The organism is Streptomyces sp. CNT360 (genome assembly GCF_000424785.1).
The window spans coordinates 115,344-173,014 of record NZ_AUKO01000004.1 but is presented as its reverse complement, the minus strand read 5'-3'; the positions used below and the strand labels follow the sequence as shown (position 1 = coordinate 173,014).

The 57,671-nt window shown below is 72.8% G+C and carries 46 protein-coding genes, 2 pseudogenes and 1 riboswitch (2 of these 49 cut by a window edge); of the genes and pseudogenes, 35 read left to right on the top strand and 13 right to left on the bottom strand.

The genetic code is table 11. From position 1 onward, the window contains the following. Positions 1–1,322, top strand: a pseudogene (locus H297_RS0110935) (primosomal protein N'); its annotated part reaches 802 nt to the left of the window's first position; the annotation flags it as partial. A 370-nt stretch (positions 1,323–1,692) separates the two neighbouring features. Here H297_RS0110935 and H297_RS35810 read toward each other — a convergent pair. Further along, positions 1,693–2,364, bottom strand: coding sequence for a hypothetical protein (locus H297_RS35810; protein ID WP_037793736.1), 672 nt, complete (start codon positions 2,362–2,364; stop codon positions 1,693–1,695). Between the two features lie 857 nt (positions 2,365–3,221). On the opposite strand from H297_RS35810, the gene fmt reads away from it, so the two are divergent. The 8 genes from fmt to H297_RS0110890 all read left to right on the top strand — a co-directional run bounded on the left by fmt (position 3,222) and on the right by H297_RS0110890 (position 12,704). Then, a complete protein-coding gene (gene fmt / locus H297_RS0110925) occupies positions 3,222–4,181 on the top strand; it encodes a methionyl-tRNA formyltransferase (protein WP_027737067.1) in 960 nt (319 codons plus the stop codon). Positions 4,182–4,883: 702 nt separating this feature from the next. Next, complete coding sequence (locus H297_RS0110920) at positions 4,884–6,374, top strand: transcription antitermination factor NusB (protein WP_027737066.1); 1,491 nt, start codon at positions 4,884–4,886, stop codon at positions 6,372–6,374. A 258-nt stretch (positions 6,375–6,632) separates the two neighbouring features. Further along, positions 6,633–7,337, top strand: a complete 705-nt coding sequence (gene rpe, locus H297_RS0110915; protein WP_027737065.1) for a ribulose-phosphate 3-epimerase — start codon at positions 6,633–6,635, stop codon at positions 7,335–7,337. A 133-nt stretch (positions 7,338–7,470) separates the two neighbouring features. After that, complete coding sequence (locus tag H297_RS0110910; RefSeq protein ID WP_027737064.1) at positions 7,471–8,469, top strand: sugar-binding domain-containing protein; 999 nt, start codon at positions 7,471–7,473, stop codon at positions 8,467–8,469. A 76-nt stretch (positions 8,470–8,545) separates the two neighbouring features. Next, a complete protein-coding gene (locus tag H297_RS0110905; protein WP_027737063.1) occupies positions 8,546–9,022 on the top strand; it encodes a cation:proton antiporter regulatory subunit in 477 nt (158 codons plus the stop codon). A 39-nt stretch (positions 9,023–9,061) separates the two neighbouring features. Continuing rightward, positions 9,062–10,330 (top strand): cation:proton antiporter, encoded by a 1,269-nt coding sequence (locus H297_RS0110900; RefSeq protein WP_027737062.1) that lies wholly within the window; start codon positions 9,062–9,064, stop codon positions 10,328–10,330. A 113-nt stretch (positions 10,331–10,443) separates the two neighbouring features. Beyond that, positions 10,444–11,889, top strand: a complete 1,446-nt coding sequence (locus H297_RS0110895; protein ID WP_106959602.1) for a GuaB1 family IMP dehydrogenase-related protein — start codon at positions 10,444–10,446, stop codon at positions 11,887–11,889. A gap of 104 nt (positions 11,890–11,993) precedes the next feature. Continuing rightward, positions 11,994–12,704: a class I SAM-dependent methyltransferase gene (locus tag H297_RS0110890; RefSeq protein ID WP_027737060.1), complete on the top strand. Its 711-nt coding sequence runs from the start codon at positions 11,994–11,996 to the stop codon at positions 12,702–12,704. A gap of 24 nt (positions 12,705–12,728) precedes the next feature. Here H297_RS0110890 and H297_RS35805 read toward each other — a convergent pair whose 3' ends face one another. Beyond that, on the bottom strand, positions 12,729–13,778 hold the full coding sequence (locus H297_RS35805; RefSeq protein WP_078513916.1) for a GDSL-type esterase/lipase family protein: 1,050 nt from the start codon (positions 13,776–13,778) through the stop codon (positions 12,729–12,731). An 82-nt stretch (positions 13,779–13,860) separates the two neighbouring features. Between H297_RS35805 and H297_RS0110880 the strand changes: the two genes are divergently transcribed. The 3 genes from H297_RS0110880 to H297_RS0110870 all read left to right on the top strand — a co-directional run bounded on the left by H297_RS0110880 (position 13,861) and on the right by H297_RS0110870 (position 16,998). After that, entirely contained in the window at positions 13,861–14,325 is a 465-nt protein-coding gene (locus tag H297_RS0110880; RefSeq protein ID WP_027737059.1) for an Lrp/AsnC family transcriptional regulator, read from the top strand. Between the two features lie 122 nt (positions 14,326–14,447). Then, positions 14,448–15,215, top strand: coding sequence for a carbon-nitrogen hydrolase family protein (locus H297_RS0110875; protein WP_051351744.1), 768 nt, complete (start codon positions 14,448–14,450; stop codon positions 15,213–15,215). A 145-nt stretch (positions 15,216–15,360) separates the two neighbouring features. After that, a complete protein-coding gene (locus H297_RS0110870) occupies positions 15,361–16,998 on the top strand; it encodes a flavin monoamine oxidase family protein (protein WP_486589496.1) in 1,638 nt (545 codons plus the stop codon). A 61-nt stretch (positions 16,999–17,059) separates the two neighbouring features. On the opposite strand, the gene H297_RS0110865 is transcribed toward H297_RS0110870, so the two are convergent. Together H297_RS0110865 and H297_RS0110860 are read right to left on the bottom strand one after the other, a co-directional pair. Next, positions 17,060–17,986: a TIGR03619 family F420-dependent LLM class oxidoreductase gene (locus tag H297_RS0110865; RefSeq protein WP_027737056.1), complete on the bottom strand. Its 927-nt coding sequence runs from the start codon at positions 17,984–17,986 to the stop codon at positions 17,060–17,062. 152 nt (positions 17,987–18,138) lie between these two features. Then, positions 18,139–18,855, bottom strand: coding sequence for a DUF5995 family protein (locus H297_RS0110860; protein WP_027737055.1), 717 nt, complete (start codon positions 18,853–18,855; stop codon positions 18,139–18,141). Positions 18,856–19,024: 169 nt separating this feature from the next. Here H297_RS0110860 and H297_RS0110855 point away from each other — a divergent pair, with 169 nt between their 5' ends. Beyond that, positions 19,025–19,585 carry a GNAT family N-acetyltransferase gene (locus tag H297_RS0110855; RefSeq protein ID WP_078513915.1) on the top strand — a complete coding sequence of 187 codons (561 nt, stop codon included), beginning with the start codon at positions 19,025–19,027 and terminating at the stop codon, positions 19,583–19,585. Here H297_RS0110855 and H297_RS0110850 read toward each other — a convergent pair. Then, complete coding sequence (locus H297_RS0110850) at positions 19,567–20,946, bottom strand: solute carrier family 23 protein (RefSeq protein WP_037793866.1); 1,380 nt, start codon at positions 20,944–20,946, stop codon at positions 19,567–19,569. The two genes, H297_RS0110855 and H297_RS0110850, sit on opposite strands and share 19 nt — an antisense overlap. A gap of 154 nt (positions 20,947–21,100) precedes the next feature. Next, complete coding sequence (locus H297_RS0110845) at positions 21,101–22,207, bottom strand: MFS transporter (RefSeq protein WP_486589495.1); 1,107 nt, start codon at positions 22,205–22,207, stop codon at positions 21,101–21,103. Between the two features lie 464 nt (positions 22,208–22,671). After that, a riboswitch (FMN riboswitch) is annotated at positions 22,672–22,802 on the top strand. A gap of 226 nt (positions 22,803–23,028) precedes the next feature. Between H297_RS0110845 and ribD the strand changes: the two genes are divergently transcribed. The 10 genes from ribD to H297_RS35790 all read left to right on the top strand — a co-directional run bounded on the left by ribD (position 23,029) and on the right by H297_RS35790 (position 32,091). Then, a complete protein-coding gene (gene ribD, locus H297_RS35800; RefSeq protein WP_078513960.1) occupies positions 23,029–24,240 on the top strand; it encodes a bifunctional diaminohydroxyphosphoribosylaminopyrimidine deaminase/5-amino-6-(5-phosphoribosylamino)uracil reductase RibD in 1,212 nt (403 codons plus the stop codon). Then, positions 24,241–24,897: a riboflavin synthase gene (locus H297_RS35795; RefSeq protein WP_051351743.1), complete on the top strand. Its 657-nt coding sequence runs from the start codon at positions 24,241–24,243 to the stop codon at positions 24,895–24,897. Beyond that, positions 24,894–25,583: a nicotinamide riboside transporter PnuC gene (pnuC, locus tag H297_RS0110830; protein WP_027737051.1), complete on the top strand. Its 690-nt coding sequence runs from the start codon at positions 24,894–24,896 to the stop codon at positions 25,581–25,583. Before H297_RS35795 ends, pnuC begins: the two co-directional genes overlap by 4 nt. Positions 25,584–25,629: 46 nt before the next feature. Next, positions 25,630–27,003, top strand: coding sequence for a bifunctional 3,4-dihydroxy-2-butanone-4-phosphate synthase/GTP cyclohydrolase II (locus tag H297_RS0110825; RefSeq protein WP_027737050.1), 1,374 nt, complete (start codon positions 25,630–25,632; stop codon positions 27,001–27,003). Between the two features lie 67 nt (positions 27,004–27,070). Next, entirely contained in the window at positions 27,071–27,556 is a 486-nt protein-coding gene (gene ribH, locus H297_RS0110820) for a 6,7-dimethyl-8-ribityllumazine synthase (RefSeq protein WP_027737049.1), read from the top strand. Between the two features lie 34 nt (positions 27,557–27,590). Beyond that, a complete protein-coding gene (locus H297_RS0110815) occupies positions 27,591–27,863 on the top strand; it encodes a phosphoribosyl-ATP diphosphatase (RefSeq protein WP_027737048.1) in 273 nt (90 codons plus the stop codon). A gap of 68 nt (positions 27,864–27,931) precedes the next feature. Continuing rightward, the gene (gene hisG, locus H297_RS0110810; RefSeq protein ID WP_027737047.1) at positions 27,932–28,780 is read left to right on the top strand and encodes an ATP phosphoribosyltransferase; all 849 of its coding nucleotides are present in this window, start codon (positions 27,932–27,934) and stop codon (positions 28,778–28,780) included. A gap of 46 nt (positions 28,781–28,826) precedes the next feature. Then, complete coding sequence (locus tag H297_RS0110805; protein WP_027737046.1) at positions 28,827–29,309, top strand: PH domain-containing protein; 483 nt, start codon at positions 28,827–28,829, stop codon at positions 29,307–29,309. 179 nt (positions 29,310–29,488) lie between these two features. Further along, entirely contained in the window at positions 29,489–30,916 is a 1,428-nt protein-coding gene (locus H297_RS0110800) for a hemolysin family protein (protein WP_027737045.1), read from the top strand. After that, positions 30,913–32,091 carry a hemolysin family protein gene (locus H297_RS35790; RefSeq protein ID WP_078513914.1) on the top strand — a complete coding sequence of 393 codons (1,179 nt, stop codon included), beginning with the start codon at positions 30,913–30,915 and terminating at the stop codon, positions 32,089–32,091. Before H297_RS0110800 ends, H297_RS35790 begins: the two co-directional genes overlap by 4 nt. A gap of 59 nt (positions 32,092–32,150) precedes the next feature. Here the strand turns inward: H297_RS35790 and H297_RS44150 are convergent, their stop codons facing one another. Next, the gene (locus H297_RS44150; RefSeq protein ID WP_037793855.1) at positions 32,151–34,607 is read right to left on the bottom strand and encodes an AAA family ATPase; all 2,457 of its coding nucleotides are present in this window, start codon (positions 34,605–34,607) and stop codon (positions 32,151–32,153) included. A 389-nt stretch (positions 34,608–34,996) separates the two neighbouring features. Further along, positions 34,997–35,659, bottom strand: coding sequence for a hypothetical protein (locus H297_RS0110780; RefSeq protein ID WP_027737044.1), 663 nt, complete (start codon positions 35,657–35,659; stop codon positions 34,997–34,999). Between the two features lie 335 nt (positions 35,660–35,994). Here H297_RS0110780 and H297_RS0110775 point away from each other — a divergent pair, with 335 nt between their 5' ends. The 3 genes from H297_RS0110775 to H297_RS35780 all read left to right on the top strand — a co-directional run bounded on the left by H297_RS0110775 (position 35,995) and on the right by H297_RS35780 (position 41,065). Further along, entirely contained in the window at positions 35,995–37,410 is a 1,416-nt protein-coding gene (locus H297_RS0110775; RefSeq protein ID WP_027737043.1) for a peptidase C39 family protein, read from the top strand. A 421-nt stretch (positions 37,411–37,831) separates the two neighbouring features. Further along, entirely contained in the window at positions 37,832–38,464 is a 633-nt protein-coding gene (locus tag H297_RS0110770) for a TetR/AcrR family transcriptional regulator (RefSeq protein ID WP_027737042.1), read from the top strand. A gap of 186 nt (positions 38,465–38,650) precedes the next feature. Next, positions 38,651–41,065, top strand: coding sequence for an MFS transporter (locus H297_RS35780; protein WP_037793731.1), 2,415 nt, complete (start codon positions 38,651–38,653; stop codon positions 41,063–41,065). A gap of 478 nt (positions 41,066–41,543) precedes the next feature. Here the strand turns inward: H297_RS35780 and H297_RS0110760 are convergent, their stop codons facing one another. Both H297_RS0110760 and H297_RS0110755 read right to left on the bottom strand, forming a co-directional pair. Next, positions 41,544–42,212 (bottom strand): DUF1707 SHOCT-like domain-containing protein, encoded by a 669-nt coding sequence (locus H297_RS0110760; protein WP_027737041.1) that lies wholly within the window; start codon positions 42,210–42,212, stop codon positions 41,544–41,546. A 219-nt stretch (positions 42,213–42,431) separates the two neighbouring features. Further along, the gene (locus H297_RS0110755; RefSeq protein ID WP_027737040.1) at positions 42,432–43,352 is read right to left on the bottom strand and encodes an MmyB family transcriptional regulator; all 921 of its coding nucleotides are present in this window, start codon (positions 43,350–43,352) and stop codon (positions 42,432–42,434) included. Positions 43,353–43,614: 262 nt separating this feature from the next. On the opposite strand from H297_RS0110755, the gene H297_RS0110750 reads away from it, so the two are divergent. The 3 genes and pseudogenes from H297_RS0110750 to H297_RS35775 all read left to right on the top strand — a co-directional run bounded on the left by H297_RS0110750 (position 43,615) and on the right by H297_RS35775 (position 46,083). Beyond that, a complete protein-coding gene (locus H297_RS0110750; protein WP_027737039.1) occupies positions 43,615–44,631 on the top strand; it encodes a zinc-dependent alcohol dehydrogenase family protein in 1,017 nt (338 codons plus the stop codon). Between the two features lie 159 nt (positions 44,632–44,790). Then, positions 44,791–45,558, top strand: a complete 768-nt coding sequence (locus H297_RS0110740; RefSeq protein ID WP_027737038.1) for a glucose 1-dehydrogenase — start codon at positions 44,791–44,793, stop codon at positions 45,556–45,558. Between the two features lie 105 nt (positions 45,559–45,663). Continuing rightward, a pseudogene (locus H297_RS35775) lies at positions 45,664–46,083 on the top strand ((R)-mandelonitrile lyase). A gap of 159 nt (positions 46,084–46,242) precedes the next feature. On the opposite strand, the gene guaD reads toward H297_RS35775, so the two are convergent. Then, positions 46,243–47,838 (bottom strand): guanine deaminase, encoded by a 1,596-nt coding sequence (guaD, locus tag H297_RS35770; protein ID WP_064744808.1) that lies wholly within the window; start codon positions 47,836–47,838, stop codon positions 46,243–46,245. Between the two features lie 1,080 nt (positions 47,839–48,918). Here guaD and H297_RS0110725 point away from each other — a divergent pair. After that, on the top strand, positions 48,919–49,425 hold the full coding sequence (locus tag H297_RS0110725; RefSeq protein WP_027737037.1) for a metallophosphoesterase family protein: 507 nt from the start codon (positions 48,919–48,921) through the stop codon (positions 49,423–49,425). Positions 49,426–49,491: 66 nt separating this feature from the next. On the opposite strand, the gene H297_RS0110720 is transcribed toward H297_RS0110725, so the two are convergent. Continuing rightward, positions 49,492–50,814 (bottom strand): MFS transporter, encoded by a 1,323-nt coding sequence (locus H297_RS0110720; RefSeq protein WP_027737036.1) that lies wholly within the window; start codon positions 50,812–50,814, stop codon positions 49,492–49,494. 182 nt (positions 50,815–50,996) lie between these two features. On the opposite strand from H297_RS0110720, the gene H297_RS0110715 reads away from it, so the two are divergent. The 4 genes from H297_RS0110715 (at position 50,997) to H297_RS0110700 (ending at position 55,213) form a co-directional block, all read left to right on the top strand. Beyond that, positions 50,997–52,757, top strand: coding sequence for an IlvD/Edd family dehydratase (locus H297_RS0110715; RefSeq protein WP_051351741.1), 1,761 nt, complete (start codon positions 50,997–50,999; stop codon positions 52,755–52,757). Between the two features lie 11 nt (positions 52,758–52,768). Then, positions 52,769–53,713, top strand: a complete 945-nt coding sequence (locus H297_RS0110710) for a dihydrodipicolinate synthase family protein (RefSeq protein ID WP_027737034.1) — start codon at positions 52,769–52,771, stop codon at positions 53,711–53,713. Positions 53,714–53,823: 110 nt separating this feature from the next. Next, complete coding sequence (locus tag H297_RS0110705) at positions 53,824–54,444, top strand: bifunctional 4-hydroxy-2-oxoglutarate aldolase/2-dehydro-3-deoxy-phosphogluconate aldolase (protein ID WP_027737033.1); 621 nt, start codon at positions 53,824–53,826, stop codon at positions 54,442–54,444. A 46-nt stretch (positions 54,445–54,490) separates the two neighbouring features. Continuing rightward, the gene (locus tag H297_RS0110700; protein ID WP_027737032.1) at positions 54,491–55,213 is read left to right on the top strand and encodes an FCD domain-containing protein; all 723 of its coding nucleotides are present in this window, start codon (positions 54,491–54,493) and stop codon (positions 55,211–55,213) included. Positions 55,214–55,285: 72 nt separating this feature from the next. On the opposite strand, the gene H297_RS0110695 is transcribed toward H297_RS0110700, so the two are convergent. After that, positions 55,286–56,299, bottom strand: a complete 1,014-nt coding sequence (locus H297_RS0110695) for a LacI family DNA-binding transcriptional regulator (protein ID WP_027737031.1) — start codon at positions 56,297–56,299, stop codon at positions 55,286–55,288. Positions 56,300–56,571: 272 nt separating this feature from the next. On the opposite strand from H297_RS0110695, the gene H297_RS0110690 reads away from it, so the two are divergent. Then, positions 56,572–57,671, top strand: the 5' portion of a protein-coding gene (locus H297_RS0110690; protein WP_027737030.1) for an MFS transporter. The gene runs 196 nt beyond the window's last position; 1,100 of the gene's 1,296 nt are visible here — the first part of the coding sequence; it begins with the start codon at positions 56,572–56,574; the stop codon falls past the right edge of the window.

Sequence of the window (57,671 nt, the reverse complement as noted above, 5' to 3'; positions counted from 1 at the left end):
GGTTGGCGGTCAGCCGTGGCGCGGTGCGCGCCGTCGTCGGCACCAGAGCGGCGATGTTCGCGCCCGTCCGCCGCCTCGGTCTCGCCGCAGTCTGGGAGGACGGCGACTCCGGCCACAGCGAGGAGCGGGCCCCTCAGCCGCACGCCCGTGAGGTGCTGTTGCAACGCGCGGTCACCGAGCAGGCGGCGTTTCTCCTCGGCGCCCACGGCTGCACCGTGGAAGCAGCACAGCTCGTGGAGTCCGGCTTCGCCCGCCCGCTGGCAGCGCACCGGGACACCGTGCGGGCCGTCATGCCGCGTGTGCGTACGGCGGCCGAGGGGGACGAGGGGCGCGACCCGGCGGCGCGCAGCGCCCGGCTGCCCACCCTTGCCTGGCGCACGGCGCGGGACGCGCTGGCGGACGGCCCGGTGCTGGTGCAGGTGCCGCGCCGCGGCTACGTGCCCCGACTGGTGTGCGAGCGGTGCCGCGAGCCGGCGCGGTGTGCGCACTGTGCGGGGCCGTTGCAGGCAGCAGGGGAGGGCACGGCGCTGCGCTGCGGCTGGTGTGCTCGGGAAACGCCGCAGTGGCGCTGTCCGATGTGCGCGGGAACCCGGCTGCGCGGCAGCGTCATCGGAGCACGCCGCACCGCGGAGGAGCTGGGCCGGGCCTTCCCCTCGGTGCCGGTACGGACGTCCGGTGGGGACCACGTGCTGGAGTCGGTGCCCGCGCGTCCCGCCCTGGTGGTCTCGACCCCGGGAGCCGAGCCGGTACCGGAGGGGGAAGCGGGGTACGCGGCCGCACTGCTGCTGGACGGCTGGGCGCTGCTGGGACGTCCTGACCTGCGGGCGGGTGAAGAGGCCTTGCGGCGCTGGCTGGGGGCCGCGGCGTTGGTGCGGCCGCAGGGCGAGGGTGGCAGTGTGGTGGTGGTCGCGGAGGAGAGCATGCGTCCGGTGCAGGCCCTCGTGCGCTGGGACCCGGTCGGGCACGCCCTGCGGGAGCTTGCCGACCGGGCGGAGCTCGGCTTTCCGCCCGTCTCCCGGATGGCCGCGGTCACCGGCACCCCGGAGGCCGTGGCTGCTCTGCTGCACGCCGCGGAGGATGCCGGACTGCCCGAGGGCGCACAGGTTTTGGGGCCGGTTCCGCTGCCGGTGCCGCCCCCGGGACGACCCCGCCGTCCCGGGGACCCGCCACCGGGCGAGCAGTGGGAGCGGGCCCTGGTGCGCGTCCCCCGCGGCAGCGGCGCCGCGTTGGCCGCAGTGTTGAAGACGGCCTTGGCCGGGCGACTCGCTCGCAGGGAGGGAGCGGTGCCGCATGTGCGCATCGATCCGCTGGACATCGGCTGAAGCAAGCTCGTTGATGGCTTGGTCGCAGGCGTGATGGAGGGAACGCGTCGCGGAGGCGGAGGAGCATATTGCGCAGTCGGCGCACGGGTCGAGCATGGCGAAAGGCACGCGGGGCGCAGTGTTGCGGAGGAGTGCGGTGCGAGTGCCGTGGCGCAGGCACGGGAAGCGGGGAATCCCAACTGCCCCAAGCTGCCCGACTCGGGGGGCGAGTCACAGGCCGTCATACCGGAATGGGACATGCCGCTGCCCGATACCGGGGCGGGTACCGGGCGCCGGCGTCGGGCAGAAACAGGGGAGGAAGCTGCGGGAAGCAGTGCGGGTCGCGGGGCTGGTGGCCGGGCGACGGAGTGCGACAAACCGCGGAGAGGGTTCAGCCGTTGCGGGGGGAGGGGAGAGAGCCCGCACGCGGATCGCGGGGGTCGTACGGCTCGTGGCGCTCGTACCGTTCGTACCGCTCGTGGCGCGGGTCACGGCGGGCCTCGGAACGAGGGTCACGACGCGGCTCGGGGGGCGGCACCGGCGCGGGGGAGGACGAGGGCGACGGCTGTGCCGGGATCGACCGCGCGACCGGTACGGCGGGTCGCGGCCCGGCGACCGCCCCGGGAGCGGCGGACAGCGGGCGGGGGCCGGTGGATACGGCCTCGGGCTGCCTGGCGGCGGTCGCCTCCGCGCTGTCCGGGACAGCGCGCGGCCCGCGCCGCGAAGAACCGTACCTTCGGTGCACGGCTTGCTTGGTGACCCCCAGGGCCGATCCCACGGCGTCCCAGGAGAAGCCCAAAGAACGGTCGAAGTCCACGGCCGCGGTCACCAGTGTCTCGACGCTGTCGCGTAGTTCCTGGGCGAGTCGGACGGTCGGCGCGGGTGCGCGACCGTAGACGACGAAGCCTGTGGAGGGGCCGGTGCGTCGCGGGCGGTAGACGTTGCCGAGCTGCGCCGTGAGGGTGCGCAGCGCGTCCACCTGCCGGCGGACCCGCTCGATGTCCCGCACCAGGAGATGCAGGCTGGCCCGCGCCTGGGCGTCGTGGGTTGCGTGGTCGGCCATGAAGAAGCCTCTCGGACCGGCTGAAAGGGGGCTGTTCAGCTCTTGTGCTCGATGGGGTGATTGACGTGGTGCAAAGGCTGGGGGGAAGGGGTAAGGACGAGATCGCGGCGCCTTCGAGAGGCGGCACTCGATCCGGTCAATCTGACTTGACCAACGCGGCGACGGGCCGTCGGGTCACGGTGCGGGGGCGTGGGCGGAGCGTCGACACGGCGCGCGGAAGCCCGTACGCCCCCTTCGTCACCAGTGCTCGGCCGACTGCCGAGCGGGGTCGGTCATTCCTGGTGTGCGGGGGGCTCGGGTCCCTGTTGAGCAGGGTGGGGTGCTGTGATTGGCTCTTCGGCCCAGGTGCCGGGGTCGGCCTTGAGGTCCGGACACTGGCGTCTGGTGGCGCAAGCCTCTGCCACGGGGCGATCCCTTCCACCTGAGCACCGGGGTCCCGTGGGGCGGGCCTGCCCTCCCTCGGCGTTACGGGGCTTGGGTGTCGGCGGCGTGCGGACGGTGGCGCACCAGAGGCGGACCCGCCCTTCCTGGTTGTGCAGGCCCCGGGGGTCGGCGGCGCGAAGGACGGTGGCTCTTGGCGCGAGGCCCACCTCCCCCTGCGGTGCAGGTCCCCCGGGAATCGGCGGTGCAAAAGGCGGTGGCTCTCCTCGGTGCGGGGCCTCCCTCGTGTCCTTTTGCAGAGCGGGCCCCGGCATCAGCGGCGTGAGGGTCGGTGGCCTGGCTCCGGCGTGGGCCGGGCGGTTCCGGGGTCTGCCCCGAGGGAGCCGGATGCGACGCTCGCGGCCCCCTCCCGTGCGGGGGCGGTGTGGACCGTAAACTGGGCGGTCTTTCCGCGTGTGAGAGGTAGTTCGCCACCGATGAGGCTCGTTTTCGCAGGCACCCCCGAGGTTGCCGTCCCCGCGCTCGACGCCCTGATCACTTCGGAACGGCACGAGGTCGTCGCCGTGGTCACCCGGCCCGACGCGCGAGCGGGACGGGGAAGGCGCCTGGTGCCCAGCCCGGTGGCGCAGCGGGCGCAGGACGAGGGCGTCGAGGTGCTCAAGCCTCAACGCCCACGGGATGCGGACTTCCTGGCCCGGCTGCGGGAGATCGGGCCCGACTGCTGCCCTGTCGTCGCCTACGGTGCCCTGCTGCCGCGCGTGGCGCTGGACGTGCCTGCGAAGGGCTGGGTGAACCTGCACTTCTCCCTGCTGCCGGCCTGGCGCGGCGCTGCACCCGTGCAGCATGCGCTGCTCGCGGGGGACGAGGTGAGTGGAGCGTCCACGTTCCTCATCGAGGAGGGGCTGGACTCCGGGCCGGTCTACGGGGTGGTCACCGAGGAGGTGCGCCCCCGGGACACCAGCGGAGACCTGCTGACCCGGCTCGCGTTCGCCGGTGCCGGTCTGCTCGCGGCCACCATGGACGGTATCGAGGACGGCAGTCTGCAGGCGGTGCCGCAGCCGGAGGAGGGCATCTCCCTCGCCCCCAAGATCAGTGTCGAGGATGCGCGCATCGACTGGAGCGCGCCGGCGCTGCGGGTCGACCGCGTGGTGCGGGCCTGCTCGCCGGCGCCCGGAGCGTGGACCGTCTTCCGGGGCGAGCGGTTGAAGGTCCGCTCCCTGGCACCGCTGTCGGCCGGAACGCAGGTGGGCGGTGACGGTGCCGCGCCGGCGCCCGGTGAGCTGCGGGTCGGCAAGAACGCCGTGCACGTGGGGACCGGCTCGCACCCGGTGGAGCTCGAGTGGGTGCAGCCGCAGGGCAAGAAGCCGATGCGGGCTGCCGACTGGGCACGCGGCACCCGCATCGAACCGGGTGCCGTGTTCGAGTCGGCCGCCTGAACTCGCCACCCGGCTGACACCCACCGCGGCGCCCTCCGAGGACGATGTCGTCAGCGCGCAGGGCCCTTCCTCTCCTGACGCGCCCTGCCCCGTCTGGCCTCACCTCGTCTGGCCTCGACATCCTGCCCCACTTTCCGGGGCGCGCCGCCCAGACCTTCCTACGCTCCTCGGGGCACCCTTGCCCGGGCCTTCCCCCTCTCCTCGGGGCACTTCTGCCCGGGCCTTCCCCCTCTCCTCGGGGTGGTTCTGCCGGGGCCTGCGCCCTCTTCTCCGGAGGGGGCGGGATCTTCGCCCTCTCCCGGACGCGATCCTGCGGGGATCTTCGCCCTGTGCTGAGCGCGATCCTGCTGAGTCCTTCCCCCTCCTCGGAGTGACGCGGCCAGGGCCTCCGCCCTCCCTCCGGGGCGACCCGCGGGGCCTTCGACCTCCCTCCGGAGCGACCCCGCCGGGTCTTCGCCCTCCCTTCCGGGGCGACCCGCCGGGCCTTCTTCCCCCTCCTTCGGAGCGACCCCGCCGGGTCTTCGCCGCCTCCCTCATGGCGCGCCGCTCGCCCTCTCCCGAGGCGCCTTCGTCAGGTGGCCCTCTCGTCGGGACGGCCGTCCCGGCGGGAGCCTCGTGGGCGGGGCGCCTCCCGGCCGGTGGGGGCGTCGAAGGGTCGTAGGGTGGAGGTCTTGATCCCCCACCTGCGGAGCACCTTCACCAGTGAGCACCTCACCCCGCCGCGGTACCAGATCGGGTAAGCCGGGCAATCCGGGCAAGCCGTACCGGCGTCCGCGCAAGGACCCGGTCCGCATCCTCGCTTTCGAGGCGTTGCGCGCCGTCGACGAGCGGGACGCCTACGCGAACCTGGTGCTGCCGCCGCTGCTGCGGAAGGCCCGCGAGAAGGACCCGGAGCAGGGCGGTATCGACGCCCGGGACGCGGCGTTGGCCACCGAGCTCGTCTACGGCACCTTGCGCCGGCAGGGCACCTACGACGCGATCATCTCCGAGTGCGTCGACCGGCCGCTGCGGGAAGTGGACCCGCCCGTGCTGGACGTGCTCTCCCTGGGCGCTCACCAGTTGCTCGGTACGCGCATTCCGCAGCACGCGGCGGTCAGCGCCACGGTGGAGCTGGCCCGCGTGGTGCTGGGTGACGGGCGTGCGAAGTTCGTCAACGCGGTGCTGCGGCGCCTCACGGCGGACGACCTGGAGGGGTGGCTGGAGCGGATCGCGCCGCCCTACGACGAGGATCCGGAGGAACACCTGGCGCTGCGCCACGCCCACCCCCGGTGGGTGGTCTCGGCACTGTGGGACGCGCTGGGGGCACGCTCGGCGGGGGCTCAGGGAAGCGGCCGTGAGGGCATCACCGCGTTGCTGGAGGCCGACAACGAGCGGCCGGAGGTCACGCTGGCCGCGCGACCCGGCCGGGCCACCACCGAGGAGCTGAGCGGCGGGGACACCGTGCCGGGCCGCTGGTCGCCGTACGCCGTCCGCATGGCCGAGGGCGGGGAGCCGGGCGCGCTCGAGGCCGTGCGCGAGGGCAGGGCGGGGGTGCAGGACGAGGGCAGTCAGCTCGTGGCGCTGGCCCTCGCCGACGCACCTCTCGCGAGCGGGGAGGACGCCCGTTGGCTGGATGCCTGCGCGGGGCCGGGCGGCAAGGCGGCGCTGCTCGGGGCGCTCGCCGCCCAGCGGGGGGCCGCGCTGCTGGCTGCCGAGAAGCAGCCGCACCGTGCGCGCCTGGTGGCCCGGGCGCTGGCGGGCAGTCCGGGGCCGTGGGCGGTGATCGGCGCGGACGGTACGCGCCCTCCGTGGCGGCCCGGCAGCTTCGACCGGGTGCTGGTGGATGTGCCGTGCTCCGGGCTGGGGGCGTTGCGGCGCCGGCCCGAGGCGCGCTGGCGACGCCGGCCCGAGGACCTGGCAGGGTTCGCGCCGCTGCAACGGGGGCTGTTGCGGCAGGCGGTGGCCGCGACCCGGGTGGGCGGGGTCGCGGCCTACGTGACGTGTTCGCCGCATCTGGCCGAGACCCGGGCGGTGGTCGACGACGTGCTGCACGGGCTGGCGAAGGACCCACAGGGCCCCGCTGTCGAACTGGTGGACGCCCGCCCGCTGTTGCCCGGCGTGCCGGACCTGGGCGAGGGCCCGGACGTCCAGTTGTGGCCGCACCTGCACGGTACGGACGCGATGTACCTGGCGCTGCTGCGGCGTACCGCCTGACCGCCGCATGTCGTCGGCCCGCCCGCATGTCCCGCACGCACCGCGCAGCCCGCGTGCACCGCATGCGCCGGGTACACCTCGTACGCCACCCGCCCCGGGGCAGCTTGTACGGCCCCGCACGCCGGGCACGACCCGGGCGGCATGGGCGGCGTGCCGGTCCCCGTGCAGCGAGGGCCGCACGGCGAGCGCCGCACCGCATGACCCCCGCCTGCCCCACCACGTGATCACGTCGAACGCCCACACGGAATACTGGTAACCATGGCTCAGATCAACCCCAGCATCCTGTCCGCGGACTTCGCACGCCTCGCCGAGGAGGCGCAGGCGGTCTCCGGCACCGGCGGCGCCGACTGGCTGCACGTCGATGTCATGGACAACCACTTCGTGCCCAACCTGACCCTGGGCACACCCGTCGTCGAGTCGCTGCACAAGGCCACGGACACCCCGCTGGACTGCCACCTGATGATCGAGGAGCCGGACCGCTGGGCGCCGGCCTACGTGGAGGCGGGCGCCGGCTCGGTCACCTTCCACGCGGAGGCGGCCGCGGCGCCCGTGCGGCTGGCCCGCGAGATCCGGGCCAAGGGGGCCCGCGCCTCGATGGCGCTCAAGCCGGCCACCCCGATCGAGCCGTACGAGGACCTGCTGCCCGAGCTGGACATGCTGCTGGTCATGACGGTGGAGCCGGGTTTCGGCGGGCAGGCGTTCCTGGACATCATGCTGCCGAAGATCCGCCGCACCCGGCAGCTGATCGACAAACACGGTCTCCAGATGTGGCTCCAGGTCGACGGCGGGGTCTCGGCCTCCACCATCGAGCGGTGCGCCGAGGCGGGCGCCGACGTGTTCGTGGCGGGCTCCGCCGTCTACGGTGCCCAGGACCCGGCGGCGGCCGTAGGGGCGCTGCGGCAGCAGGCGGAGCAGGCGGCCCGTGCGGGAGGCGAGAGTGCCCGCTCCGAGCGGGAGAGCTGAGGTGAACGCTGGGTGACCAGGGTCACGTTTGTCAGGGGATCTGCAAGGATGAACGCGCGGCGCGTCAGCGCCGGTAGCGCGGACACGGCAAGACAGTGAGGTGAGAGCGGTGTCGTCGGGGCGAGCCACGCGAATGGGACCCGCCGAGCTCATGCAGGCGGCGGCGATGGCCCGCCGCTTCTATCTGGAGAGCAAATCGAAGATCCAGATTGCGGACGAGTTCGGGGTGAGCCGCTTCAAGGTGGCCCGGGTCCTGGAGACGGCGCTCGAACGTGATCTGGTGCGGATCGAGATCCGGGTGCCGGCGGAGCTGGACGCGGAGCGCTCCGACGCGCTGCGGGCCCGCTTCGGGCTGCGCCACGCGGTCGTCGTCGAGTCGCCGACCGAGGCCGCGGACGACGCGGCCGACCCGGAGAACCTGGGCGAGGTCGCCGCTGATCTGCTCGGCGAGCTGGTCACCGACGGTGACGTGCTGGGGCTGGCCTGGGGGCGCTCGACCATCCACATGGCGACGGCCCTGCGCCAGTTGCCGCCGTGCACCGTCGTGCAGCTCACCGGCGTGTACGACGCGGGTACGGCCGACCGCGGCTCGGTGGAGGCGGTGCGGCGGGCCGCCGAGGTCGCCGGCGGCGAGGCGCACCCGATCTACGCGCCGATGCTGCTGCCCGACAGCGCCACCGCCGCCGCGCTGCGCAGCCAGACCGGCATCGCCCGTGCCTTCGAGTACTTCGACAAGGTCACCGTGGCCGCCGTCTCCATCGGTTCCTGGGAGCCGGGGATCTCCACGGTGCACGACATGCTCAGCTCCCAGGAGCGCGACCACTACTCCTCGCTCGGTGTCGCCGCCGAGATGTCGGCGCACCTGTTCGACGCGCGCGGCCGGCGCATCGGCCGGGACCTGGGGGAGCGCTGCATCACGGTGGAGGCCGAGCGGCTGCGCCGTGTGCCGGAGGTCGTGGCCATCGCCGGGGGCCACCGCAAGGCGGCTGCCATCGGGGCCGTCCTCCGCTCCGGGCTGGTCACCAGCCTGGTCACCGACACCGCGGCAGCAGACTGGCTGCTGACCGAGGAACAACCGGGGCCCCGTCCGGCGTTGGAGAGGACGGATCCGGACAGCACCGCCGCCTCATAGGCTACGTAGCAGCGCGCACAGGCAGCCCGCCTGCCCGTGCGCAGACCTCGTGGAAGGTTGAGAAGGGCAGCACGCCATGACGACCAAGAGCACCAAGCTGCCGGGGTTGGGCAAGCAGTACGACATCACGACCCGCGCCGGCCGCCACATCTCGGTGGTGGCCCATCAGGACGGGCGCCGGTTCCTCGGGTTCTACGAGGAGGACGACCCGGACGCCTGTCAGGGCACGGTGCAGCTCGACCAGGAGGAGGCCGTCTCCCTCGCGGAGATCCTCGCCCCTGGTGAGAGCCCGCGGCTGGGGACGTGCGAGATGGAGATCGACCTGGTCACCGTCCGCATCCCGATGTCGGGCCAGTCGCCCTACAGCGGGGAGCCGCTGGGGGCGACGCAGGCGCGCAGCCGCACGGGCGCCTCCATCGTGGCCGTGCTGCGCCGTACCGGTCCCGTCCCCTCACCGACACCGGACTTCCGCCTGGAGGCGGGAGACACCCTCGTCGCGGTCGGCACCCGGGAAGGGGTGGACGAGCTGACCCGCATCATCGCCGGCACCTGAGCGGCCGGGACAAGCCGCTGGACAACTGAAAGGCCCTCCGTGCACGACACCACCGTCCTGCTGATCGAACTCGGCGCCGTCATCCTGGGGCTGGGCCTGGTCGGCCGCTTCGCCGGCCGCATCGGGCTCTCCCCGATCCCGCTCTACCTGCTGGGCGGCCTCGCCTTCGGCCAGGGCGGCCTCTTCCCGCTGACGGCCAGCGAGGGGTTCATCGAGGTCGGCGCGGAGATCGGGGTGATCCTGCTCCTGCTGCTGCTGGGGCTGGAGTACAGCGCCTCGGAGCTGGTCACCAGCTTGAAGACGCAGTATCCGTCCGGCCTCGTGGACTTCGCGTTGAACGCGGTGCCCGGGGCGGTGGCCGCACTGCTGCTGGGCTGGGGCCCGGTGGCGGCCGTGGCGTTGGCGGGCGTCACCTGGATCTCGTCGTCCGGGGTGATCGCCAAGGTGCTGACGGACCTGGGCCGGCTCGGCAACAGGGAGACGCCTGTCATCCTCGGGGTGCTGGTCATCGAGGACCTGTCGATGGCCCTCTATCTGCCGCTGCTCACGGCGCTGGTGGCCGGGCTGGGGCTGGGGGGCACCAGCGTGGCCATGCTCGTGGCGGTGGGGACCGTCGGGATCGTGCTGCTGGTGGCGCTGCGGTTCGGCCGCCACATAAGCCGGGCCGTCAGTTCCCACACCCCCGAGATGCTGCTGCTCGTCGTCCTCGGGCTCACCCTGCTGATCGCGGGTATCGCCGCCAAGCTGCAGGTCTCGGCCGCCGTCGGTGCCTTCCTGGTGGGTATCGCGCTCTCCGGGGAGACGGCGGAGAACGCACGGAGCCTCCTCACCCCGCTGCGCGATCTGTTCGCCGCCGTCTTCTTCGTCTTCTTCGGGCTGAACACCGACCCCTCGCAGATCCCGCCGGTGCTGTTGCCCGCCCTGATCCTGGCGGGGGTCACCGCGGTGACCAAGGTGCTCACCGGGTGGTACGCGGCGGGGCGGGCCGGCGTGGGCAGCAAGGGCCGGTTGCGAGCCGGTGGCGCGCTGGTGGCCCGGGGCGAGTTCTCCATCGTGATAGCCGGCCTCGCCGCCGGGGTGGACGAGCGGATCACGCCGCTGGCCACCGCGTACGTGATGATCCTGGTGATCTTCGGGCCGCTGACCGCCCGCTGGACCGAACCGGTGGTGCGCCGGCTCAAGGGGGTCGTGGACAGCCGGCGAGCGGCCCGGGGCGGCGACGAGGCGGCCCGGCCGGGGGAGCCGGAGCCGGCGTCGCAGCCCGAGGCCCTGCCGGACCCGGTCAGCGGTGGCAGCCACGGTGCATAGTCGGCCGATCGCGGTGCGCATCGACGGGTCGGCCGTCTTGTGCGATCCCATGAGCGGGGCGCGTTCACTCCGGTGGATCATCCGTTCTCGCATGGATGTGCGGACATGGGAGGATGAAGTACGTGCGTTTTCTCAATGACCAGCGGCCCCCGTACGACCTCACGTACGACGACGTCTTCATGGTGCCGAACCGCTCCGCGGTCGGTTCCCGGCAAGGCGTGGACCTCTCCTCGCCCGACGGCACGGGCACCACCATCCCGCTCGTGGTCGCCAACATGACCGCCATCGCCGGACGCCGCATGGCCGAGACCGTGGCCCGGCGCGGCGGGCTCGTGGTGATCCCGCAGGACATCCCGATCGACGTCGTCACCGAAGTCATCGGCTGGGTCAAACGGCGGCACCACGTCCTCGACACCCCCATCACCCTGGCGCCCACGCAGACCGTCGCCGACGCGCTCTCGCTGCTGCCCAAGCGGGCACACGGCGCCGGCGTCGTGGTACGGGACGGGCGCCCCGTCGGTGTCGTCACCGAGTCCGACCTGACCGGCGTCGACCGCTTCACCCAGCTCTCCGAGGTCATGTCCAGCGAACTGCTCGTGCTCGACGCGGACATCGACCCCCGCGAGGCCTTCAACCGGCTGGACGCGGCCCACCGCAAGTTCGCGCCCGCCGTCGACGCGGACGGCAGGCTCGTCGGCATCCTCACCCGCAAGGGCGCCCTGCGGGCCACCCTCTACACCCCCGCCGTCGATGCCGAGGGGAGGCTGCGCATCGCCGCGGCCGTCGGCATCAACGGTGACGTCGCCGCTCGCGCCAAGGCGCTGCTGGACGCGGGTGTCGACACCCTCGTCGTGGATACCGCCCACGGCCACCAGGAGCGCATGTTCGAGGCTCTGAAGGCGGTACGGTCCCTCGACCCGGCCGTCCCGGTCGTGGCCGGCAACGTCGTGGCTGCCGAGGGCGTACGCGACCTGATCGAGGCCGGTGCCGACATCGTCAAGGTCGGTGTCGGACCGGGCGCCATGTGCACCACCCGCATGATGACCGGGGTGGGCCGCCCCCAGTTCTCCGCCGTTCTCGAATGTGCCGCCGAGGCACGCAAGTACGGCAAGCACGTGTGGGCCGACGGCGGGGTGCGGCACCCCCGCGACGTCGCCATGGCGCTCGCGGCCGGGGCCTCCAACGTGATGATCGGCTCCTGGTTCGCCGGCACCTACGAGTCGCCCGGTGACCTGCAGCAGTCCGCCGAGGGGAAGCTGTACAAGGAGTCCTTCGGCATGGCCTCCGCCCGCGCGGTGCGCAACCGCACCTGGGAGGAGTCCGCCTACGACCGGGCGCGCAAGGGCCTGTTCGAGGAGGGCATCTCCACTTCCCGGATGTTCCTGGACCCGGCCCGCCCCGGCGTCGAAGACCTGGTCGACTCGATCGTCGCGGGCATCCGCTCCTCGTGCACCTACGCGGGCGCGGGCACCCTGGAGGAGTTCACCGACAAGGCGATCGTCGGGGTGCAGAGCGCCGCGGGTTACGCGGAGGGCAAGCCGCTGCACGCGAGTTGGTGAACCCGTCTCCGGTGTTCCTGATCGGTGCCGTACCCCGCGACGGGGTGCGGCACCGGTGCGTCGCGGCCCTTCCGCGGGCTTCCCGCGCGTGATCGAATCGCGTCATGGGTACCTACACGCGCCATGCGAACGTCGGTACGGGGCCGGGTGAGATCACCCCGGACGGCTGTGCCGTCGAGGTCTACGCCCGGTTGCCGGAGATGGGCGAGACCGCCGTGATCGCCTCGGCCGTCCCCGAGCCCCGCGGGCTGACGCTGCTCGAACTCGGGGCGGGTGCCGGGCGGATGACACGTCCGCTGGTCCGGCGCGGCTTCCGGGTCACGGCCGTCGACGAGTCGCCGGGCATGCTCGACCTGGTCGAGGACGCCCGGACCGTCCGCTCCGCCATCGAGGACCTCGATCTGGGCGAGCGCTTCGACGTCGTCACGCTGACCTCCTTCCTGGTCAACAGCGCCGACGAGGACCAGCGCACGGCACTGCTGGCGGCCTGCGCGCGGCATGTCGCCGACGGCGGCTGCGTCGTGATCCAGCGTCAGCACGACCGCCGCCACGAGGAGGTGCGTCCCGGGCACGGCTGGCAGGGCGGAGGGCTGACCGTCACCACGACCGGGATCGAACCCGTCGAGGGCCAGGAAGGTGTCGTCCGCTCCCGTGTCGAGTACGCCTTCGAGGGGCGGACGTGGGTGCAGGAATACTACTCGCGGCTGCTGACCGAGCCGGTCTTCGCCGAGGTACTCGCCGCCGCCGGGCTCCGAGTCGACCGCTGGCTGACAGACCGGCACGACTGGGTGCGGGCCGTCCCCGCGCGCGGCTGACCTCGCGCACCCGCCTCCAGCTCCTCACCCGGCTCGCCCGCCGTCCCGGCCCCGTGCTTGCCAGCCCGCCGCCACCCCCAGCTCCGTACGCAGCGTGCGGGTCACCGCCGCCGCCACCCGGGCGTGCCCGGCATCGTCGGGGTGCACCCCGTCCACCAGGTGCTCCGGCCCGACCAGCCCGGCACCCGGCAGCAAAGCGAGCCGGTCGTCCCCGGCTGTTCTCCGTGCCCGGACGGCCTCCTCCATCGCGGTGCGGAGGCCGGCCAGCGTGGCGCCGAGCGCGTTCGGTGTCCCCTCCGCCTCCGGGCGCACCAGCGGCGAGACGACCAGCAACGGCGTACGGGGATGACCGGCGCGCACCAGGTGCAGGAACGCGGTCACCGTCTCGGCCATCAGCCCCGTCGAACAGGGCACGCCCGTCCAGCAGTTGCAGCCGAACGCCAGCGTCACCACCGAGCCGGCCAGGGACGCCACCTGCCGGGCACTGGTCGGCTCACCGTGTGCCGACCCGGTGTAGCCCAGGTTGACGGTGTCCAGGCCCAGCGCGCGCCCGGCGACCGCGGGCCAGCCCAGGGAGGGAGTCGTCGCCGACCAGCCCTCCGTGATCGAGTCGCCGTACACCAGCCAGCGGGGCTGCTGCGGCGCGGGCCGGGCACCTCGCACCGCCAGCAGCACGGGCGCGTAGCCCTCCGGCGGGTACAGCACTCCGGGGCCGCCGGGCCAGTCGAGGCGCAGCACCCGCTCGCCCTCGCGGGGAGTCTCCGGGACGAGGGCGATCCGCTCCTCGCCGCGCAGCGCCTCCCAGTGGCGGCAGCCCTCGCGCAGGGCGTCCACCGTGCCCAGGGCGCCGGCCCGGTAGCGCACCTCGAACGGGCCTTCGGCCTCGAATTCCAGCCGCACGCCGACCGGCATCTGTGCCCGCGCCCAGGTCTCCACCGGCAGTTTTGCCCCCTCCGCCGGGTCCGCACGGACGCACCGGTCGCCGTCCCACCAGCTCACGCCGCGGACGAACGGCCGGGCCTCACGCCAGGCGCCTGTCGCGTGGCCCGCCGCCTCGCCGCCCGCGTCACCCATCCGTCACCCGTCCTTCCTGCCGCGTGAGGGGCACGTGCCCTGGCGTGCCGGTCCGCGAAATGGGCCGTGTTCTACTGGCGCCGTGCCACAGAACGATCTCGACACCCTCGACGAACGCATCGTCCACGCCCTCGCCGAGGACGCCCGTCGCACGTACGCCGACATCGGGGCGGAGGTCGGCCTGTCGGCGCCCGCCGTGAAGCGGCGCGTGGACCGGCTGCGGGAACGCGGAGCGATCATGGGGTTCACCGTACGGGTCGACCCGGCCGCGCTGGGATGGGAGACCGAGGGGTTCATCGAGATGTACTGCCGCTCCCGCACCTCGCCGGACGACATCCACCGGGCCCTCGCCCACTACCCGGAGGTGGCGTCGGCCTCCACGGTGACCGGGGACGCCGACGCGCTCGTCCAGGTGTTCGCCGCCGACATGCGGCACTTCGAGACGGTGCTGGAGCGCATCGCGGGGGAACCGTTCGTCGACCGTACCAAGTCGGTGCTGGTCCTCTCGCCGCTGCTGCGCCGGTACAACGCCGGACCGCCCCTGTGACGCAACAGGGAGACCGCGTGCAACAGATCGACGGCAACCGGCCGATCGGCGCAACAGAGCCAGGGCCGGTCCGCAAGAGCGGCTGCTTGTGAGCCCATGAGGGGGCCCGTAGCGTCGATGACGTGCGTATCGCCCTCCACCAGACCCGGGCCGCCGGCCTGGACTCCCTCGAAGGCGCGGCCCGCGAAGCCGCCGCGGCAGGGGCCCGTCTCCTCCTCACCCCGGAGCTCTCCCTCACCGGCTACGCTCTCGCGGATCCGGCCGAGGCCGCGGAGCCGGCGGGCGGTGCCGCCGCGCATGCCGTCTCCCGTATCGCCCGGCGGCACGCGGTGGCCGTCGTCTACGGCTACCCCGAGCGCGGCACCGACGGCGCCGTCCACAACTCCGTGCACCTCGTCGGCCCGGACGGTTCCTCGCTCGCGCACTACCGCAAGACGCACCTGTACGGCCCGTACGAGGCCACGCACTACACGCCGGGAACGCGGCTGGTCGTCCAGGCCGAACTGGCCGGCCTGCGGCTCGGACTGCTCGTCTGCTACGACGTCGAGTTCCCCGAGGCCGTGCGGGCGCACGCCCTCGCCGGTACGGACCTGCTGCTGGTGCCGACCGCGCTGATGCGGCCGTACGAGACCGTGGCCACCACGCTGGTGGCCGCCCGCGCCGTCGAGAGTCAGCTCTACGTCGCCTACGCCAACCGCGTCGGCCGCGAGGGGGAGTTCGACTTCGCGGGGCTCAGCGCCCTGGCCGCACCCGACGGCACGGTGCCGGCCCGCGCCGACGGCAGCTCTCCCTCGCTGCTGACCGCCGACGTCGACCCCGGGTTGCTCGCCGCGTCCCGCGCACGCAACCCGTACCTGGCCGACCGCCGGCCCGAGCTGTACCCGGCCTGAGCCCGGCTCTTCCCTCACCGTCGTACTCCAGGAGCACCGCAGCATGACGTCCACCGTGCCCACGGCCGCCCACGAGAACCCCGCCGGTGCCGCCCCCGGACAGGGGGAGCAGCAGCGCCCGCCGCAGGAGACGCGACCGCTGACGATGTTCGGCCCCGACTTCCCCTTCGCCTACGACGACTACCTCGCCCACCCGGCAGGTCTGGGCGCGGTGCCCGCCACCGAGCACGGCACCGAGGTCGCCGTCATCGGTGGCGGCCTGTCGGGGCTGGTGGCGGCCTATGAGCTGATGAAGATGGGCCTCAAGCCGGTCGTCCACGAGGCCGACCAGCTCGGCGGGCGGCTGCGCACCGCCACCTTCGAGGGCGGCGATCCGTCGCTGAACGCCGAGATGGGTGCCATGCGCTTCCCGCCGTCCTCGACGGCGCTCCAGCACTACATCGGCCTGACCGGCCTGGAGACCGAGCCGTTCCCCAACCCGCTGGCCCCCGACACCCCTTCCACCGTCGTGGACCTCAAGGGCGAGTCGCACTACGCCCGCACCCTGGAGGACCTGCCGCCCGTCTACCACCAGGTGATGGACGCGTGGAACGCCTGCCTGGAGGAGGGCGCCGACTTCGCCGCCATGCAGCGGGCGATACGCGAGCGGGACGTGCCCCGCATCCGCGAGATCTGGTCCGGCCTGGTGGAGAAGCTGGACAACCAGACCTTCTACGGCTACCTGTGCGACTCCCCGGCCTTCTCCTCCTTCCGGCACCGGGAGATCTTCGGCCAGGTCGGCTTCGGCACCGGCGGCTGGGACACCGACTTCCCCAACTCGATCCTGGAGATCCTCCGCGTCGTCTACACCGGCGCCGACGACGACCACCGCGGCATCGTCGGCGGCTGCCAGCAGCTGCCGCTGCGCCTGTGGGAGCGCACCCCGGAAAAGCTCGTCCACTGGCCGCACGGCACCAGCCTGGCCACGCTGCACCCGGACGGCAACCCGCGCCCAGCGGTCACCCGGCTGCACCGCACGGCGGGCAACCGCGTCACCGTCACCGACGCCGGCGGCGACATCCGCACCTACCGGGCGGCCGTCTTCACCGCCCAGTCCTGGATGCTGCTCAGCCGCATCGACTGCGACGACGAGCTGCTGCCCATCGACCACTGGACGGCCGTGGAGCGCACCCACTACATGGAGTCCTCCAAGCTGTTCGTGCCCGTCGACCGGCCGTTCTGGCGCGACCAGGACCCCCGCACCGGCCGCGACACCATGAGCATGACCCTCACCGACCGGATGACCCGCGGCACCTACCTGCTGGACAACGGCCCCGACCGGCCCGCGGTCATCTGCCTCTCCTACACCTGGTGCGACGACAGTCTCAAGTGGCTGCCGCTGGACGCGGGCGAGCGGATGGAGGTGATGCTCAAGTCGCTCGGCGAGATCTATCCCGGCGTGGACATCCGCAAGCACATCACCGGCAACCCGCTCACCGTCTCCTGGGAGGACGAGCCCTGGTTCCTCGGCGCGTTCAAGGCCAACCTGCCGGGCCACTACCGGTACCAGCGGCGGCTGTTCACCCACTTCGTGCAGGACCGGCTGCCCGCCGACCGGCGAGGTCTCTTCCTCGCCGGGGACGACATCTCCTGGACGGCGGGCTGGGCCGAGGGCGCCGTACAGACCGCGCTCAACGCGGTGTGGGGCGTCATGCACCACCTCGGCGGGTCCTGCGACGCCGCCAACCCGGGGCCGGGTGACGTGTTCGACGAGATCGAGCCGGTGTCGCTGCCGGAGGACTGAGCCGCAGCACGGAGCCGCAGCACCGAGCCGGGGCACTCGGTCAGGGGCCGACGGAGGGGCGCTACACGCCTGCCTCCGTCGCCGCCTCGCGCAGCTCGCGCGCGGATTCGATCAGCTCCTTCGCGTCGCGGCAGCCCAGTTGGTTGTCCAGCAGAACCTCGTCCGCGCCCGCCCGTGCCGCTCCGGCCAGGTCCTCCACGATCTGCTCGACGGTGCCCTGGTACGGGTCGCGCCGCCCCTCGACCGGACGGTCGGTGACGCGGACGGACGCCCGCACGGTGGTGGAGATCTCGGCCGGGTCCCGGCCCGCCTCCCGGGCCAGCTCGGCGATGCGGGCCCGGGTCTCGGCCACCTGCTCGTTGCTGATGAACGACGGCAGCCACCCGTCGGCCCGCCGCACCAGCCGCCGTAGCGCCCGGTCGTTGCCGGCCGCCAGCAGCACCGGGATGCGGGCCGCCGGCTTGGGACCGACGGCCGACGGCGTGAAGCGGGTGCGCTCGCCCTCGTACGCGACCGGGTCGGGGTCCCACACCGTGGCGCACACGTCCAGCAGTTCGTCCAGCGCTGCGCCGCGCGTGGCGTAATCCACTCCGGCGGCCGCGTACTCGTCGCGGGACCAGCCCGTGCCCAGCCCCGCGACGACCCGGCCGCCGCTGGCCGCGTCCAGCGACCCCAGTGCACGCGCCAGCAGGAACGGCGAGCGCAGCGGCCCGACCAGCACGGCCGAGCCGAGCCGCACCCGCTCGGTCACGGCGGCGGCCAGCGACAGGGTGACCAGCGGGTCGGCGACCGACCTGAAGTACTCCGACCACTTCAGCCCCGGAACCAGGTACATGTCGTCCACGGGCTGCTCGGGCCGCATGATCCGTTCCAGCACCCAGACGCTGTCGTACCCCAGCTCCTCCGCCGCGCGCGCCACCCCCGTCACATCCGTGGCCAGGTCGTACGTGCCCGTCTGCGGCAGCCCCAGTCCCAGTCGCAGTGCCATCTCGCCCTCCCGTCGCCCTGTTCACCCGTCACCGCGCCCGGCTGCCACGTGTCGCGGTCCACCGGGCCCCACCTGCCTACGCGATCGGATACCGGTTCGGCAACGGTGCGTGCCTGCCTGACCGGGCGCCGGTACGGTGCCCACCTGGCCGCTCAGTGCCACAGCGGCGTCAGCAGACAGCGGCCCGTCATGCCGACCGTCGTATCCAGTCCCTCGGCCATCTCCTCCAGCAACTCGCCGAAGGACCGCAGCCCCCACAGCGCCCGGAACGCCGCCCACGCCGCGCAGCGCGCCCGCTCCAGGCTCCAGCTCCCGATCAGATGGGTCAGCGGGTCGGCCACGTCCAGCAGGTCCGGGCCCGGCATCAACTCCTCGCGGATGTGCTCCTCCAGCCCGGTCAGCAGCTCCCCGATCCGCTCGAAGTCCACCTCCAGCGTCTCCGGCCGCGCCCCCAGCGCCCGGCAGGTGTCCAGCAGGGCGAGCGGCAGGTCGTGGCAGATGTGGGCGTTGACGCCCGCCAGCGCGAACTGCAGTGGATGGATGGAGGGATGGCGCCGCAGCCGGAAGAGCGGACGCCAGCAGGAGGGCGGTCGCGCTCCGGCCTCCTCGGCGTCCACCGCATCCAGGTAGCGCTGCGCGAAGCGGGCTCCCAACTCGCGGGTCGCCGCCCGGTCCGCGAAGCGTCCGGCGACCAGTTGCCGCACCAGCTCCTCGGTGACCGACAGATAGACCCGGTTGAAGACGGCCACCCCGTCCTCGCGCGGCAGCGCCGCACCGATCTCCCGCATCCGAGCCGCCATCCCGGCGATGGGCGCCGACGGCGCGGACAACACCGCGCGCTGCGCGGGCATCTGGTCCGTAGAGGTCATGCCCGGCAGCGTGACAGCCGACCGGCCACCGGCGGGTCAGCCCGCACCGCACGGCCCCCGGACGGATGACGTGCGAACGCCCGCTTCCCCCGCGGACGACCGCGACGACCGGACGCGCACCGCGTTATCCGGATGCTGTGCACGTGCTGCGCGTGGTACTCCGACGGCCATGACGGACCCCACCGCAGCAGCGACCGCAGCCCCGAAGACCGCAGGCGATCTGCACACCGAGCGGCTGATACTGCATGCCATGACACCCCAGGAGGCCGAACGGATCGTTACCGGGAGGCCGTTGGACGGCGACGCGTGGGGCCCCGAATACCCGGACGCGATGGATGTCAAGGGCGCCACTAGCCTGTTGGAGGCCTGCGCCACCACGGGAGACCCGCGGCCCTTCGGCAACTACGAGATACGGCGCCGCTCGGACGGGCTCGCCGTCGGAGGCCTGGGCTTCAACCGGACGCCCGACGCGGACGGTACGGTCACTGTCGGCTACGCGCTCAATCCCTCGGCGCGGGGCAGGGGTTACGCCTCGGAGGCGCTGCGCGCACTGCTCGCCCTCGCCTGGTCCCTGGGCGTCACCCTGGTCGAGGGCGACGCCGACCTCGACAACGTCGCCTCGCAGCGGGTGATGCGGGCCGTGGGCATGCGCGAGGTGGGCGCGGACCACCGGGTGCGGTACTTCGAGGCGGCGGCGCCGGACGGAACGTCTCAGTCCTGCTCGTCGTAGCCGCTGGTGCCCTCGTCCAGCAGGGGCTGCTGCGTCTTCAGATGGGGCGGGGCCAGCGCCTTGAGGACGTGGTAGCCGACGAGGACCACGATCGTGCCCAGCGCGATGCCGCTCAGCTCGAAGGTGTCGGTGAACTTCAGCGAGACGCCACCGACCCCGATGATGATGCCCGCGGCGACCGGCACCAGGTTGAGCGGGTTGCGCATGTCCACGCCGTTGTTGATCCAGATCTGCGCGCCCAGCAGCCCGATCATGCCGTACAGGATGACGGTGATCCCGCCGAGCACCCCGCCGGGGACGGCCGCGACGACGGCGCCGAACTTCGGGCACAGCCCGAACAGCAGGGCGAAGCAGGCGGCCGCCCAGTACGCGGCCGTGGAGTAGACACGGGTGGCGGCCATGACGCCGATGTTCTCCGAGTACGTCGTGGTGGCCGGGCCGCCGAACGCGGTCGACACGACGCTGCCCACGCCGTCCGCGGAGATCGCGGTGCCGAGCTTGTCGTCGAGCGGGTCACCCGTCATCTCCCCTACGGCCTTCACGTGCCCCGCGTTCTCGGCCACCAGCGCGATCACCACCGGGAGCGCCACCAGCACCGCCGACCAGGAGAAGTCGGGCCCGTGCACCGACGGCAGCCCGAACCAGTCCGCCTTGCCCACCCCGGACAGGTCCAGCCGCCAGTGGTCCACCGTCTTGCCGCTCGCGTCCGGCGAGTGGATGCGGCCGAAGACCCGGTCGAAGCCCCACGAGAGGAGGTAGCCGACGACCAGCCCGGAGAAGATGGCGATCCGCGACCAGAACCCCCGCAGGCACACCACGCCCAGACCGGTCAGCAGCATCGTCAGCAGGGCCGTCCACTGGTCCTGCGGCCAGTACGTGGCGGCCGTGACGGGTGCCAGATTGAAGCCGATCAACATGACGACGGCGCCGGTCACCACGGGCGGCATCGCCGCGTGGATGATCCGGGCGCCGAACTTGTGCACCGCCAGCCCGACGAGGAACAGGGCGGCCCCGACCACCAGGATCGCGCCGGTCACCGTCGCGCTGCTGCCGCCCTGCCCGCGGATGACGGCGGCCACCCCGACGAAGGAGAGGCTGCATCCCAGGTAGCTGGGCACCCGGCCGCGGGTCGCCAGCAGGAAGAGCATCGTCGCGAACCCGGACATCATGATGGCCAGGTTCGGATCGAGCCCCATGAGTACCGGCGCCACGAAGCTGGCACCGAACATGGCCACCACGTGCTGGGCGCCCAGGCCCGCGGTGCGCGGCCAGGACAGCCGCTCGTCGGGCTTCACGACGGCACCGGGTGCGGGGACGCGCCCGTCCCCGTGCACCGTCCACCGCACGCCCAGCCCGCCCATGTTCACTCCCGCTCAGTGTGTGGCCGATTTTGATCGCCCCACATCCTAGTTCCGCCCGGACGGTGCGGGACCCGTGCGTCCTGTCAGCCCGTGCAGCCCCACGTTCTGCGACTCCCGGACGCCGTCGCCCCCTCGACGGAGGGAGCACCGGGCGTCAGGTGCGCAGGACGTGGGCGGCGGCCACCAGCCCCAGCAGCAGCACGGTGACCACCCCGAAGGAGACCGACAGCGTCGTCGTCTCGGCGATCCAGCCGACGATGGCGGGGGCACCCAGGCCCGAGGCGTAGGCCAGGGTGGCCACACCGGCGATGGCCTGGCCGGGGGCGGCGGCCCGGGTACGTCCTGCGGCGGCGAAACAGAGCGGGACGACGACCGCGATGCCGATGCCGATGAGGGCGAACCCCGCCACGGCGACCGGGGGCGTGCGGGCCACCACGACCAGCGTGGCGCCCAGCGCGGCGAGCACCCCGCCCGTCCGCACCGTCGCCACGGGTCCCAGCCGTCGCACCACCGCGTCCCCCGACAGCCGGGCGAGCGCCATCGTGCAGGCGAACGCCGTGTAGGCGGAGGCGGCAAGGCCCGGCTCGGCACCCGTCACATCGTCCAGGTAGATGCCGGACCAGTCCATCGAGGCACCTTCGGCGAAGACCGCGCAGAAGCCGAGCAGCCCGATCGCGAGCACCCCGCGCGAGGGCAGCGCGAACCGGGGTGGTGCCTCCGGCCCGTCCCCGGCCTCGGCGGCGCCCCGGGGGACGGGAGCCTGCGCGTTCCCCGGGGTCCACCGCGCGGCGGTGACCGCGACGACGGCCAACAGCGGGGCGGCCGTTCCCAGGTGGACACGCCCGTCCAGGCCCGCGTGCGCGGCCAGCACACCACCGGCGCCGCCGATCAGCGTGCCCACGCTCCACAGCCCGTGCAGCCCCGACATCACCGAGCGCCCGTACGCCTCCTCGACCCGCACCCCCTGGGCGTTCATGGCCACGTCCATGAGGCCCAGCCCGCATCCGTAGACGAACAGGGCCCCGCACAGCCAGCCCAGCGCGGGGGCCAGTGGCGGCAGCGCGAGGAAGGCGCAGCAGGCCAGTGACACGCAGGCGAGCGCCCGGCGCGGTCCGTAGCGGTGGGTGAGCCGCGCGGACAGCGGCATGGCGGCCGAGGCGCCGGCGGTCATGAACACCAGGGCGAGCCCCAGCCAGCCGGGGCTGAGCCCCAGGTGTTCCCGCAGCCAGGGGATGCGCGTGGCGAACGTGCCGCTGGCCATCCCGTGGACCGCGAAGACGACGGAGACCGCGGCCCGGGCCCGGCGTGTGTCGTGGACCGGGGCGCCCCGGTCCACGGGGGACGGTCTGTCGGCGGCGGGCACCGCGCCCCGCGCGGCTCCGCCCTGCGGCGCGTCAGGTGGCCCGGTGCCGACGGGGGCCGGCCGTTCGCCGGGCGTGCTGCCCCGGCCCGCCTCCGGTTCGTGTCCGCTCTCCTCCGCCCGCATGCCTGCTCCCTGCCGCTGCCGCTCCGCGCCGCACCTGCCGTGGCGCCGCGTCCGGTCCGCTCCGCGGTGATCGTGCCCATGCCGCGACGCTGTCGAACGCCTGCCCGGCCTGCGGAGACGGCTGCGCGCTGCTCGTCGCTGTGAGTCAGCACACAGGCTCCGGCCGCATGGCCCCCACCCCTGCGTGGCAGACTGGTGATGTCTCCCGGCCGACGGCCGGGGGAACGTACCAGTGACGTCAGCGCACTCCGGGGTCGGTGAAAGTCCGAACCGGCGGTTACAGTCCGCGACCCGGCCGCAGCCAGCGGTTGGTTGACCAGGTGAGATTCCTGGACCGACGGTGAAAGTCCGGATGGGAGGCAGTGCGCGGCGGGCCGAAACCGGTACGCCGTCCTCGTCGGGCGGGCCTCCGGGCAGCGGATTGCCGGAGCAGCCCCCTCCGTCCCGGCCGGTGACCCACCGGAAACGCGTCCGTCCTCGTCCTCGATCGAGGTCTCTCGACGAGCGAGCCCCGGAGTCCGTGCCCGAAGAGGCAGGAGGACCCGGTGGCCCCCCATCCGCAGGCCCCGTACGCGCCGCAGGCCGAGCGTGACGCGATGCGCCGCGCCATCGAACTGGCCGCGCGGGGACTCGGCTCCACCAGTCCCAACCCGCCCGTCGGCTGTGTCGTCCTCGACACGGCGGGCCGCACCGTGGGGGAGGGCTGGCACCAGCGCGCCGGCGGCCCGCACGCCGAGGTCCACGCCCTCGCCGAGGCGGGCGAGGACGCCCGCGGCGGCACCGCCGTGGTCACCCTCGAACCCTGCGACCACACCGGCCGCACCGGACCCTGTTCCCGCGCTCTCGTCGACGCCGGTGTCTCCCGCGTCGTCTACGCGGTCAGCGACCCCAGCCCCGGCGCCGCCGGCGGCGCCCGCACCCTCGCCGCGGCCGGCGTCGACGTCGAGGGCGGAGTGCTGGCCGACGAGGCCGCCGCGGGCAACGCCGCCTGGCTGACCTCCGTGCTGCGCGGACGCCCGCACGTGACCTGGAAGTACGCCGCCACGCTCGACGGGCGCACCGCTGCGGCCGACGGCTCCAGCCGCTGGATCACCTCCGCCGAGTCCCGCGCCGACGTGCACAGGATGCGGGCCGAGTCCGACGCCGTGCTCGTCGGTTCCGGCACCGCGCGCACCGACGATCCGCACCTGGCCGTGCGGGGCGTCCCCGGCGCAGTCCAGCCGCTGCGCGTGGTCGTGGACACCGAGGCCGCCGTCGTCCGCCCGGGCGCGCGGGTCCTGGACGCCGCGGCACCCACCCTCGTCGCCGTCGCGCGGGACGCGGATCCCGCCGCGCGCGCCGCCCTGGAGGCGGCGCTGCGTGCGGCCGCCGGCACCGCCGAACTGCTGGTGCTGCCCCGGGCCGCCGACGGCACCGCCGGGCTCGACCTGTCCGCACTGCTGGACGCCCTGGGGGAGCGCGATGTGTGCTCCGTGCTGCTGGAGGGCGGCGCCACCCTTGCCGGAGCCTTCGCCGCCGCCGGGCTGGTCGACCGCGTCGTCGGCTATCTGGCGCCCGTCCTGCTGGGAGCCGGCCCGCCCGCGCTGGGCGACGCCGGAATCAGCACCCTCGCTCAGGCGTTGCGACTCACCGTGAGCGACACCGTGCGGCTGGGCCCCGATCTGCGGATCACCGCTGTCGACGGCACGGCGACCGGTGCGCCCGCCGATGCGACGCAGGCGACCGGACCGACGCAGCCGACCGGTCCGCAGCACCCCGCCGAACCGAAGCCCCCGACCGAGCAGTCCGAACAGTCCGAGGAGTCCTGAGTGTTCACCGGAATCGTGGAAGAACGCGGCGAGGTCCTCGCCGTCGAGGACCTCGGCGCGGCGGCCCGGCTGCGGATCCGCGGACCGCGCGTCACCGCTGATGTGCGGCACGGCGACTCGATCGCTGTCAACGGCGTGTGCCTGACGGTCGTCGAGGCGGGCGACGGCGTCTTCACCGCCGACGTCATCGCCGAGACCCTGCACCGCTCCAGCCTCGGCGCGCTCGACGTGGGTTCCCCCGTCAACCTGGAGCGGCCCATGGTCCTGGGCGGGCGGCTCGACGGTCATCTCGTGCAGGGGCACGTCGACGGCACCGGCACCCTCACCGCCCGCCACGACGCGGACAGCGGCACCGACCTCACCGTCGCGCTCCCCGACGGGCTGGGCCGGTACCTGGTGGAGAAGGGCTCCATCACGGTGGACGGCATCAGCCTGACTGTCGTCGAGGCGGCCGACGACCACTTCACCGTCTCCCTCATCCCCACCACCCTCGCGCTGACCACGCTGGGCACCAAGCAGCCCGGCGACCCGGTCAACCTTGAGGTCGACGTGCTGGCCAAGTACGTGGAGCGGCTGCTGGGAGCCGCCCCGCAGGCCGCCGCCGGGGGGCAGCAGGGGCGAGGAGCCGGCCCGCAGCAGGAGGAGGCAGCCCGATGAACGTTCTGCAGTGGCTCAACAGCGAGGCGTTCACCGCCTTCGGCCAGCGGGTCATCTGGTCCGACATGCTGGGCAACACCATCGGGCTGACAGCCCTCGCCCTCGGCTGGCGGCGGTCCATCGCCACCTGGCCCGCGCAGTTCCTCTCCGGAGCGATCCTCGTCGGTGCCTTCGCCTACGCCCATCTGGCGGGCGGCGTCGGCAAGCAGTTGCTGGTGATCGTGGTGGCCCTGTGGGGCTGGTACCAGTGGCGGCGCGGCCACCAGCAGGCGCAGGACGGCTCCATCGCCGTGCGGTTCGCCACCCGGCGTGAGCGCGGGCTCCTCGCCCTGGGTACCGCGCTGGGCACGGTGGCTGTCGGCGCCCTCTTCAGCTTCGTCCCGGCCCTGTCGTGGAGCCCCTGGGCCGACGCCTACATCTTCGTCGGCACGCTGGCCGCGATGGTCGCCCAGGCGCGCGGCCTGGTGGAGTTCTGGTTCGCGTGGCTGCTGGTGGACGTGGTCGGTGTGCCGCTCGCCTTCAGCAGCGGGCTGGCCTTCTCCGGCCTCGTCTACGTCGTCTACCTCGGGCTGGTGCTGTGGGGCCTGCGCGCCTGGTGGCAGCGCTCCCGCCGCGACGCCCGCGCCAGGCCCGGCGCCCGCGCGGAGCCCGCGTTCAACGGTGCCGGAGCAGGGGCCGCGCTGTGACCGGGCCCGCACGCCACCACCGCGCACCGCAGACAAGGAGCCCGCGATGACCGCACCGCCGAACCGGTACGAGCCGCCCTCGGCCGGGCCCCCCGACGGACCCGAAGGCCCCGGGCGGGTACCGGCCGGATCCGGGGAGCCGTACGCCCTCGTGCTCGACCCCGTGGAGGAGGCGATCCGCGACATCGGCGAGGGCCGCCCCGTCGTGGTCGTCGACGACGAGAGCCGGGAGAACGAGGGCGACCTGGTGATGGCCGCCGAGCTGATCACCCCCGAGATCGTCGCCTTCATGATGAGCGAGTGCCGGGGCCTGATCTGCACCCCCATGGAGGCCGCCGACCTCGACCGGCTGGCGCTGCCGCAGATGGTCGGCCGGAACACCGAGTCGATGGGCACCGCCTTCACCGTCTCCGTCGACGCGGGCGCCGCACACGGCGTCACCACCGGCATCTCCGCCGCCGACCGGGCCGCCACCATCCGGCTGCTGGCCGCCGCCGAGGCCACCGCCGAGGACTTCGTCCGTCCCGGTCACGCCTTCCCGCTGCGGGCCAGGCCCGGCGGTGTGCTGGCGCGCGCCGGACACACCGAGGCGGGCGTCGACCTGGCACGGCTCGCGGGGCTGCGGCCCGCCGCCGCCATCGTCGAGATCGCCGGCGAGGACGGTGCCATGCTGCGGCTGCCGGAGCTGGTGCCCTTCGCGCGCAAGCACGGGCTGCGCATCATCTCCATCGAGGACCTGATCGCCTACCGCCGCTCCGCCGAACCCACCGTGCGCCGTGAGGCCGCCACCAGGCTGCCCACCCGGCACGGCGAGTTCCGCGCCTACGGCTACCGCTCCACCGTCGACGGGGTCGAGCACATCGCCCTGGTCACCGGCGACATCGCCGGCCCGGACGAGCCCCGGGGCGCCGTGGGCGGCGAGGACGTGCTGGTGCGGGTGCACTCCGAGTGCCTGACCGGCGACGTCTTCGGCTCCCAGCGCTGCGACTGCGGGCCCCAACTGGAGGCATCCCTCGAACGGGTGCAGCAGGAGGGCCGCGGCATCGTGCTGTACCTGCGCGGACACGAGGGGCGGGGTATCGGACTGCTGTCCAAGCTGCGCGCCTACGAGCTCCAGGAGCGCGGGCGCGACACCCTCGACGCCAACCTGGAACTGGGCCTGCCCGCGGACGCACGTGACTACGCCGCCGCCGCGCAGATCCTCACCGACCTGGGCGTGCGCTCCCTGCGGCTGATGACCAACAACCCCGACAAGACCGCCGCGCTGCTCCGGCACGGTGTGCGCGTCACCGGGCGCGAGCCCATGCCCGTACAGGCGGGCGAGCACAACCTGCACTACCTGCGCACCAAGCGCGACCGGATGGGGCACGACCTGCCCTGGCTGGACGCGGACCGCACCTCCCCGTGCGGCAGTCAGTGACCGCCCCGGCGGGCGACAGCACCGCGAAGAAGACCAGCACACCGCACAGAACCACCCGAGGAGCACCGTGAGCGGCAAGGGCGCACCCGAACTGACCGTCAAGAACTGCAAGGACCTGCGGGTGGCCGTGGTTGCCGCGCAGTGGCACCAGCAGGTCATGGACGGCCTCGTCGACGGTGCCCTGCGGGCGCTGCACGAACTGGGCATCGACGAGCCGACCCTGCTGCGCGTTCCCGGCAGTTTCGAGCTGCCCGTCGTCGCCAAGGTCCTCGCCGAGCGCGGTTACGACGCGATCGTCGCCCTCGGCGTCGTCATCCGGGGCGGCACCCCGCACTTCGACTACGTGTGCCAGGGCGTCACCCAGGGCCTCACCGACGTGGCCGTCAGCACCGGCGTCCCCCTCGGGTTCGGCGTGCTGACCTGCGACGACGAGGATCAGGCCCTCGCCCGTGCCGGGCTGCCCGGCTCCGCCGAGGACAAGGGCCACGAGGCGGTGACCGCGGCGGTGGCGACCGCGGCAACCCTCCGCACGGTGGCCGAACCCTGGCGCTGAGCCCTCGCCCGGACCGCGTAGGCTGGCAGGCACCATGGCGAACAAGACATTCGAGCAGCTCTTCGCCGAGCTGCAGCACAAGGCCGCCCACGGCGACCCCGCGACCTCCCGCACCGCCGAACTCGCGACCGCCGGCGTGCACGCCATCGGCAAGAAGATCGTGGAAGAGGCCGCCGAGGTCTGGATGGCCGCCGAGCACGAGGGCGACGAGCGGACCGCCGAGGAGATCTCGCAGCTCCTCTACCATCTCCAGGTGCTCATGGCCGCCAAGGGCATCGCCCTCGACGACGTATACGCTCACCTCTGAGCACGCACCGCACTCAGCACCCACCTCACCACTCAGCTACCGCACCACTCAGCGAAGGAAGCCCCCTCATGCTGCGCATCGCCGTCCCCAACAAGGGTTCTCTCTCCGGCCCTGCGGGGGAGATGCTCCATGAGGCCGGCTACCAGCAGCGCAAGGCCTCCAAAGAGCTGGTGCTGGTGGACCCGGAGAACGAGGTCGAGTTCTTCTACCTGCGCCCCCGCGACATCGCCATCTACGTCAGCTCGGGGCGGCTCGACATCGGCATCACCGGGCGCGACCTGCTGCTGGACTCCGGTGCGCGGGCCGAGGAGCTGCTGCCGCTGGGCTTCGCCCGCTCCACCTTCCGCTACGCCGCCAAGCCGGGCACCCTCACCTCGCTCGACGATCTGAACGGGCTGACGGTCGCCACCTCCTACGAGGGTCTGGTCGCCCAGCACTTGGCGGACAAGGGCATCGACGCCTCCGTCGTCCACCTCGACGGTGCCGTGGAGACCGCCGTCGAGCTCGGTGTCGCCCAGGTGATCGCGGACGTCGTCGAGACGGGCACCTCGCTGCGGAACGCGGGCCTGGAGATCTTCGGCGAGCCCATCCTGCAGTCGGAGGCTGTCGTCGTCCGCAGGTCGGGAGGCGAGGAGCAGACCCCCAAGGTGCAGCAGTTCCTGCGCCGCCTCCAGGGCGTCCTGGTGGCCCGCAGCTACGTGATGATGGACTACGACATCCGCGCCGAGCACTTGGAGGAGGCGGTCGCCCTCACGCCCGGTCTGGAGTCGCCGACCATCTCACCCCTGCACGACCAGGGCTGGGTCGCCGTCCGCTCGATGGTCCGCACCACGGAAGCCCAGCGGATCATGGACGACCTCTACGACCTCGGCGCGCGGGCGATCCTCACCACCGGCATCCACGCCTGCCGCCTGTGACCGCCCGCCGCCCCGCGACGATCCGCCCGGCACCGGAGCCGCAGCCATGACCGACAGCACCCCGCAGCCCACTCTTCCCGTCACGTTCCGGCCCACGCGCACCCGCGTGGTGCTGCTGTCGGCGGGTGCCGTGGTCTTCGTCGCCCTGACCGTGGTGGCGGCGCTCCTGCAGATGGGGGGCGGCGAGCGGGCCAGCTTCATCGTCACCGGTGTGCTGTTCTGGGCGGTACTGGTCCTGCTGAGCCGTCCACGGGTGACCGTCGAGAAGGACGGGGTGACCGTCGTCAACCTGACGACCAAGCGCCGCCTCGCCTGGGCGCAGATCATCGCCGTACGGCTGCGGCCCGGCGACCCCTGGGTCTCGCTCGACCTGTCCGACGGCACCAGCCTGCCCGCCATGGGCATCCAGCCTGGCATCGCCAAGCAGCAGGCACTCGGACACGCCCGTGCCCTGCGCGCCCTCGTCGACCAGGGCGGCCCGCGGGACGACGGCTCTCGCCAGGGCGTGACCGGCTCCGCCGACCGGTGAACCCCGGCACGGTGCCGTGCGTCTTCGCGGGGCGGGGCCCAGTGTTTACTCTGTTGCCCACCGGCTTGAGCCGGCCCGCGCTTCGGCGGGCACCTGCGACCCGAGGAGTGACCACCTCCCGCGATGGACGGATCGTCCTGTAGTACGTGCGCCGTGTCCCACGCTTCCGGGGGCGCGGCATGACCCTCCCGCTGCTCCTGCTCGGCGTGGCGTTCCTGCTCGTCCTGGCCAACGGCTTCTTCGTCGCTGCGGAGTTCGGCCTCGTCACCGTCGAGCGCCCCGACGCGGAGCGTGCCGCGGCGCAGGGGGACCGCAAGGCCCGCACCGTCGTCCGTGCCCTGCGCGAGCTCTCCTTCCACCTGTCCGGCACCCAGCTCGGCATCACCCTCACCTCCCTTGTCACCGGCATGCTCGCCGAACCGGCCCTCGCCGGGCTGCTGGACGGCCCGCTGAGCGCCCTGGGGCTGCCTGCCGGGGCGGTCGGCGGCGTGGCCGTCGTCCTGGGCATGCTCGTCGCCTCCGCCGTCCAGATGGTGGTGGGCGAACTCGTGCCCAAGAACTGGGCGGTCTCCCGGCCGCTGGCCGTCGCCCGGTTCGTGGCCGGGCCGCAGCGTCTCTTCTCCCGGCTCTTCCGGCCGGTGATCGCGCTGCTCAACGCCGCCGCCAACCGCATGGTGCGGCTCTTCGGCGTCCAGCCGGCCGAGGAACTGGCCTCGGCCCGCACGCCCGGCGAACTGGTCTCGCTGGCCCACCACTCGGCCCGGGCCGGCGCCCTGGAGCAGGACACCGCCGACCTGTTCGTGCGCACTCTCGCGCTGGGTGAGCTGACCGCGCAGCATGTGATGACGCCCCGCGTGCGGGTCAGTGCCCTCCAGGCCCTGGCCACCGCCGAGGACGTCCTCAACCTCACGCGCGCCACCGGGCTGTCCCGCTTCCCCGTCTACCAGGACACCCTCGACGAGGTGACCGGCATGGTCCACCTCAAGGACGCGCTGGCCGTACCCGGCCACCGCAGGCTGTACACCACCGCCGCCCGCATCGCGGTCCCCGCCCTGCAGGTGCCGCAGACCATGCCGGTGCGGCCGCTGCTGACGCGGCTGCGCAGCGAGCAGCCCATCGCCGTCGTCGTCGACGAGTACGGCGGCACCGCGGGCGTGGTCACGCTGGAGGACATCGTCGAGGAGATCGTGGGCGAGGTGCGGGACGAGCACGACGGGCAGCTCTACGACGAACTGCCCGAACTGGCCCCTGCCCCTCCCGAACCCGACGGCCGACCCGCCTGGGAGGCCGACGGCGGCTGCCGGGTGGGCGCGCTGCGCCGTATCGGCCTGGAGGTTCCCGAGGGCCCGTACGAGACCGTGGCGGGTCTCGTCGCCGACCTGCTGGGCCGCATCCCGGCACCCGGTGACACCGCTCTGCTGCGGGGCACCCCAGGCGGCACCGCGGACGGCCCCGGGCACCCGGGCGCCGCCGAAGCCGCCGCATGGGAGCTGCGGGTGCGGCATGTCGCCCACCACCGCGCCGAGCGGGTCCGCGTCACCGCCCCCGCCCCGGCGCGGGGAGCCGCCGCGCCCCGGGCACGCGTCAGGGAGGTGGCGGCGCGATGAGCTTCCTGCAACTGGTCTTCGCCGCGCTGCTCGTGCTCGCCAACGGCTTCTTCGTCGGCGCCGAGTTCGCCCTCGTCTCCGTACGCCGCAGCCAGATCGAACCCCTCGCCGCCGAGGGCTCCGCCCGGGCCCGCCGGGTGCTGCGGGGCCTGGAGTCGCTGCCGCGGATGATGGCCGCGGCGCAGTTCGGCATCACCGTCTGCTCGCTGACACTGGGGGCTGTGGCCGAACCGACCGTGGCCCACCTGTTGGAGCCCGTCTTCCACGCCGTACACCTGCCCGCACCGCTGATGCACCCCGCCGGGTACGTGCTCGCGCTGGCCCTGGTCGTCTTCTTCCACCTGGTGGTGGGCGAGATGGTGCCCAAGAACCTGGCCATGGCCGACCCCGGGCGCACCGCCCTGTGGATCGGCCCGCCCCTGGTCACCTTCGCCCAGCTCACCCGCCCTGTGACGGTCGCCCTCGGCAGCTGCGCCACCGTCGTGCTGCGGCTGTTCCGTGTCGAGCCCAAGGACGAGGTGGAGGCGGTCTTCACCAGCGAGCAGCTCAACCGGCTGGTGGCCGACTCCTGGCAGGCCGGACTGCTGGAGGCCGAGGAGCACGAACGGCTCGCCGACGCACTGGAGCTGGGCTCCCGGCCGCTGACCGATGTGCTGCTGGGCGGCACCGACCTGGTCACCGTCGGCACCGACGTCACCCCGCGCGAAGTGGAGGAGCTGACCGTGAGCACCGGCTACTCGCGCTTCCCCGTCCGCGCCGACGACGGCGGATTCCTCGGCTACCTGCACGTCAAGGACGTGCTGGACCTGGAGGAGAGCGACCGCCCGGTGCCGCGGCGGCTGTGGCGGCCGATGACCACACTGCGCGGGCAACTGCCCCTGGACGACGCCCTCACCGCCATGCGGGCCGGTGCCTCGCACCTGGCGGCCGTCGCCGACGGCACGGGCCGGGTGCTGGGCGTGGCGGCCCTGGAGGACGTCCTGGAGATGCTGGTCGGCGAGGTCCACGACCCCGCGCACACCGACCCCGCACCCACCGGGGGCGCCCCGAGCAGCGACGCAGGGGCCGACACGGTACGCACCGACACCGTGCGGACCGACGAGACCGTACGGACCGGCGAGGCGCAGGGCGACGGCGCGCGGACGACCGAGGGCGGGCTGTCCGTGGCCCGGTAGACGTTCCCGGGCCGGCGGGGGAGCGGACCGGCCGGAGCGCTCGCCGGTTTCCGGAGTGCTCAGCCCGGTGGCGGCGGCGGGCCAGGACGGGGTCCGTCCGGGCCCCGCCCCGACAGCACCTCCCCGTAGGCCTGCATGAGGTCGGGCAGCCGCAGCGTCGCCAGGTCGTCCCGCGTGGGGGTGCCCGCGTAACCGGACAGCCGCAGATCCCGGTAGGCGCAGCTCTTCTCATAGAGCGTGCGCAGGAACCGGCCGTTGCCCAACTCGTCGATCCAGCCCTGTCCGACGACGTGGCCGCTGATGCTGCGCAGCTCCTCCAGCGCCTCCTCGTCCCACACATCGCCGTTGTCGGCGGCCAGCACCTCGCCGATCGCCGTCAGTTCCAGTGGGCGGTAACTGGGGAAGTCCACCCGCGTCGTGAAGCGGGAGGAGAGGCCCGGATTGGCCGCCAGCAGCCGGTCCATGCCCTCGGGATAGCCCGCCAGGATGACCACCAACTGGTCGCGGTTGTCCTCGGCCCGCTTCAGCAGCACCTGGAGCGCCTCGTCGCCGTACGCGTCGCCCTTGCTGTAGCCGGAGTTGGAGAGGGCGTAGGCCTCGTCGACGAACAGCACGCCGCCCAGCGCGGAGTCGATCAGCTCGTTGGCCTTGACGGCGGTCTGCCCCAGGTACTCGCCGACCAGGTCGGCACGTTGGGCCTCCACCAGGTGATCGCCGCCCAGCAGGCCCAGCGCGTAGAAGGCGCGGCCCAGTATGCGGGCCACCGTGGTCTTGCCGGTGCCGGACGGGCCGGAGAAGACGAAGTGCCGCTTCGGCGGCTGCACGGGCAGCCCCTGTCCGGCGCGCAGCTTCGCCATGTGCAACTGCGCGGACAGCGCCCGCACCTGCCGCTTGACGGGCTCCAGGCCGACCATGCGCTCCAGCGCTTCGAGTGCCTGCGCGAGCAGCACCGGGTCCGAGGGGCCCGCCGGCAGCCTGCCGTCGTACGCCGCCACTGGTCCGCCGCGCTCCCGCAGCACGCTGGTGTCGACGCGGACCGGTTCGGCCGGGTCACCGGTGTCCTCCAGCCGCAGTTCGTCGGCCCGCGGGTCCACCACCGGGTCAGCGGACTCGGCCGCGTCCGGGCTGTCGGCGCCGTCGGAGCCGGTCCAACTCCCCGCGCCGCCCGACCCGTCGGGCCCGCCGTACCCTTCCGGCCCGCCGTATCCTGCCGGTCCTCCAGGCATGTCGGGGCTGCCGTAGCCGCCTGGGCTGTCGTACCCGTCGTACCCGGCGTACCCGTCGGGCACGGTTTCCGGGCCGGGGCCCTCCGTCCCGCCGGGCCCCGAGGTCTCGGCTCCGGGCGGCACGAAGCCCGCGGTGCCCGGCAGCGCTGCCCCCGGGACCGCGGGGCCCGGGGCTGCCGGGTCCGACCCCGCGATGTCCGGGGGGCCGCTGACGGAAGGGCCGCCCGCAGTGCCGCGCTGCCCCGGCATCCCGGCACCCGTGCTCTGACCTGAACCGGCACCACCCGGGCCGGGGCCACCGGTCGCGGCGCCGGCGGACGGGTCGGTGCCGTCGGTCGGGTCGGCGGGGTCCGCGGGCTGTGCGGGGTCGCTGGCGGCCTGCCGGCCGGGGTCGAGAAGGTCCTGGCCCGCGTCGCCCTCGCCGTCCATGGGCCCACCCGGCCCGAAGGCGCCCACCGGCCCCAGCGTCCCGCCCGACAGCACGACGGCGGCGAGGTCGTCTCCGCCGCCACCGGCTCCGTCGCTCTCGGCGATGGCCGTAAGCCGGGCCGCCGTGTCCATGAACGTGGGGTCGATGCGGTGCACGGCCCGGTACAGGGGAAGCGCGGCGGCACTGCGGCCGGTCCCCTCGCGGGCCCGCGCCAGCCAGTAGCGCAGTTCCTTGCGTTGCGGCTGTTCGCTGCGGCACCGCATCAGGGCGCCGGCCAGCAGCGGTTCGGCCTGCCCGTACATCTCCAGCCGGACCCGTGCCATCCCGGCGAACAGCCCGGCCTCGATGCCCAGCAGCGGATCCTCCACCAGGGGTTCGGTGTGGGCGACCAGGCCCTCCCAGTCCTTGGCCAGGTAGGCGCGGCAGGCGTGCAGGAAGCGCACCTGCGGGTCGGTGTCCACCGGCGGACAGTTCGCCAGGGCGCGGTCGAGGTCCGCCACGTGGCGCCCGTCCAGCCAGTGCGAGGCGTGGGCGAGCAGCAGATCACGCTCGTACTCCAGCACCGGCTGTACCCACCAGCCCAGCCAGTACCAGGAGTTGAGGGTGCGGCCGTGGCGGTGGCGCTGTTCGCCGAAGCGGTCCCGGTGGTGGTACATCCGCAGCAGGGCGGTGGCGGTGTCGGCGCGCAGGGCGTGCAGCCCGAGCCAGGCGTCGGCCATCCCCGGGTCGAGACGCACGGCGGTGCGGAACTCCTCCTCGGCCTGCGCGTACCCGCCGACGGTGTAGGCGTCCACCCCGCGAAGCCACGCGAGTTCGGCCGGAGCGTGCAGGCCTCGCGGGTCCTGCGTGCCGAAGTTCATCACGTCCCCCACGAAACGTCCCCCGTCATCTGCCGGTCATCACCCGGGGTTCCCGCGCTGCTCCGCATCGTACCCGCGCACCGGGCGCCGTCGAAGAGCGGAGCGGGGGCGGTCTGGCCCCGGCCGACGGAGGCCATACAAGCGTTCGGACGCGCTCGGCGGGCGCCTGTCCGGGAGGATGTTTCCGCAAGACCGCTACAAAGGGTGAGGGAAATGGAGCGTGCCGATTCCGTTTGGCCGGTCGGAAGCAGAACGAAGCCCCCGGTCACGGGGGAACAACCGGGGGCTTCGCGTCTGGAGACGGCCTGCGCAGGCCGTTGTTGGAAACGTAATCGGTCCGAGGCGCGCGGGTCAAGCCACTCGGTTGCACTCAGTGCCGCAGATCGCTGTCACCCGCCCCGTGCTGTACGGAGCGTCATATTCTCGGGAGAGGCTTGCGTCCCGGCGGGCCCCTCCCGCACCTCGTACCGGCCGTGGTGCTCGTCGGTCTCCCGTACCAGGAAGTCCGCGAACGGGCGGGACGGGTCGGCGGCGAAGTGTGCGCGCTCCGCGGGGATCCAGCGGGCCCAGAAGTCCCGCTGGGCGGCGCCGTCCCGGTGCCGGCCGCGCTGCCACGCCTTTGCGGCCGGCATGTCCATCCACAACAGGGCGGCCAGATACGGCCGCAGGGCCGCGCGCCCCGCACCCACCCCCTCGACGAGGACGACCGGAGCCGGCGCCAGCTCCGCCTGCGCGGTGTACGCACCTGCCACCCAGTCGTAGATGTCGTAGCGGGCCATGCGTCCTTGCTCCAGCGGGCGCAGCACCTGGGAGCTCAGCCGCGCCGTCCAGTCGAACAGGGCGTCGTGGGCAGCCACGTCGTCCAGGTGCAGCACCGGTACCGAGTTCTTGTCGGCGTTCTTGTCGGCCGACGAGTCCGCGAGCTGCCGCGCACAGGTCGTCTTGCCCGAGCCGGCGTGCCCGTCCACGCCCACCAGCCGTACGGGGCCGCAGGAGGCGGGCAGCGCGGGCAGCCGGCGGGCCAGCGCTTCGAGGGGCAGGAAACCGGGCATTCCTCCAGCGTACGTGGTGGATCACACGGATGTACGAAGCAGGGGCGGGCGTTGGCCGCACCGCCCCGGCCCCCGCCCTCTCGCCCGCTCCGGCCCCCCTGGACACCCACGCAATGGTCCGCGCCCGTGCCTGCCGCCACCGGCCGGGCCAATGGCGGCGGCGTGCCGGAACGCCCGAGCTCTGGCACGCGCCTGCCCGAGCCGTAATAGTGGCCTTCCGAGGCCCGGCCGCCCGGCAGTGGCACCGTCGCCTCGCCCCATCACCGACTGCCGACCGATCCGCTCACGGCGGCCCGCCCGCCGACCGACCGACCCACCGACTGGGGGCACCACGCATGACCAGCAGATCCGCCAACCGCCGCACCGTCCTGGCCGCCGCCGTCGCCGTGGCGGCTTCTGCTGCCACGGCACCCGCAGCCCTGGCAGGTGACAGCCGACCGGGCGGCACCACCGCGGCGCCCACCGGGCGGCACCACAGGCACCCAAAGCCCGGGAAGCCCGGGAAGGCGGACACCGTGGAGCTGCACGTCTGGGCCACGCGGCAGGACTGGGCCGGCGGGCAGGCCAAGGGCACCCGGGTGGGGCCGGGAAGCCGTCCCGGCATCGTCCTGGCGTCCCCCGCGGGCCGCACCGACTACACCGACCCGCACACCAAGAAGACCGCTACCTGGGAGTACGCCACCTGGACGTCGCCGCGTCACACCTGCGGGGTACCGGCCGGCGAACTGATCGCCTCCTGGAACGCCCACACCCCGAAGGGCACCTGGATCAGGACCGAACTGCAAGGCACGTACTCCGACGGCACGCGCACGCCCTGGTACACGCTGGGCGTCTGGACCTCGGGCGACGGCGACGACGTGCCGCGGCGCACCTCCGTCGACGACCAGAGCGACGGCAAGAGCACCGTCTACACCGACACCTTGTCCATCGACGACCTCGGCAGCGGCCTCCGTCTCGCCTCCTACCAGTTGCGGCTGACCCTCTACCGCACTCCGGGCCAGGAGGCCACCCCGACCGTGTGGCGGGCGGCTGCCATGTGCTCGGACGTGCCCGACCGCTTCGAGGTGCCCGCCTCCGAGCCGGGCCTGGACAAGGCCGTCGAACTGAAGGTCCCGCGCTACTCGCAGGAGATCCACAAGGGCCAGTACCCCGAGTACGACAACGGGGGAGAGGCCTGGTGCAGCCCCACGTCCTCGCAGATGATCATCGAGTACTGGGGGCGCGAGCCCACCGCCGACGACCTGGCCTGGGTCGATGCGGACTACGCCGACCCGCAGGTCTGCCACGCCGCCCGGAACACGTTCGACTACCAGTACGACGGCTGCGGCAACTGGCCCTTCAACAGCGCCTACGCCGCCACCTACCGCGACATGAACGCGGTCGTCACCCGCATGAACTCCCTGAACGACGCTGAGGAGTTCGTCGCCGCGGGACTGCCGCTGATCACGTCCCAGTCCTTCATCGAGTCCGAACTCGACGGCGCCGGATACGGTACGGCCGGCCACCTGATGACGGTCGTCGGCTTCACCGCGGACGGCGACGTCGTCGCCAACGACCCGGCCTCCCCCGACGACCCCGCGGTCCGCCACGTCTACAAGCGGCGGCAGTTCGAGAACATCTGGCTCCGTACCAAGCGCAAGGACGCCTCCGGCAAGGTGCTCAGCGGCTCCGGCGGCGTGTGCTACGTCTTCTTCCCGGTCGAGCTGACCGGTGCCCAGCAGCGTGTGCTGAGTAAGCACGGGCTGCGCTGACCCTGACGGTCCCGTGGTGGCCGCCCCGCACACGGCTGCCACCACGGGACCGACAGCGCTCGTGGCCGCCCGGCGTCAGGCGCCCGTGACAGCCGACCGTGACCGTGATCGAACGGTGCCCCAACCGGTGGGACACCTTGTGGACGGGGACCCCGCCCGTCAGGGGCACGGTGGCCCACCTGTGCCGCAGAGCGTGCGGCGCGTACGGGTGTAGGCCCAGCCGCGGGCCTCGACAGCAGGCGGTGGATCTGCTGTGGCACCTGGCCCGTGCCGATCCCGACAAGCGCCCCGAGGCGTCCGCCGACGGGGCCCCGGGCAACGAAACGTTTGCGTTTCGCTTGAGGGTGCCCTAACCTCTCCGAGGGGAACGGCCCCGTTTCGGTCCCCTTGTCGGACATCGCCGCACACAGCAAGAAAAGAAATGACCCTCCCCCTCTCCGCACCTCCGACTCCGTCTGCCGCGTCTCGCTCCGGCACGCGCCGCACCAGGCTCACACCCGAGCGGGAGAACGAGCTGTTCACCGCCGTCCTGGACCTGGTGAGGGATGTCGGCTACGAGACCATGACCATGGAGGCCGTGGCCCTCGCGTCACGGTGCAGCAAGGCCACCCTGTACCGGCAGTGGCGGGACAAGCCCTGCCTGGTGGCGGCTGCCCTGCGGCACATGCGCCCCTTCCGCCTCGACCATCTGGACACCGGCTCGCTGCGCGGCGACCTGTACGAACTCGCACGAAGAATGGGCGGAGCCACCAAGGACCTCGACCTGATGCGCGGCGTCGTCCTCGCCATCCGCAAGGACGCGGACCTCGCGGAGGCGGTGCACGCGGCGCTCGTCCAGCCGGAGATCGACGTGCTGGACGCGATCCTGGAACGCGCCGTCGCACGGGGGGAGACGGACCCCTCCAATCCCGCAGCCGCTTTCCTTTCGCACATGATCAGCGGAGCCGTCTTCTCCCGGCCGATGCTGGAACAACGTGAAGCAGACGCCACCTACCTGGTGCGCTATCTGGACGCCGTCATCCTCCCGGCACTGACGCGGACCCCCACCCCGTAAGGCCACACGGCAGCCCTCCGGCACGCAGCATCCCCGCGACGGGGCGGGGCGGTGCGCACGCTGCGGGACCGTACCGGCACAGCAGCGCACCGGCGCCGACCCCGATCCGACGCGGACCAACCGAACGCCTGGCCCAGCGGCCCGAGACGGCCGCCTGGACCGACCCGAGAACGAGCGGGACCACGCATGTCAACGACTTCCCTCGACACCCGCGCCGACGGCGCTCCACCGCACGAGCCGACACCCGCGACCCCGGCGGAGCCGGCCCCCCACCACGTGCCGAACCGCTGGTGGGTCCTGGTCGTGATCGGCCTGGCCCAGCTCATGGTGGTGCTCGACGCCACCATCGTGAACATCGCGCTGCCCTCGGCCCAGCAGGACCTGGGCTTCAGCAACGACGGCAGGCAGTGGGTCGTCACTGCGTACTCCCTGGCCTTCGGCAGCCTCCTGCTGCTCGGCGGGCGGCTGGCCGACCTGCTCGGGCGCAAGACCACCCTGCTCGTCGGTCTCGTCGGCTTCGCCGGCTCCTCGGCGCTGGCCGGGGCCGCCGGTGACTTCTCCGTGCTGGTCATCGGGCGGGCCCTGCAGGGTATCTTCGGCGCCGTGCTCGCGCCGTCCGCGCTCTCCCTGCTGACCACGACCTTCATCGACCCGAAGGAACGCGCAAAGGCCTTCGGCGTCTTCGGTGCCATCGCCGGCTCCGGCGGTGCGCTGGGGATGCTGCTGGGCGGCGTGCTCACCGAGCACCTGAACTGGCGCTGGACCCTGTACGTCAACCTTGTCATCGCCGCGATCGCCCTCGTCGGCACGCTGCTGTTCGTCCGCCGCCCCGCCGCCGCGCAGCGGCCCAGGCTGGACCTGCTGGGGACGCTGCTGATCTCCGCAGGGCTGTTCTGCGTCGTCTTCGGCTTCTCCAACGCCGAGACGCACTCGTGGGGCAACTGGATGTGCTGGGTCTTCCTCGCCGGCGGCGCCGTGGTGATCGTGCTGTTCGGCCTGTGGCAGACGCGCGCGAAGAACCCGCTGCTGCCGCTGCGGGTGTTCGCGGACCGGAACCGGAGCGCGTCCTTCGCCTCGGTGTTCATCTCCGGCGCCGGTATGTTCGGCGTCTTCCTCTTCCTCACCTACTACCTGCAGCAGATCCAGGGCTTCACGCCCGTCAAGACCGGCCTCTCCTTCCTGCCGATGATCGGTCTGCTGATGGTGGTGGCGCAGGTCTCCACGACCGTGCTCATCCCCAAGATCGGTCCCAAGCCGATAGTGCCGCTCGGCATGGCGCTCTCCGCCGGGGGTCTGGTCCTGCTCACGGAGCTGGACCTGGGCAGCTCCTACGCGCCGCACGTCCTGCCGTCCCTGCTGCTGCTCGGCGCGGGTTTGGGCCTGGTGATGCCGCCGGCGATGAGTCTCGCAACCCTCGGCGTCGCGCCCAACGACCAGGGCGTGGCCTCGGCGGCCATCAACACCATGCAGCAGGTGGGCGGTTCGATCGGTACCGCGCTGTTCAGCACCGCTGCCTCCAGCGCGGTCACCGACTACATGAAGGGCCGCGCGCCGACGAAGCTCAATGTGGCCAACGCGAGCCTGCACAGTTACGCCACGGCGTACTGGTGGGCGGCCGGGTTCTTCGCCGCGGGGCTCCTGGTCACGCTGTTCCTCTACCGGCGCGGCCGCCCGCACGCGGCCGCGCATGCCGCGCCGCGGGAACAGCCGGCGCAGGCAGCCGAGCCGGAAGACCGGACGGCCACGGTGGCCGCGCCGTCGTCCCCGGCTCCGGCGGCTCCGGCCGCGCCGGCTCCGGACGCCTCCGCCTCGGCGGTCCCGCCCGGGCCCGATCCGGCCGGGATGTCCGGGCCGGGGATCCGGGGCCGGGTGGTGGACGAGGCCGGCTCTCCCGTGCCCGGTGCCGCGGTCACCCTCATCGACCCGTCGGGCCGCCAGCTCGCCCTCGCCACCGCCGGGCACGACGGCCGGTACGGAGTGCAGGCGCCGGACGCCGGCAGCTACATCCTGGTCGGCTCCGCCACGGGCCGGCAGCCCCGGGTGATCACCCTCACCGTGCAGGGGGTGCCCCTCGACCACGACGTGGTGCTGGCCGGCGGCAGCGGCCTGACCGGTACGGTCCTCGCCGACGCCGAACCCGTCGCGGAAGCACTGGTGGTGGTCACCGACGCCTACGGAGAGGTCGCGCAGGCGGTCACGTCCGCCGGCGACGGCGCCTACCGGCTCACCGAACTGGCCCCGGGCAGCTACACGTTGACGGCCAGCGCGACCGGCTTCCAGCCCTTCACCAGCGCCGTGGAGGTCGGCGCGGGCGCCCTCACCCGGCAGGACGCCCACCTGCGGTCGGCGGCGGTGTTGCGCGGCATCGTGCGCGGTCCGGACGGCGCCCCGCTGGCGGACGCCCGCGTCTCCCTGCTGGACGCGGCGGGCAACGCGATCGCACTCCGCACGACCGGCAGCGACGGCGCGTACGCCTTCACCGACCTGATGGAGGCGCAGTACACGTTGGTCGCCAGCGGCTACCCGCCGACCGTCACGCATCTGACGGTCACCGGCGGCGGCAGGGACGGCTTCGACCTGGAGCTGGAACACACCGACTGACGGCACGTCGCCCAACGACGACAGGGGGCGGACCCGCGCGCGGGCCCGCCCCCTGTCGTCGTTCCGCACCTCAGAAGCGAGGCGTGCGGCGCTCGCGGTGAGAGGAGAGGCCCTCGCGCCAGCTCACGGGCCACCTCCCGCGCTGTGGGCGGGAGTTCCTCGCCCTCCACGCACAGGGGAACCAGCCCGACCCGCTACTCCTCCGCCTCCTCGCCCATGACGGGCGGCATGTCAACAGGTGTTACTCGGCCTGCGCCATCTCGGAGAGCGGCGGACGGCACATCGCCGCATGATCCCCCGCGGCCACGCCGAGCCGCGTGTGTACCCGTCGGTGCTCTGGCCGCGCCGCACACGGCTGCCGCCACGGGAGCGACAGTGCTCGTGGCGGTCCGGCGCCAGGTGCCGGGCGTTCCCGGAGCTCCCCCGGGGGACGGAGCCGCTTGCTGATGCGTCGTGCGCGGGGCTGCCGGCGAGGACGTCAGGCGCCTGCGGAAGGGGGAGCGGGCCTGCGCAGCAGCCGTTGCCAGAACGTTCGCTGCCGGGACCGCACCACCACCTTGCCGTGGGTCTTCTGGCCGACCAGTTCGACCCGCAGCGTGGTCGGTGTCTCGGGTGGTGTCCGCTTGCGGTGGTCGCTGAGCTTGCAGTGGACCAGGGACAGGCCGTCGACATCGACCTCGATACCGGGCCTCGTGACCAGCGTCAGGGTTTTCCCCGTCATGGCCACGTCGATCCGCAGGGTGTTCTGCGTGACCACCGCCTCGGTGAGATCGAGTGTCACGTCGCACCAGGTCACCGCCAGCTCCAGCCGCCGCGGCAGTACCCAGCGGCCCGTCCGCCGGACTCCGCCGCTGAAGACCTGCTCGATCCGGACGACGTCCTTGGCCTCTGCGGTCTCCGGCGAGGTGCCGTCAGCGGTGGCCGAGTGGGCCGGCAGGTCGGTGGTGAGCACGGCCAGTTCGCGCAGAGTCCGGGCCGACAGGGCGGTCTCCAAGCGCTCGTCCAACTCCTCGGCGGTCAGCAGCCCGTCCCCCGCCGCGAGCCGCAGCACATCCACCACCCGGTCCCGGTCCGCATGAGAGGCGCGCAGCTCGGGCGATGCGCCCGGGCCGGAGTGCTTCCCGGTGGGTGAGATCTCTCCCGACATGCTTCCGCCCCGGTCCCGTCCCCGTCTCCACCCGACGCAGGCAACGGCGCCGGCGGCCTCAGCGGTCGCTTCGGCCTCGCTGGAGAACCTAGCGGTCACCGAACCGCGCTGACAACGCGCAGTCCTCGCCGAGACAGCACAGACCCCGGACACGCACGGGCGCTGGGACCGGGACGGCCCCTGCCAGCTGATCGTCCGGCGGAGCAAGGGCGGCCGCGGTCACGGCAGCCACTGGTCGGCAGCCGGCTGGTCGGTGGTCGGCTGTGGGGCGGGGGAGCCGGTGTCTTCGGCGGCGGTCCAGGAGGCGAGCAGCCGGAGCCCTTCTTCGGAGGGTGAGCCCGGCTCGGCGGTGTAGACGGTCAGGGTGAGGCCGGGTTCGGCGGCCATTTCCAGGCCCTCGAAGGCGAGGGTGAGGTCGCCGACGAGGGCGTGCCGGAAACGCTTGGTGCCGGTTCCGTGGTGGCGGACGTCGTGGGCGCCCCAGCGGGTGCGGAACTCCTCGCTGCGGGTGGACAGCTCGCCGACGAGGTCGTGCAGGTCCTTGTCGTACGGAGCCCGTCCCGCCTCGGTCCGCAGGATGGCCACCGCCATGTCGGCGAACAGATCCCAGTCGGGGTAGAAGCGCCGCGAGGCGGGGTCCAGGAACTGGAAACGGGCGAGGTTCTCCTGGTCACAGGGTGTGGCGTAGAGGTCGGAGTAGAAGGCGCGGGCCAGCGGGTTGGCCGCGAGGATGTCCATGCGGCCGTTGCGGACGAAGGCGGGCCCGGCGGTGACCGCGTCCAGGACCCATTGCAGGCTGCGGTGCGGTGTCCACTGCCGGCTCGTGGTGCGGCGCCGGGGGCGGGTGAGGGCGTCGGAGCCGTCGGCGGCCTGCGCCAGGTGGAGCAGATGGGCACGCTCGGCGTCGTCGAGCTGGAGGGCACGGGCCACCGCTTCCAGGACGGCGGGGGAGACGCCGGCGAGGTTGCCGCGCTCCAGCTTGGCGTAGTACTCGACGCTGACGTCGGCCAGCGTGGCGACCTCGCTCCTGCGCAGCCCCGGCACGCGCCGACGGCTGCCGGAGGGCAGCCCGGCCCGCTCCGGGGTGATCTTGGCTCGCCGCGAGGTCAGGAACTCGCGGACCTCTTCACGGTTGTCCACACCCTCGACGGTACGACTCGTTCGGGCAGTGAGGGATGCACTGCTGGTACACCTCTCATTGGTGACTCGCTACCCGCGCGATACGGCGTTTCCCTGGATGACACGGCGCTCGATCTCCGACCCGGAACCCCGGGAGGGCCGGGCGCCGGACCCGGGAGCCGGGCGGCAGCGTCGCCGCCCGTCCCGGGCGGGAACCGCATCCGGCGGCCACCGGTACGCCCCGTGTACCGGACGCCTCAGTACGTAAGGAAGTACCTTTCTCATGCGCGGAGCAGTGATCCACGCCCCCGGCGATGTGCGCTTCGAGACCGTTGACGACGCCAGGATCCTCAAGCCGACCGACGCGGTCATCCGCACCGCGGTGACCTGTGTGTGCGGTTCGGACCTGTGGCCCTACCGGGGTGCCGAGCCGACCGATGCGGCGCACCCGATGGGCCACGAGTACGTCGGCTTCGTGGAGGAGGTCGGGTCGGAGGTGACCTCGGTGCAGCCCGGGCAGTTCGTGGTCGGGTCGTTCGCGACCTCGGACAACACGTGCGCGAACTGCCTGGGCGGCTTCCAGTCGAGCTGCCTGGACGTCGAGTTCATGTCCACCTGCCAGGCCGAGTACGTGCGCATACCCAACGCCCAGGGCACCCTCGTCGCCACCGACGGGGTGCCGGGTGAGGAGTTGTGGCCGGGCCTGCTGGCCGTCTCCGACGTGATGGGCACCGGCTGGTGGGCCGCCGAGGCCGCCCAGGTGAAGCCCGGCTCCACCGCCGTGGTCGTCGGCGACGGCGCGGTCGGCCTGTGTGGCGTGATCGCCGCGAGAGAGTTCGGCGCGGAGCGGATCATCGCCATGTCGCGCCACGAGCCGCGCCAGCAGCTCGCGCGGGAGTTCGGCGCCACCCACATCGTCACCGAGCGTGGCGAGGAGGGCGCCGCCCGGATCAGGGAGCTGACCGGCGGGATCGGCGCGGACTCCGTTCTGGAGTGCGTGGGCACCGCCCAGGCCATGCAGCAGGCCCTGCACTCCACCCGCCCCGGCGGCAGCGTCGGCTTCGTCGGCGTCCCGCACGAGGTGGCCGTCGACGGACAGGAGCTGTTCTTCTCCCACGTCGGTCTGCGCGGCGGACCGGCGCCCGTACGCCGCTACCTCCCCGATCTGATCGACCGCGTCCTGACCGGCCGGATCGACCCGGGCAAGGTCTTCGACCTCACCCTCCCCTTGGAGCAGGTCGCCGAGGGGTACCGGGCCATGGACGAGCGCCGCGCCGTCAAGACCCTCCTCACGCCCTGACCGCCCAGCGGCGAAGGGGCCGGGCCTCCACACCCGGCCCCTCCCGCATCCCGTACCCGTCTCCCTGGCGAAGGGCCCCCTCCGCGACCACCGCCCTCCTCGCCGCGGCCCCGATGCGACACCGGCCCACCTGCTGTACACCCCACCCGGAGGACGAACATGAACCCCACCTACGACTTCACCGGCCAGGTCGCCCTCGTCACCGGTGCCGGGGCCGGCATGGGCCTGGCCACCGCCCGTGCCTACGCCCGGTCCGGTGCCGCCGTCGTCCTGGCCGACCTCGACGAGGAGAACCTGCGCAAGGCGGCCGACGAGCTGACCTCCGGCGGCCACCAGGTGCTTGCCGCCCTCTGCGACGTCTCCGACGAGGAGCAGGTCGCCGCCCTCGTGGAGCAGACGGTGACCACCTACGGGCGCCTGGACACGGCCTTCAACAACGCCGGCATCATGCTCCCGCCGGCCGACGCAGCCGACGAGGACGCCGGGGCCTTCGACCGGGTCAACGCCGTCAACCTGCGCGGCGTGTGGGCGTGCATGAAGCACGAGCTGCGCCAGATGCGCACGCAGGGCAGCGGCGCGATCGTCAACTGCTCCTCGCTCGGCGGCCTTGTCGGCAACCCCGGACGCGCCTCCTACCACGCCACCAAGCACGGCGTCATCGGCCTCACCCGCAGCGCGGCCATCGAATACGCCCCGCGCGGCGTCCGCATCAACGCCGTGTGTCCCGGCACGATGGAGACCCCGATGGTCGCCGACATGATCGACAAGGGGGAACTCGACCCCGAGGCCGCCGCAGCGGACGCCCCCATCGGCCGCCTGGGCACCGCCGAGGAGATCGCCGAAGCCGTGCTGTGGCTCAACAGCCCCGCCGCCGGCTACGTCGTCGGCGTCGCCCTCCCCGTCGACGGCGGCTACGTCGCCCGATGAGACCGCCGCACGGACGCCGCAGCGTCCGTCGCCCCGTCCACCGCAACCTCACCCCGCAGCACCGCCCCTCCCGACACCCGCCTCCAGGCAACCAGGAGAAGCACCATGGAGTTCGTCAAGCCCCAGCCCACCGGCAAGGGTCCCGAGGACCGGTTCGACGGAGACGTCTAATTCGACGTCGTCCACGCGGGCCAGGAGCCCTCCCGGATCCGCGCCAACATGGTGCGCTTCGCCCCCGGCGCCCGCACCGCCTGGCACCACCACGCCGTCGGCCAGACCCTCCACGTCATGGCCGGCGTCGCCCTGATCGGTACCCGCGACGGCACCGTCTACGAAGCCCGCCCCGGTGAGACGGTGACCTGCCCGCCCGGCGAGGAGCACTGGCACGGCGCCACCGAGGAGAACTTCATGCAGCACCTCGCCCTGTGGGACGGCACCGCCCCCGACGACGACCGGCCCGAGACGACCTGGCTGGAGCACGTCACCGACGAGCAGTACAACGCCGTGCGCACCCGCAGCCACTGAGCAGCGGGCGTCACCGCTGCCACGCGCTCCGCCCGCGAGACGGGACTGCCTCAGCGGGCCCGGCCGGACGTCGCGGCCGGACCGGAGCAGGGACGAAGACCGGCCACGACGGAGCTCCCGCACGTGGCGCCGGCGAGTCCTCCCCCGTGGGGAGCGACGTCAGACGGTGGGCAGCGGCTGCTGTCGGGGGATCCAGCGCTCCTTCGCGTAGGCCTGCTGCTCGTAGGCGAGCTGTCCCATGATGTAGGTCTCCTTTACGACCCGGTCGTCGGCCAAGGTCATCAGCGCGAAGAGCTTCTCGTGCCACTTGTCGAGCAGGCTCCGCTGGTTTCCCTTGACGTCCCTCGGCTCGACGTTTTCGAGGCGGCGCTTGATCACCGGGGTCGCGGCCAGGTCGAGCACCACGAAGTCCGCCTCGTTGCCGGGCCGGAACGAGCCGATACCGGGCCCGCCCAGGCCCTTGTTCTCCTCGTACGGCTTGTCGAGGTAGAGCGCCCGGGCTCCGCCGAGGGTCGCGAGATAGAAGGCCCTCCAGGCGGTCAGCTTCGGGTACGGGTTCACCCATCCCTCCGGCCGGGGCTCGGACACCGGCGGGTTGTACTTGTCAGGGACGTGGTTCAGCGCCTCCATCGCCTGCGCCTTGTAGGCCGCGCCGAGCGTGTGCAGGATCGAGTAGTTGGTGCCGCCGCCGCAGTCGGTGCCCATGCCGACCCGGACGCCCTTGTCGATCGCGTCCACCAGGTTGTGCACACCGCTGCCGAGGAAGAAGTTGGACGTCGGGCAGTGTGCGATCGTGGCACCGCCCTTGGCCAGCAGCTTCCGGTCGTCGCCGTCGATGGTGACGCAGTGTGCATACAGCGCCCGCTCGCGGAGCAGCCCGAACTTCTCGTACGCCTGGGTGTAGGTGCCCACGTCGAACTTGCGGCGGGCGATGGACTCTTCTTCCAGGTTCTCCGACAGGTGCGTTTGCAGCCACAACGGCTTGCCTTGCTGGTCGTACTCGTCCATCAGATCGGAGCACATCTGCAGCATGGAGTCGCTGCATGTCATGGCGAACCGCGGAGTGACCGCATAGAGAAGGCGGCCCTTCCCGTGCCATTTCTCGATCAGGTCGACGTTCTGCCGGCGGGCGTCCGCGATGCTCTTGTCGAACTGGTTCTCCGGAAGGAGCGCGTTCTTGGGCGGCTGGTCCTGGACCACCTTGCCGGTGAGCACGCGCATGTTGCGTTTGAGCGCCTCCTGGAAGAAGCCCTCGGCGGACTGCCAGGGTGTACTCGACAGCACAAGACCGGTTGTGGTGCCCGCACTGAGCAGCGTGTCGAGGAAGAAGCGGGCGATCTCCTTGGCGTGGTCCAGATCCTCGAACTTCGCCTCGGCGGGCCAGATGTACTTCTCCAGCCACTGCAGAACCTGGTCGCCGTATCCGCCGATCGCATCCATCTGGACGTAGTGGATGTGGGTGTCGATGAAGCCGGGCGTGATCAGACAGTTGTGGAATTCCCTGAGCTGACCGGAATCCCGCCAGTGCCCGTACTTGGACTCCGACCACGCATCGGTGAACTCCACTTTTCCCTCGGCGGAGATCACCAATAGGCCGTCAGGAAAGAATCGCATCGCGGCATCGGGGCCGTCCGTCTCCGGCTCGAGGGACTGGCCGGGGTCACCGGTGAAATCGAGGATCGCAGCTCGGTATGCCGTGCGCGTACGTGCGTCCGTGTCCTGCGGTGACTGTGCGGACTGGGCTTCTTTCGTCATACTCACTTCTGCTTCCGGCTAGTGACGGCAAGAGAGCCGCTCGCTGGCGTGGCAACCTTGCGGCCGAGCGACAGGGGCCGCGCCCGGCGGGGGAGTCCGCCGACCCCCGCGCGAGCGATCGGGGCGTGGATGCGCTGAACTGCAGGGACCGCGGCGGGACTTGATGAGCCGAGTTGTTTCGCAAGCTGCTTGTCGATTCACCTTATCCTCGCGGATGCGGCGATCAGTGGGCCTGGAATGGGGCGTCTCATGGGCGGTCTCCGCAATCGCCGGGGTGGCGGACTCAGCAGCACTGAGGAGTAGACAGGCAGACGTGGGGTGGGGGCACGGGACCGAAGACATGAAAATCTCCGCAGGTCAGGATCGGCTCTTCGTAGGCTCCTACAGGACCGTCCGACCACGCACCGTGACGACACGTCCGCCTTCAGTCGTAAGGGCCTCTCTCGCCCCTCCGCGCATGTCAGCGGACAGCAGGCCGAGGAGACGGGAGATGTGCAGGTCGCAGGCGTGCGGAACGGCACGGGAGCCCGAGGCGCCAGGCCTGCCGGACCGCTGATGCGCTGTGACGGCGACGTGGACGCCTGGGGGCGGCGGCCGACGTGTACAACCCGGCACCCCGTCCCCGATGCGAACGCCGAGCGAGGAACAGGACCGCGCGCCGCGGAGGTCCGGGCCGCAGAAGTTTGCCCGCCCGCCTCTCCGGGACGGGCGGCTTTCCGGCGTACGCGGCTTTCCGTGACGATTCCTGGAGGAGCACCAACGGGAATCCCGGCTCGGCGCGGATCTTCGTCGGTGGTCGCGGCGGCCCGTCGAGAGCAGTACGGGAACAAGGGTCGTCGAGGCGAGCACCCGTCCTGCGAGACCGGCTCTTCGGCGTGCGGCGGACTCGGAAAGCGGCAACAAAGCATGAGGAGCCGCGCCGCACAGCGCCCCGGGGCATCGCCCAACCAGCCGGCGCGCAGCCGCACGGTATTCGGTACGGGCGGTCCCGTGAAGTCACGAGGGCCTGAGAGCGCCGTGCGCTCGCACGGCGTGCCCTGCCACCGGGCGGGGCGCGGTGCCGTCCGCTACGGTCGGCGGGTGCGCCTTCTGCTCATGTCCGACACGCATCTGCCCAAGCGGGCCAGGCACCTGCCGGCGCAACTGCTGGCCGAGTTGCCGCGGGCCGACGTCGTCGTGCACGCGGGAGACTGGGTGGACGTCGCCACCCTGGACCTGCTGGCGTCGCGGGCGCGGCGGGTGATCGGTGTGTACGGCAACAACGACGGCCCCGAACTGCGGGCCCGGCTGCCGGAGGTGGCGTACGCGCGACTGGCGGGCCTGCGCTTCGGTGTCGTCCACGAGACGGGGGCGGCGCAGGGGCGGGAGCGCCGCTGCGCCGCCCGCTTTCCCGACCTGGACGTCCTGGTCTTCGGGCACAGCCACATCCCGTGGGACAGCACGACGGAGGACGGGCGGCTGCGGCTGCTGAATCCGGGTTCGCCGACGGACCGGCGGCGCCAGCCGCACTGCACGTACATGACCGCCGAGGCGACGGACGGGCGCCTTGCCGGAGTGGAGCTGCACCGGCTCCCGCTGCGCCGGTGAGCACGGCCCGCCACCGCTGGTGCCGCCCGGCGGAAGCAGCCGCGGATCTGCGTGTGCGCGCGTCGGTCACGCGGGGCCGGCGGTGTCCGGGAGCGGGGGAGTGCGGGTGACCACCTCGCCCCGCTCGACCAGCCGTTTGATGCCGTACGTGGCGACAGCGGCCACCGCCATGGCCGCGACCAGGAACCACAGCCCGGTGACGGCGGAACCCGTACGGTCGACGACGACGCCGATCCCCATGGGGCCGAAGCCGCCGCCCAGATTCCCCACCGCGTTGATCATCGCGATGCCGGAGGCCGCCTGCACCCCCGTCAGGAAGCGCGAGGGCAGTGACCACAGGACCGGCTGGCCGGCGTAGATGCCCACGGCCGCGAGGCTCATCAGCGCGATCTGCACCACGTGGTCGTCCACCAGCGCGGTGGCGGCCAGACCGAGTGCGCCGACAGCGGCGGTACCGGCGATCCAGGGGTAACGGGACCCGGTGCGGTCGGCGAGCTTCGGGATCACGTACAGACCGGCCGCGACGAACACGTACGGGACGGCGGTGACGAAGCCGGTGGCGGTCGAGGAGAGGCCGCCGAAGCTGTCGACGATGGTCGGCAGCCAGAAGCTCAACCCGTAGGCGCCCAGCGGGAAGCAGAGGTAGAACAGGGACATCAGCACCACCCGCCGGTCCCGCAGGGAGCGCAGGGCGCCCGCCTCCTTCGTCGTGTCGTCGCCGCCGAGGGCGTCGGCCTCGGCGGCGAGTTCACCGGCTATCCAGGCTTTCTGCGCGTCGTCCAGCCAGCGCACCGGGGCGGGTCCGTCGGGCAGGACGGCGAGCGTGACGAAGCCGAGCAGCACGGCCGGGACGCCCGTCGCGACGAAGATCCACTGCCAGCCGGCGAGGCCGAGGGTCCCGTCCAGGTCGTCCAGCGTGCCCAGGACCGGGTTGCCCAGCACGAAGGCGAGCGGCTGGGACATCATGAACCAGCCGGTCATGCGGGCCCGGTAGCGGTACGGGTACCACTTGGTGAGGAAGTACAGGACACCCGGGTAGAAGCCGGCCTCCGCGGCGCCGAGCAGGAAGCGGGCCGCGTAGAACTGCCAGTCGGTGGTGACCAGCGCGGTCAGCGCGGTGACCAGCCCCCACGTGATCATGATGCGGGTGAACCAGCGGCGTGCACCGTACCGCTCCAGGAAGAGGTTGCCGGGCACCTCGAAGACGGCGTAGGCGACGAAGAACGCCACTTGCCCGAGAGTGAAGGCGGCGCTGGAGAGCCCGAGTTCGTCCTGGAGGGTCAGTTTGGCGAAGCCGACGTTCGAGCGGTCGACGTAGGCGACCAGGTAGAGCAGCACGAGGAACGGCATCAGCCGCCAGGTCACCGCTCCCATCACCCTGCGTTCCATGGGCGTCCCTCCGGTGGAGTCGATCCTCTTCGATCAGTCCGCTGAACGGCCGCCGACGCTATCGTGCTTTGATAGCACCATTGAAGGCCGAGGCGGGGCACAGCTTGGTCACGGGGCGGGCCACGGCACCGCAGCCGCCTCGCCCGCTCCCCTCGCGACGACGCAGACAGGAAGGGCACCGCATGACAGCGCCGAACGACCAGCCCCCGGCAGCCCGGTCCGAGGCGCGCCCGCCGCTGCGCAGCCGGTCATGGTTCGGTGACGGCGGCAAGAACGGCTTCATCGCCCGCCACCACCTGCGGGCCATGGGCCGCGGCGGTCACAACTTCGACGGCCGGCCCGTCGTCGGCATCTGCAACACCTACTCCGAACTGACCCCGTGCAACGGCCATCTGAGGATCCTCGCGGGGGCCGTGCAGCGCGGGGTGTTGCAGGCGGGCGGCTTCCCGCTGGAGTTCCCCGCCATGTCGCTCGGCGAACCGTTCCTGCGGCCGACCTCGATGCTCTACCGCAACCTGGCGGCCATGGAGATCGAGGAGCAGATCCGGGCCAACCCGGTGGACGCCGTCGTGCTGCTCACCGGATGCGACAAGACTACTCCCGCCGCGCTGATGGGCGCCGCCAGCGCGGGCGTGCCCGCGCTCGTCCTCACGGGCGGGCCGATGCTCAACGGCCGCTTCCAGGGGCGGGACGTGGGTTCCGGCACCGACATCTGGCGGATGACGGAGGAACTGCGGGCCGGAACGGTCACGCAGGAGGAGTTCACCGAGTTCGAGTCGTCGCTCAACCGGTCCGCGGGCCACTGCATGACCATGGGCACCGCCTCCACGATGGCCTGTCTGACCGAGGCGCTCGGCATGATGCTGCCGGGCGGCTCCGGGCTGCCCGCCGTGGACGCCAGGCGGGGCACGCTCGCCGAGGAGTCCGGCGCCCGCGCGGTGGAACTCGCGGGCAGCGACCTCACCCCGCGGCGCATCATGACCCGCGAGGCGTTCGAGAACGCGATCCGCGTCAACGCGGCGATCGGCGGCTCCACCAACGCGGTCGTGCACCTGCTCGCCCTCGCCGGGCGGCTCGACGTGCCCCTCTCGCTGGACGACTTCGACCGGCTCGGTGCGCAACTGCCCCTGCTGGTCGACCTGATGCCCTCGGGGCGGTTCCTGATGGAGGAGTTCGCCTACGCGGGCGGGCTGCCGGCGCTCGTCAACGATCTGCGCGACCAGCTCCACGCGAACACCGTGACGGTCACCGGTCGCACCCTCCTCGACAACTGCGCGGGGGCCCGGGTGTACGACCGTGAGGTGATCCGCCCGCAGGAGCGGCCCGTCCAGCCCGCCGGGAGCGGTACGGCCGTCGTGCGGGGCAACCTCGCCCCGGACGGCGCGGTGATCAAACAGTCCGCCGCGGCCCCGCACCTTCTCGACCACACCGGACCGGCGCTGGTCTTCGACGCCCTCGACGACTACCTGGCGGTCATCGAGGACCCCGCTCTCGACGTGACCCCCGAGACGGTGCTGGTCGTACGGAACACCGGTCCGCGCGGCTACCCCGGCATGCCCGAGGTCGGCAACGTCGCGCTGCCGAAGAAACTGCTCGACGCCGGGGTGCGCGACATGGTGCGGATATCCGACGCCCGCATGTCCGGGACCGCCTTCGGCACCTGCGTCCTGCACGTGGCACCGGAGGCGGCCGTCGGGGGACCGCTGGCCCTCGTCCGCACCGGCGACCAGGTGCGCCTGGACGTCCGCGGGCGGCGGCTCGACGTGCTGGTCGGCGAGGCGGAGCTGCGGCGCCGCCGGTCGGAGTGGCAGCCACCGCCGCCGCCGGCGACGCGCGGCTGGACCTGGCTCCACATCCAGCACGTCACCCAGGCCGACACCGGCGCCGACCTCGACTTCCTGCGCGGCGCCACCGACCCGACACCGCCCCGCCAGGCCTTCTGAGGAGCCCGCCGTTGTCCGTACGTACCCGCGAGGACGCCGACGCGCTCGTGCGCGGGGTCGTGCCCGTACTCGAAGTGCCCTTCGACGAGGACGGAGCCCTCGATCTCCCCGGCTTCACCACCGTTGTGGACCGGGTGCTGGCGACGGGCGTGAGCGCGGTGATGTTTCCCGGTTTCGCGAGCGAGTTCCACAAGCTCGACGACGCCGAACGGCACCTGCTCACCGAACTGCTGCTGGAGCGCACCCGGAACCGTGCCGACGTGGCCGCGGTCGTCTCCGTGCCGGACCACGCCACCCGCCGCGCCGTCGCCGAGGCCCGGCGAGCCGCCGACCTGGGTGCCGACGCGCTCAACCTGCTGCCGCCGCACTTCCTGGGCCCGTCCCCGGAGGCCGTCCTCACCCACCTGCGTACCGTGCTGACGGCAGCCGATCCGCTCCCCGCCGTGCTGCAGTACGCCCCGGCGCAGACCGGGACGGCCCTGGACGCGCCGGCGCTCCAGCGGATGGCCGCCGCACACCCCAACCTGCGCTGGGTGAAGGTGGAGTCGGCGCCACCGGGCCGGCTCGTCGCCGCGCTGGCCGAGGGCGAGCGGCCCTTGCCCTCGCTCGTCGGGTACGCGGGGCTCCAGCTTCCCGACGCCCTGCGGCGCGGCGCGATCGGGGTGCAGCCGGGCTGCTCCTTCACCGAGCTGTACGTCGAGCTCTGTCGGCGCTGGCACCGTGGCGACGAGGCCGGGGCCGTCGCCCTGCACACCCGGATGCTGCCGTACCTGTCGTACTGGATGCAGCACGTCGAGCTCATCGTCGCCGCGGAGAAGGAGATCTCCGTGCGCCGCGGCTGGTTCGCCTCGGCCCACTGCCGCGCGCCGGGCCACCGGCTGGACGCGGAGGAACTGCGGATGGTCGACCGCTTCTGCACCGAGTTCGCAGACCTTCTGCCGGAGCCGGCCCGGTGAGCCCCGCGACAGCGGAGTGCGGCGTGAGCCGGAACCCCCGCACCGCCGACCGCATCCACCGCGGCGTGGGAGACTCGTCGCAGCGCACGCACAGAAGGAACTCGCACGCCATGTACCGATGGGACACCGTCCGGGCCGTCACCGCGCAGCGGGTCTTCGGCATCGTCCGCGCCCCGGGGCCGCAGGAGGCCGTCACGGCGGCCGAGGCAGTGCTGGACGCCGGACTGCACGCCGTCGAGGTCGCGCTGACCACCCACGGGGCCCTCGCCGCCGTGGCCCGGCTCACCGAGGCCCGCCCCACGGCGCTGGTCGGCGCGGGCTCCGTCCTCGACGGCTCGGCGGCACGGGCCGCGGTGGAGGCGGGGGCGCGCTTCCTGGTCTCGCCCAGCCTCCACCCCGAGGTGATCCGCTGCGGCCACCGCTACGGGGTACCGGTCTTCCCGGGGGTGGCCACGCCCACCGAGATGGTGCGGGCCCTGGAGGAGGGCGCGGACGCCCTGAAGCTCTTCCCCGCCTCGGCACTCGGGCCCTCCTGGCTGCGGGACGTGCGGGCCGCACTGCCCCAGGCACCCGTCGTACCGACCGGGGGTGTGACAATCGGCAACGCACCGGAATGGGTCGCTGCCGGTGCCGTGGCCTGCGGCATGGGTGCGGCACTGACATCCGGCGGCGCACAGGCGGCAGGCGAGCGGGTGGGCACGCTCCTGCACCGGCTCGCCGACGCCCGGTGAACGCCGCACCGAGCGGGCGGCCGGGAGAGGAACGACGGGATCGCGCGTGGAACTTCATGGCCTGCACGGTCAGGTGGTCGACCGGATCGGTGCGTCCCTCGCGGCGGACGAGATGCGCGCGGGCGAGGTCCTGCGCCTGGAGGACGTCCAGGAGCGCTACGGCGTCTCCCGCACCGTGGCGCGCGAGGCCGTCCGCGTGCTGGAGTCGAAGCGGGTGGTCACCAGCCGCCCCCGGGTCGGCATCACCGTCCGGCCGATGCCCGAGTGGAACCTGTACGACCCCCAGGTCATCCGCTGGCGGCTGAGCTCGCCCCGCCGCGAGGCGCAGTTGCGCGAGCTGGCGGAGCTGCGCGCGGCCGTCGAGCCCTCCGCGGCCGCACTCGCGGCGACGAGCGCGGACGCGCGGGCCCGGCAGACCCTCACGGCGCACGCCCGGACCATGGCCGACGTCGCACGTACGGGGGACATCCCGGGCTTCGTCGCCGCGGACCTGGCCTTCCACCGGGAGCTCCTTGCGGCCTCGGGCAACGGAATGTTCGCCCAGTTGTCCGAGGTGACCGAAGAACTGCTCGTCGCCCGCCGCGACCTGTCGCTGATGCCCGACGCGGTCGACCTCGCCGCCGTGCACCGACATGTGCGGGTGGCCGAGGCGGTGGCAGCCGGGCACGCCGAGGACGCGGCACGGTATGTCCGGACGATCGTCGACGCCGCGCGCCGCGAGGTCGAGAACCTCCTGGAAGGCGGGGCGCACTGCGCCCTGGGAGGCTGACGGGCCGTCCGGTCCCAGCCGGCAGCGAGCGGCGGGCAGGACCGGGACGAGGCCCGCGCCGGGTCCGAACCGTCAGCCGAGGCGGCGCATGCTGGAGCGGCGCACGGCCAACTCCGGTGTGAAGACCAGATGCTGCGGCTCGGACGCGCCCGTGTCCGGGGCCGCTTCGGCGATCAGCAGCTCCGCCGCGCGCCGGCCCATCGCCCGTGCGGGCTGGCGGACGGAGGTGAGCGGGACGGCGGCCGCCGCGGCGAACTCGATGTCGTCGTAGCCGACCAGGCTGATGTCCTCCGGCACCGAGAGGCCCGCGGCGAACAGGACCTGCAACAGGCCCAGTGCCAGCAGGTCGTTGGCGCAGAAGACGGCGGTGGGCAGCGGAGAGATGCCCAGCAGCCGGGACGCGGCGTCCCGCCCGGCGGCGACGTCGAGCCGGTCGGCCTCGATGTGGTGCAGGCAGTCCGTCCCCAGCCCGGCCCGGTGCAGCGCGGCGAGCACCCCGCTGTGCCGGTCCCGGCACTGGGCCAGCCGCATCGGGCCGCTCAGGTAGGCCAGCGAGCGGTGGCCGCCCTCGATCAGGTGGCGGGCGGCGAGTTCGCCGCCCGCGACGTCGTCCACCGCGACGGAGGAGGCGTCCAGGCCGGGCACCCGGCGCTCCAGGGAGACGAACGGAATGCCGTGCCGGGCGAACGCGGTGAGGGTCGCACCGTCCTGGTCCGCGGAGGAGACGAGGACGCCGTGCACCCGTTGCTCGGCGAACAGCGAGAGACAGGTGGCCTCCTCGGCGGGGCTCTGCGCACTGTTGCACAGCATCGCGCCGAGGCCCGCGCTGCGGGCGGCGGCCTCGGCACCGGCGGCGAGGTCGACGAAGAAGGGGTTGGCCATGTCGAGGACGAGTATCCCCATGATGCGGCTCCGCCCCGCGCGCAGCTGCCGGGCCGACTCGCTGCGCACATAGCCCAGGTCGCGGATCACCGCACGTACGCGCTCACGGGTGTGCACGGCGACCGTGTCGGGACGGTTGAGCACGTTGGAGACGGTCCCCGTGGACACCCCCGCCTCGCGGGCGATGTCCTTGATGCCGACCATGTGCGCCGCTGTCCCTTCCCCGCTCGTGCCGGGGCTCGATGATACGCGGCAGCTGCGCGGAGCCCCGCGCCGGCGGCCGGTGTCCCGCCGTTGTGGACCGGTCCGCTGCGACATGGGTGAAAGGTTTCAATCTCTCGACCTGCATTCCTGTGAAAGTTTCCGGGCCGCCTATTGACGCGGCTGGTTGCCTGCCTCCATGTTTTTACACGTTTCATTCGCCAGCGGCGCCGACGACTCCGGTGGGCCGCTCACCCCGGGACGAGGGAGTCCACATGACATCCACGGAACCCCGAGAGAGACCGCCTGCCGACGACGAGAGCCGGGTGACCAGGCAGCAGTGGAAGTGGACCGCGCTGGCCGGGATGGCCTCCTACCTGGACGCGGGCTCCATCGTCGCCCTCGGCTCGGGACTCTCCCTCTTCAAGGAGGAGATGGGGCTCTCCGGCGGGGCGGTCGGTGTCCTGGCGGCCATCGGACCCAACGCCATCGGCGCCGCGCTGGGTGCCTTCGTCGGCGGCCGGCTCGGCGACAAGCTCGGCCGCAAGCGGATATACCAGTACGACCTCCTGGTCTACGCGGCCGCGATCCTGCTGATCGCCTTCGCGCTCGACCCGCTCATGCTCTTCGCGGGCACCTTCGTCGTCGGCGTCGCGGTCGGCGCCGATGTGCCCACCTCGCTGGCGCTGGTGGGAGAACTCTCCCCGGCGCGGGCACGGGGGAAGCTGATGGGGCTGACGCAGGTGACCTGGAACCTGGGCCCGGTCGTCGTACTGCTTCTGGCCTTCGCCCTGTCGCCGCTGGGCCTGCTGGGCATCCGGATCGTCTTCCTGCACCTGTTCGTGGTCGCGCTCGTCACCTACGCGCTGCGGCGCGGGATGCGCGAGTCGGTGGCCTGGCAGGCGGCGGCAGCGAAGGCGAAGCAGACCCGGGTCCGGGCGCGTGACCTGCTCACCGGCCGCCACCTCAAGGCGCTGATGTGGACCGGTGGCATCTACCTCACCTGGAACCTGATGGCGGGCACCAACGGCATCTTCACGCCGTACATGGTCAAGTCCCTCGGCGCCGGAAGCCAGGCGACCAGCGTGGCCCTCCAGTGCGCCGGCTTCCTGCTGGCCTGCGTCGGCACCGTCACTCTCTACATGCGGTTCGCCGACCGCGGCCACCGGCACCGCAAGGTGATGTGGGTGACCGGCGCGCTCATGCAGATCGTCGCCTGGGGCGCCTTCGTCGTGCTGCCGTTCACCGTGCCGGTCATCCTCCTCAACGTCCTGCTGTTCGGCATCGGCCAGACCATGGCGGGCGAAGGCTTCTACAAGACCGTCAGCCAGGAGCTGTTCCCCACCATGCTGCGGGGCACGGCCCAGGGCATCAC

What these genes read in the sequence shown, in the direction of transcription:
- H297_RS0110895 (WP_106959602.1), top strand. Translation starts at nt 10,444, where the DNA reads ATGAAGTACGTGCGTTTTCTCAATGACCAGCGGCCCCCGTACGACCTC.
- H297_RS0110760 (WP_027737041.1), bottom strand. Translation starts at nt 42,212, where the DNA reads ATGTCGGGAGAGATCTCACCCACCGGGAAGCACTCCGGCCCGGGCGCA.
- fmt (WP_027737067.1), top strand. Translation starts at nt 3,222, where the DNA reads ATGAGGCTCGTTTTCGCAGGCACCCCCGAGGTTGCCGTCCCCGCGCTC.
- H297_RS35810 (WP_037793736.1), bottom strand. Translation starts at nt 2,364, where the DNA reads ATGGCCGACCACGCAACCCACGACGCCCAGGCGCGGGCCAGCCTGCAT.
- H297_RS0110770 (WP_027737042.1), top strand. Translation starts at nt 37,832, where the DNA reads ATGACCCTCCCCCTCTCCGCACCTCCGACTCCGTCTGCCGCGTCTCGC.
- H297_RS0110850 (WP_037793866.1), bottom strand. Translation starts at nt 20,946, where the DNA reads ATGGGCGGGCTGGGCGTGCGGTGGACGGTGCACGGGGACGGGCGCGTC.
- H297_RS0110890 (WP_027737060.1), top strand. Translation starts at nt 11,994, where the DNA reads ATGGGTACCTACACGCGCCATGCGAACGTCGGTACGGGGCCGGGTGAG.
- H297_RS0110695 (WP_027737031.1), bottom strand. Translation starts at nt 56,299, where the DNA reads ATGGTCGGCATCAAGGACATCGCCCGCGAGGCGGGGGTGTCCACGGGG.
- H297_RS35780 (WP_037793731.1), top strand. Translation starts at nt 38,651, where the DNA reads ATGTCAACGACTTCCCTCGACACCCGCGCCGACGGCGCTCCACCGCAC.
- pnuC (WP_027737051.1), top strand. Translation starts at nt 24,894, where the DNA reads ATGAACGTTCTGCAGTGGCTCAACAGCGAGGCGTTCACCGCCTTCGGC.
- guaD (WP_064744808.1), bottom strand. Translation starts at nt 47,838, where the DNA reads ATGACGAAAGAAGCCCAGTCCGCACAGTCACCGCAGGACACGGACGCA.
- H297_RS0110750 (WP_027737039.1), top strand. Translation starts at nt 43,615, where the DNA reads ATGCGCGGAGCAGTGATCCACGCCCCCGGCGATGTGCGCTTCGAGACC.
- rpe (WP_027737065.1), top strand. Translation starts at nt 6,633, where the DNA reads ATGGCTCAGATCAACCCCAGCATCCTGTCCGCGGACTTCGCACGCCTC.
- ribD (WP_078513960.1), top strand. Translation starts at nt 23,029, where the DNA reads ATGCGCCGCGCCATCGAACTGGCCGCGCGGGGACTCGGCTCCACCAGT.
- H297_RS0110905 (WP_027737063.1), top strand. Translation starts at nt 8,546, where the DNA reads ATGACGACCAAGAGCACCAAGCTGCCGGGGTTGGGCAAGCAGTACGAC.
- H297_RS0110865 (WP_027737056.1), bottom strand. Translation starts at nt 17,986, where the DNA reads ATGGCACTGCGACTGGGACTGGGGCTGCCGCAGACGGGCACGTACGAC.
- H297_RS0110800 (WP_027737045.1), top strand. Translation starts at nt 29,489, where the DNA reads ATGACCCTCCCGCTGCTCCTGCTCGGCGTGGCGTTCCTGCTCGTCCTG.
- H297_RS0110780 (WP_027737044.1), bottom strand. Translation starts at nt 35,659, where the DNA reads ATGCCCGGTTTCCTGCCCCTCGAAGCGCTGGCCCGCCGGCTGCCCGCG.
- H297_RS0110740 (WP_027737038.1), top strand. Translation starts at nt 44,791, where the DNA reads ATGAACCCCACCTACGACTTCACCGGCCAGGTCGCCCTCGTCACCGGT.
- H297_RS0110870 (WP_486589496.1), top strand. Translation starts at nt 15,361, where the DNA reads ATGTTCGGCCCCGACTTCCCCTTCGCCTACGACGACTACCTCGCCCAC.
- H297_RS0110775 (WP_027737043.1), top strand. Translation starts at nt 35,995, where the DNA reads ATGACCAGCAGATCCGCCAACCGCCGCACCGTCCTGGCCGCCGCCGTC.
- H297_RS0110715 (WP_051351741.1), top strand. Translation starts at nt 50,997, where the DNA reads ATGACAGCGCCGAACGACCAGCCCCCGGCAGCCCGGTCCGAGGCGCGC.
- H297_RS0110815 (WP_027737048.1), top strand. Translation starts at nt 27,591, where the DNA reads ATGGCGAACAAGACATTCGAGCAGCTCTTCGCCGAGCTGCAGCACAAG.
- H297_RS0110855 (WP_078513915.1), top strand. Translation starts at nt 19,025, where the DNA reads ATGACGGACCCCACCGCAGCAGCGACCGCAGCCCCGAAGACCGCAGGC.
- H297_RS0110720 (WP_027737036.1), bottom strand. Translation starts at nt 50,814, where the DNA reads ATGGAACGCAGGGTGATGGGAGCGGTGACCTGGCGGCTGATGCCGTTC.
- hisG (WP_027737047.1), top strand. Translation starts at nt 27,932, where the DNA reads ATGCTGCGCATCGCCGTCCCCAACAAGGGTTCTCTCTCCGGCCCTGCG.
- H297_RS35805 (WP_078513916.1), bottom strand. Translation starts at nt 13,778, where the DNA reads ATGGGTGACGCGGGCGGCGAGGCGGCGGGCCACGCGACAGGCGCCTGG.
- H297_RS0110860 (WP_027737055.1), bottom strand. Translation starts at nt 18,855, where the DNA reads ATGACCTCTACGGACCAGATGCCCGCGCAGCGCGCGGTGTTGTCCGCG.
- H297_RS44150 (WP_037793855.1), bottom strand. Translation starts at nt 34,607, where the DNA reads ATGAACTTCGGCACGCAGGACCCGCGAGGCCTGCACGCTCCGGCCGAA.
- H297_RS0110910 (WP_027737064.1), top strand. Translation starts at nt 7,471, where the DNA reads ATGGGACCCGCCGAGCTCATGCAGGCGGCGGCGATGGCCCGCCGCTTC.
- H297_RS0110845 (WP_486589495.1), bottom strand. Translation starts at nt 22,207, where the DNA reads ATGGCCAGCGGCACGTTCGCCACGCGCATCCCCTGGCTGCGGGAACAC.
- H297_RS0110805 (WP_027737046.1), top strand. Translation starts at nt 28,827, where the DNA reads ATGACCGACAGCACCCCGCAGCCCACTCTTCCCGTCACGTTCCGGCCC.
- H297_RS0110825 (WP_027737050.1), top strand. Translation starts at nt 25,630, where the DNA reads ATGACCGCACCGCCGAACCGGTACGAGCCGCCCTCGGCCGGGCCCCCC.
- H297_RS0110705 (WP_027737033.1), top strand. Translation starts at nt 53,824, where the DNA reads ATGTACCGATGGGACACCGTCCGGGCCGTCACCGCGCAGCGGGTCTTC.
- H297_RS35790 (WP_078513914.1), top strand. Translation starts at nt 30,913, where the DNA reads ATGAGCTTCCTGCAACTGGTCTTCGCCGCGCTGCTCGTGCTCGCCAAC.